45 protein-coding genes and 4 pseudogenes are annotated in these 45,383 nt (G+C 69.8%); 23 read left to right on the top strand and 26 right to left on the bottom strand.

The features are described from left to right. Positions 1 to 92, top strand: a pseudogene (locus ACFYZL_RS39000) (TetR family transcriptional regulator); the annotation flags it as partial. Positions 93 to 1,225: 1,133 nt separating this feature from the next. Here ACFYZL_RS39000 and ACFYZL_RS38995 read toward each other — a convergent pair. Beyond that, positions 1,226 to 2,119 (bottom strand): LysR family transcriptional regulator, encoded by an 894-nt coding sequence (locus ACFYZL_RS38995; RefSeq protein ID WP_388685801.1) that lies wholly within the window; start codon positions 2,117 to 2,119, stop codon positions 1,226 to 1,228. A gap of 509 nt (positions 2,120 to 2,628) precedes the next feature. Further along, on the bottom strand, positions 2,629 to 3,267 hold the full coding sequence (locus ACFYZL_RS38990) for an HD domain-containing protein (RefSeq protein ID WP_388685799.1): 639 nt from the start codon (positions 3,265 to 3,267) through the stop codon (positions 2,629 to 2,631). Positions 3,268 to 3,369: 102 nt separating this feature from the next. Between ACFYZL_RS38990 and ACFYZL_RS38985 the strand changes: the two genes are divergently transcribed. Next, complete coding sequence (locus tag ACFYZL_RS38985) at positions 3,370 to 4,371, top strand: GlxA family transcriptional regulator (RefSeq protein WP_384752708.1); 1,002 nt, start codon at positions 3,370 to 3,372, stop codon at positions 4,369 to 4,371. 946 nt (positions 4,372 to 5,317) lie between these two features. Here ACFYZL_RS38985 and ACFYZL_RS38980 read toward each other — a convergent pair. Next, on the bottom strand, positions 5,318 to 5,869 hold the full coding sequence (locus ACFYZL_RS38980) for an SMI1/KNR4 family protein (RefSeq protein WP_388685797.1): 552 nt from the start codon (positions 5,867 to 5,869) through the stop codon (positions 5,318 to 5,320). 475 nt (positions 5,870 to 6,344) lie between these two features. Here ACFYZL_RS38980 and ACFYZL_RS38975 point away from each other — a divergent pair, with 475 nt between their 5' ends. Then, the gene (locus tag ACFYZL_RS38975) at positions 6,345 to 6,752 is read left to right on the top strand and encodes a hypothetical protein (protein ID WP_388685795.1); all 408 of its coding nucleotides are present in this window, start codon (positions 6,345 to 6,347) and stop codon (positions 6,750 to 6,752) included. Positions 6,753 to 6,937: 185 nt separating this feature from the next. Here the strand turns inward: ACFYZL_RS38975 and ACFYZL_RS38970 are convergent, their stop codons facing one another. The 5 genes and pseudogenes from ACFYZL_RS38970 to ACFYZL_RS38950 form a co-directional block, all read right to left on the bottom strand. Continuing rightward, the gene (locus ACFYZL_RS38970) at positions 6,938 to 8,008 is read right to left on the bottom strand and encodes an alpha/beta hydrolase (RefSeq protein ID WP_384752717.1); all 1,071 of its coding nucleotides are present in this window, start codon (positions 8,006 to 8,008) and stop codon (positions 6,938 to 6,940) included. 400 nt (positions 8,009 to 8,408) lie between these two features. Further along, entirely contained in the window at positions 8,409 to 10,805 is a 2,397-nt protein-coding gene (gene fxsT / locus ACFYZL_RS38965; protein ID WP_388685793.1) for an FxSxx-COOH system tetratricopeptide repeat protein, read from the bottom strand. Positions 10,806 to 12,088: 1,283 nt separating this feature from the next. Then, positions 12,089 to 12,559, bottom strand: coding sequence for a DUF3592 domain-containing protein (locus ACFYZL_RS38960; protein WP_388685810.1), 471 nt, complete (start codon positions 12,557 to 12,559; stop codon positions 12,089 to 12,091). A 312-nt stretch (positions 12,560 to 12,871) separates the two neighbouring features. Beyond that, complete coding sequence (locus ACFYZL_RS38955) at positions 12,872 to 13,264, bottom strand: DUF6193 family natural product biosynthesis protein (protein ID WP_384752728.1); 393 nt, start codon at positions 13,262 to 13,264, stop codon at positions 12,872 to 12,874. A 90-nt stretch (positions 13,265 to 13,354) separates the two neighbouring features. Then, positions 13,355 to 14,421 (bottom strand): annotated as a pseudogene (locus ACFYZL_RS38950) (transposase); the annotation flags it as partial. Between the two features lie 339 nt (positions 14,422 to 14,760). Between ACFYZL_RS38950 and ACFYZL_RS38945 the strand changes: the two are divergent. Next, positions 14,761 to 15,135, top strand: a complete 375-nt coding sequence (locus ACFYZL_RS38945) for a hypothetical protein (protein ID WP_388685812.1) — start codon at positions 14,761 to 14,763, stop codon at positions 15,133 to 15,135. Here ACFYZL_RS38945 and ACFYZL_RS38940 read toward each other — a convergent pair. From ACFYZL_RS38940 to ACFYZL_RS38920, 5 genes are all read right to left on the bottom strand, one after another. Next, positions 15,036 to 15,392: a WYL domain-containing protein gene (locus ACFYZL_RS38940; RefSeq protein WP_388685807.1), complete on the bottom strand. Its 357-nt coding sequence runs from the start codon at positions 15,390 to 15,392 to the stop codon at positions 15,036 to 15,038. The genes ACFYZL_RS38945 and ACFYZL_RS38940 overlap by 100 nt on opposite strands. Before the next feature lie 1,003 nt (positions 15,393 to 16,395). Beyond that, entirely contained in the window at positions 16,396 to 17,553 is a 1,158-nt protein-coding gene (locus tag ACFYZL_RS38935) for a sensor histidine kinase (RefSeq protein WP_388685791.1), read from the bottom strand. Between the two features lie 144 nt (positions 17,554 to 17,697). Next, positions 17,698 to 18,360: a DUF998 domain-containing protein gene (locus tag ACFYZL_RS38930; RefSeq protein ID WP_388685788.1), complete on the bottom strand. Its 663-nt coding sequence runs from the start codon at positions 18,358 to 18,360 to the stop codon at positions 17,698 to 17,700. Positions 18,361 to 18,833: 473 nt separating this feature from the next. Next, a complete protein-coding gene (locus ACFYZL_RS38925) occupies positions 18,834 to 19,004 on the bottom strand; it encodes a hypothetical protein (RefSeq protein WP_384756852.1) in 171 nt (56 codons plus the stop codon). Positions 19,005 to 19,053: 49 nt separating this feature from the next. After that, a complete protein-coding gene (locus ACFYZL_RS38920) occupies positions 19,054 to 19,980 on the bottom strand; it encodes a DMT family transporter (protein WP_388685785.1) in 927 nt (308 codons plus the stop codon). An 83-nt stretch (positions 19,981 to 20,063) separates the two neighbouring features. On the opposite strand from ACFYZL_RS38920, the gene ACFYZL_RS38915 reads away from it, so the two are divergent. Further along, on the top strand, positions 20,064 to 21,002 hold the full coding sequence (locus ACFYZL_RS38915) for a LysR family transcriptional regulator (protein WP_384756847.1): 939 nt from the start codon (positions 20,064 to 20,066) through the stop codon (positions 21,000 to 21,002). A gap of 27 nt (positions 21,003 to 21,029) precedes the next feature. Here the strand turns inward: ACFYZL_RS38915 and ACFYZL_RS38910 are convergent, their stop codons facing one another. Beyond that, the gene (locus tag ACFYZL_RS38910; protein WP_388685782.1) at positions 21,030 to 21,506 is read right to left on the bottom strand and encodes a tRNA adenosine deaminase-associated protein; all 477 of its coding nucleotides are present in this window, start codon (positions 21,504 to 21,506) and stop codon (positions 21,030 to 21,032) included. A gap of 474 nt (positions 21,507 to 21,980) precedes the next feature. Here ACFYZL_RS38910 and ppk2 point away from each other — a divergent pair, with 474 nt between their 5' ends. Further along, the gene (gene ppk2 / locus ACFYZL_RS38905; protein WP_384756842.1) at positions 21,981 to 22,775 is read left to right on the top strand and encodes a polyphosphate kinase 2; all 795 of its coding nucleotides are present in this window, start codon (positions 21,981 to 21,983) and stop codon (positions 22,773 to 22,775) included. A gap of 70 nt (positions 22,776 to 22,845) precedes the next feature. Next, positions 22,846 to 23,211 (top strand): iron chaperone, encoded by a 366-nt coding sequence (locus tag ACFYZL_RS38900; RefSeq protein WP_388685779.1) that lies wholly within the window; start codon positions 22,846 to 22,848, stop codon positions 23,209 to 23,211. A gap of 665 nt (positions 23,212 to 23,876) precedes the next feature. Here ACFYZL_RS38900 and ACFYZL_RS38895 read toward each other — a convergent pair. The 4 genes and pseudogenes from ACFYZL_RS38895 to ACFYZL_RS38880 all read right to left on the bottom strand — a co-directional run bounded on the left by ACFYZL_RS38895 (position 23,877) and on the right by ACFYZL_RS38880 (position 26,461). After that, positions 23,877 to 24,740: a Kelch repeat-containing protein gene (locus ACFYZL_RS38895; protein ID WP_384756865.1), complete on the bottom strand. Its 864-nt coding sequence runs from the start codon at positions 24,738 to 24,740 to the stop codon at positions 23,877 to 23,879. A gap of 6 nt (positions 24,741 to 24,746) precedes the next feature. Beyond that, positions 24,747 to 25,160: pseudogene (locus ACFYZL_RS38890) on the bottom strand (hypothetical protein); the annotation flags it as partial. Positions 25,161 to 25,398: 238 nt separating this feature from the next. Further along, a complete protein-coding gene (locus tag ACFYZL_RS38885) occupies positions 25,399 to 25,980 on the bottom strand; it encodes a class I SAM-dependent methyltransferase (protein WP_388685777.1) in 582 nt (193 codons plus the stop codon). Between the two features lie 193 nt (positions 25,981 to 26,173). Further along, on the bottom strand, positions 26,174 to 26,461 hold the full coding sequence (locus ACFYZL_RS38880) for a winged helix-turn-helix transcriptional regulator (protein ID WP_388685775.1): 288 nt from the start codon (positions 26,459 to 26,461) through the stop codon (positions 26,174 to 26,176). A 115-nt stretch (positions 26,462 to 26,576) separates the two neighbouring features. Here ACFYZL_RS38880 and ACFYZL_RS38875 point away from each other — a divergent pair, with 115 nt between their 5' ends. Then, positions 26,577 to 27,140 carry a carboxymuconolactone decarboxylase family protein gene (locus tag ACFYZL_RS38875; protein ID WP_388685773.1) on the top strand — a complete coding sequence of 188 codons (564 nt, stop codon included), beginning with the start codon at positions 26,577 to 26,579 and terminating at the stop codon, positions 27,138 to 27,140. Between the two features lie 21 nt (positions 27,141 to 27,161). Here ACFYZL_RS38875 and ACFYZL_RS38870 read toward each other — a convergent pair whose 3' ends face one another. Further along, positions 27,162 to 27,290, bottom strand: a complete 129-nt coding sequence (locus ACFYZL_RS38870) for a hypothetical protein (protein ID WP_384756833.1) — start codon at positions 27,288 to 27,290, stop codon at positions 27,162 to 27,164. A 522-nt stretch (positions 27,291 to 27,812) separates the two neighbouring features. On the opposite strand from ACFYZL_RS38870, the gene ACFYZL_RS38865 reads away from it, so the two are divergent. The 3 genes and pseudogenes from ACFYZL_RS38865 (at position 27,813) to ACFYZL_RS38855 (ending at position 29,029) form a co-directional block, all read left to right on the top strand. Continuing rightward, positions 27,813 to 28,217, top strand: a complete 405-nt coding sequence (locus ACFYZL_RS38865) for a RidA family protein (RefSeq protein ID WP_388685771.1) — start codon at positions 27,813 to 27,815, stop codon at positions 28,215 to 28,217. 497 nt (positions 28,218 to 28,714) lie between these two features. Beyond that, a pseudogene (locus tag ACFYZL_RS38860) lies at positions 28,715 to 28,828 on the top strand (IS5/IS1182 family transposase); the annotation flags it as partial. Further along, positions 28,820 to 29,029 (top strand): WD40 repeat domain-containing protein, encoded by a 210-nt coding sequence (locus tag ACFYZL_RS38855; RefSeq protein ID WP_388685804.1) that lies wholly within the window; start codon positions 28,820 to 28,822, stop codon positions 29,027 to 29,029. The pseudogene ACFYZL_RS38860 and the gene ACFYZL_RS38855, both read left to right, overlap by 9 nt. On the opposite strand, the gene ACFYZL_RS38850 is transcribed toward ACFYZL_RS38855, so the two are convergent. Continuing rightward, the gene (locus ACFYZL_RS38850) at positions 29,010 to 29,840 is read right to left on the bottom strand and encodes a protein kinase (RefSeq protein ID WP_388685769.1); all 831 of its coding nucleotides are present in this window, start codon (positions 29,838 to 29,840) and stop codon (positions 29,010 to 29,012) included. The genes ACFYZL_RS38855 and ACFYZL_RS38850 overlap by 20 nt on opposite strands. An 844-nt stretch (positions 29,841 to 30,684) precedes the next feature. On the opposite strand from ACFYZL_RS38850, the gene ACFYZL_RS38845 reads away from it, so the two are divergent. Next, entirely contained in the window at positions 30,685 to 31,464 is a 780-nt protein-coding gene (locus ACFYZL_RS38845) for a TIGR04222 domain-containing membrane protein (RefSeq protein WP_388685766.1), read from the top strand. 213 nt (positions 31,465 to 31,677) lie between these two features. Next, the gene (locus tag ACFYZL_RS38840) at positions 31,678 to 32,286 is read left to right on the top strand and encodes a hypothetical protein (RefSeq protein WP_388685764.1); all 609 of its coding nucleotides are present in this window, start codon (positions 31,678 to 31,680) and stop codon (positions 32,284 to 32,286) included. A gap of 16 nt (positions 32,287 to 32,302) precedes the next feature. Here the strand turns inward: ACFYZL_RS38840 and ACFYZL_RS38835 are convergent, their stop codons facing one another. Together ACFYZL_RS38835 and ACFYZL_RS38830 are read right to left on the bottom strand one after the other, a co-directional pair. Beyond that, the gene (locus ACFYZL_RS38835) at positions 32,303 to 32,683 is read right to left on the bottom strand and encodes a hypothetical protein (protein WP_388685761.1); all 381 of its coding nucleotides are present in this window, start codon (positions 32,681 to 32,683) and stop codon (positions 32,303 to 32,305) included. A gap of 39 nt (positions 32,684 to 32,722) precedes the next feature. Then, entirely contained in the window at positions 32,723 to 34,054 is a 1,332-nt protein-coding gene (locus ACFYZL_RS38830; RefSeq protein WP_388685759.1) for a helix-turn-helix domain-containing protein, read from the bottom strand. 159 nt (positions 34,055 to 34,213) lie between these two features. Between ACFYZL_RS38830 and ACFYZL_RS38825 the strand changes: the two genes are divergently transcribed. Further along, positions 34,214 to 34,441, top strand: coding sequence for a hypothetical protein (locus ACFYZL_RS38825; protein WP_388685756.1), 228 nt, complete (start codon positions 34,214 to 34,216; stop codon positions 34,439 to 34,441). A 59-nt stretch (positions 34,442 to 34,500) separates the two neighbouring features. Here the strand turns inward: ACFYZL_RS38825 and ACFYZL_RS38820 are convergent, their stop codons facing one another. Further along, positions 34,501 to 35,430 carry a hypothetical protein gene (locus ACFYZL_RS38820; protein WP_388685754.1) on the bottom strand — a complete coding sequence of 310 codons (930 nt, stop codon included), beginning with the start codon at positions 35,428 to 35,430 and terminating at the stop codon, positions 34,501 to 34,503. A 222-nt stretch (positions 35,431 to 35,652) separates the two neighbouring features. On the opposite strand from ACFYZL_RS38820, the gene ACFYZL_RS38815 reads away from it, so the two are divergent. Further along, entirely contained in the window at positions 35,653 to 35,925 is a 273-nt protein-coding gene (locus ACFYZL_RS38815) for a hypothetical protein (protein ID WP_388685752.1), read from the top strand. A gap of 564 nt (positions 35,926 to 36,489) precedes the next feature. Here ACFYZL_RS38815 and ACFYZL_RS38810 read toward each other — a convergent pair. Continuing rightward, positions 36,490 to 37,233: an SDR family oxidoreductase gene (locus ACFYZL_RS38810; RefSeq protein ID WP_384757529.1), complete on the bottom strand. Its 744-nt coding sequence runs from the start codon at positions 37,231 to 37,233 to the stop codon at positions 36,490 to 36,492. 104 nt (positions 37,234 to 37,337) lie between these two features. Here ACFYZL_RS38810 and ACFYZL_RS38805 point away from each other — a divergent pair, with 104 nt between their 5' ends. Continuing rightward, complete coding sequence (locus ACFYZL_RS38805; RefSeq protein WP_388685747.1) at positions 37,338 to 38,186, top strand: LysR family transcriptional regulator; 849 nt, start codon at positions 37,338 to 37,340, stop codon at positions 38,184 to 38,186. Positions 38,187 to 38,677: 491 nt separating this feature from the next. Here the strand turns inward: ACFYZL_RS38805 and ACFYZL_RS38800 are convergent, their stop codons facing one another. Beyond that, the gene (locus tag ACFYZL_RS38800) at positions 38,678 to 39,085 is read right to left on the bottom strand and encodes a GPI anchored serine-threonine rich family protein (protein ID WP_388685745.1); all 408 of its coding nucleotides are present in this window, start codon (positions 39,083 to 39,085) and stop codon (positions 38,678 to 38,680) included. Positions 39,086 to 39,267: 182 nt separating this feature from the next. Here ACFYZL_RS38800 and ACFYZL_RS38795 point away from each other — a divergent pair, with 182 nt between their 5' ends. Next, entirely contained in the window at positions 39,268 to 39,483 is a 216-nt protein-coding gene (locus ACFYZL_RS38795; RefSeq protein ID WP_384757521.1) for a chemotaxis protein CheC, read from the top strand. Positions 39,484 to 40,027: 544 nt separating this feature from the next. On the opposite strand, the gene ACFYZL_RS38790 is transcribed toward ACFYZL_RS38795, so the two are convergent. Further along, the gene (locus tag ACFYZL_RS38790) at positions 40,028 to 40,612 is read right to left on the bottom strand and encodes a DinB family protein (RefSeq protein ID WP_388685743.1); all 585 of its coding nucleotides are present in this window, start codon (positions 40,610 to 40,612) and stop codon (positions 40,028 to 40,030) included. Positions 40,613 to 40,888: 276 nt separating this feature from the next. On the opposite strand from ACFYZL_RS38790, the gene ACFYZL_RS38785 reads away from it, so the two are divergent. The 6 genes from ACFYZL_RS38785 (at position 40,889) to ACFYZL_RS38760 (ending at position 44,502) form a co-directional block, all read left to right on the top strand. Beyond that, entirely contained in the window at positions 40,889 to 41,230 is a 342-nt protein-coding gene (locus ACFYZL_RS38785) for an ArsR/SmtB family transcription factor (protein ID WP_388685740.1), read from the top strand. Continuing rightward, positions 41,227 to 42,960 (top strand): SulP family inorganic anion transporter, encoded by a 1,734-nt coding sequence (locus ACFYZL_RS38780; RefSeq protein WP_388685737.1) that lies wholly within the window; start codon positions 41,227 to 41,229, stop codon positions 42,958 to 42,960. Before ACFYZL_RS38785 ends, ACFYZL_RS38780 begins: the two co-directional genes overlap by 4 nt. Further along, the gene (locus tag ACFYZL_RS38775) at positions 42,957 to 43,379 is read left to right on the top strand and encodes a pyridoxamine 5'-phosphate oxidase family protein (protein WP_384757507.1); all 423 of its coding nucleotides are present in this window, start codon (positions 42,957 to 42,959) and stop codon (positions 43,377 to 43,379) included. The genes ACFYZL_RS38780 and ACFYZL_RS38775 overlap by 4 nt, the downstream gene beginning before the upstream one ends. A gap of 17 nt (positions 43,380 to 43,396) precedes the next feature. Beyond that, positions 43,397 to 43,801: an ATP-binding protein gene (locus tag ACFYZL_RS38770; protein WP_384757531.1), complete on the top strand. Its 405-nt coding sequence runs from the start codon at positions 43,397 to 43,399 to the stop codon at positions 43,799 to 43,801. Positions 43,802 to 43,817: 16 nt separating this feature from the next. Continuing rightward, on the top strand, positions 43,818 to 43,991 hold the full coding sequence (locus tag ACFYZL_RS38765) for a hypothetical protein (protein ID WP_384757504.1): 174 nt from the start codon (positions 43,818 to 43,820) through the stop codon (positions 43,989 to 43,991). A 175-nt stretch (positions 43,992 to 44,166) separates the two neighbouring features. Further along, positions 44,167 to 44,502, top strand: a complete 336-nt coding sequence (locus ACFYZL_RS38760) for an ArsR/SmtB family transcription factor (RefSeq protein ID WP_388685733.1) — start codon at positions 44,167 to 44,169, stop codon at positions 44,500 to 44,502. Positions 44,503 to 45,383 lie beyond the last annotated feature (881 nt).

The raw sequence follows: 45,383 nt of genomic DNA, 5'->3' as shown, positions 1-45,383 counted from the left end.
GACTGGCCACCCTGACCCGTGCACGACGGCTCCCACCGGAGGACACCGGACGCAGGGTGGAACTACTCGTGGACCGACTCGCGATGCTCTGACGCACCGCCCGCCGCGGGCCCGGGGAAGGGTCCACCGACCCCACCCTGCCTGCCTGCGGCAACGCCTCCGGTCACTCGGCGCGCGCACGGCGCCACCCCCCGACGCGACAAACTCACCGCCGACCAGCTCGCCTCCCTCGCGAAGCTGGGCGTGGCTGGGCGTGACAGCCTGCCCGGCTCATCGTTGAGCCGGGAGGTCAGCGAAGTGGAGGCCCCCGGGACGTCGGAAACCCCGGAGCCTGCCTCTTGTCCTCCGGCAACGCTCCTTGCGGTCGGGTGGACCCGAGCCTCCGAGACTGCGCCGCAGCCGACCGCCGGACCTGGCCCGTCCTGGCCGCCCACGCGCAACTCCTCCTCGCCCACCCTCTCGCCGCGGATCTCCGCCGGCCTTGGGAACCACCTGCGGAACCGAACAAGCCCGCCCCCGCCCGGGTCCGTCGGGAGTTCAGGAACCTGCACGCGCGGTCGGGTACGCCATCCCGTGCACCGCAATACACCCGCCCGGCCCCGCCCCGTCGGCTCGAAAAACCAGCGGCCCACCACCCGCTACGACGTCGGACGCGTCCTCGCCACCGGCGAGCCCTACACCCGCCCCGCCGACCAGAAGATCGGCACCAAACCCCGGCGCGTCGCTGGTGAAAGACCGCACGTGACTCGCGGAGCACCTCGGGCGCCGGAGCCCGATACCTGGCTGCGGGTGCTCACTGCCTTCATCTAGGTCGAGATCGCCACCACCACCTGGACGTCGATCATCTTCGTCCTGGCCTCCGGCGGCCTCGCGCTGTTCCGCTGTGCCCAGCGCCTGAGGAGCCGGCAGAGCGTGGAAGGCCGTTACTCGGCTCTCTGGGTGCCGGCGATCCGGGCACGGGCGGGTGGGGCCGTGCAGCACACGGCATGGCTCTTCAGCGTCCTGATGCCGCAGCAGGTCTGCGCCGGTGATGGACGATGGCTGCCACTGCACGCCGCGCCCGAGGCCGGAGCGCGCGGCGGGATTCGCCGGACCGGGCGTACTGGAACCGCGGAGGGCGAATGGCTCCGACGAGACGCTCCTCGGACCTGATCACAGCCCTCGATCGCCCCGCCCCTTCCGCGGCGCCCACGACATGGTGGAGCCGGCAGGCTGCGCCACTGTGTCAGAAACGGAAGACACCCAGATCGCGCACCGTGTCGGCGAGCGCGCGGATGAGGTCGTTTTCGGCTTCGGTCCGCCAGACCAAGGCGAAGTTGATGGTGGGCATGTCGGGGAGGGGAACGAATCGGATGTTTGACATGCCCCAGTATTGGGCGACATGGCCGGGGAACGTGTGGATGATGTCGCCCATGCCTACGTGGCTGATCAGCTGATCGGCGTTGTCCGAAGCTGCGGATGTAATGCGTTCGATCTTGCGGCCGCGTGGAGTGTAGAAGGGCAGGTAGCTGTCTTCCCAGTAGTCAGGCATGCCGAGGGCGGTAGCGTGCGGGAAATCGGCGAGCAGTTCCAGCGGCACGGCGTCCCGAACCGCGAGCCTGTGGTCCGCGGCAACGGCGAGGATCCGGGAGTCGGTACAGAAGAGCGGTCCGACCGTGAAGCCCGGCTCCTCCACCGGCAGCCAAAGTACCGCGACGTCCATGGCACCGTTGCGGAGCTGGCCGAACACATCGGTGAAGGCCACGGGACGGATCTGGAGCCCCCAGGACGGGTATCTTGCGCGGAACGCCTTCCAGTAGGGGTGCAGATCAGCGAGGTTGAAGGGCATCATGCTGACGCGGAGCTGTGCGGTGATGCCGCGGGCCGCCAGCCGGGCGCGCTCCAGGGATTCGCGCAGGCCCGCGTAGACCGGCTGCAGGTCGTCGCGCAACTGCCGGCCGACCTCCGTCAGGCGCACAATGCGGCTGGTGCGGGTGAACAGCTCGGCGCCGATGCGCCGCTCCTGCTTCTTGATGGCCTGACTGACGCGTGCCTGGGAGACATGCAGCCGCTGCGCGGTCCGGCCGAAGTGCAACTCCTCGGCCAGTACCAGGAAGATCTCGATGTCCCGCAGCTCCACCGGCCCCCCAGCCCCTCCCTGTCAATGACCCGGCGGTTATCGAACCGCATGGGAGTACACCTTGATCACATCCGCGGATTACAAGATCGTCTGACGCATTGTAGGCATGAGGAAGGCTGCCCACTGCGGCTGAACCGACTCGCCGGCGCACTGGCCCGCAGCCTTGCCGAGCCACTCAAAGCCCTCGCGAGAAACTCTCTCCCCGGGGCGTGATGCGGTGCCCGGCCGTGTGGACGGCGCGTCAGGCGCCGGCCACCAGACGCAGTGACCTCACCTCGCCCTACCAGTGGTGACCCTCTGGAATCGAGCTGCTGCCTACAGGAGCATCGCAGCACCACGCCGCGCAGTGAGCACGGGCCTCCGATACGCGCTTGCCCACCGCCCGAGCAGGCACGCCGAGCCGCCCAGGCAGCCGGCCTGCCCGGGGATCAACTCGACACCGGCACACGATCCGCCACATGGCTCACCGTGCCGCTGCGCGGAACATCCCCGTCCGGCGCGGGGCGAGGCTATTCGGGCCAGGCGGAGTTCTTGATGACCGCAACGAAGTCGCCGCGGACGAATCCGGGCGCGTAGTGGCCGAGTACGTCGGCCTTGACGTTGCCGAACGTCGTCTCGGGCCGTTCCTCGATGCCCTTGGTGAACGCGGCCAGGATCCGGTTCTTGAAGTCCGGGCGCGGGTGGGCCTCCGTCACGGCTGTGCGCTGTTCGTCGGATGCCGTGTGGTAGCCGATGCCCAGGACGTCCAGCTCCACTCCCCTGGTGACCAGGGCGATCTCGGGTGCCATGTGCAACGGGATCTCCGGCGTGGTGTGCAGGGCGATCGCCGTCCAGACTCGGTCGGCTGCCTCGCCGGTTATGCCGTGGGTGTGCAGGAATCGCCGCGCCTCGTCCGCACCGTCGATCTCGAAGCGCTGGTCGGTGCGGCGGAACCGCTCGGTCAGCCCCAGGTCGTGGAACATCGCCCCGACGTACAGCAGTTCCGGATCGAACCGAAGCCCTTGTTCGCGCCCGCGCAGCGCTCCCCAGAGGAAGACGCGCCGGGAGTGGTCGAACAGCAGCGATGAGGCCGCGTCACGGACCAGTTCGGTCGCCTCCCGTGCCAGAGCGCTGTCCGGGATCGACACTCCCGCAATCGTCTCGCTCATGTTCTCTCTCCAAATTCTCGTCGCAACAGGCCGACTCCCAGAGTCGCCGGGCACGTACCATGGCGCCATGTCCTTCCTGATAGAGAATCCACAGATTCAGACATGACGCATCGTGTGGGTTTCGTGGTGTTCGACGGCGTGACCATGCTGGACGTCAGTGGCCCTGCGGAAGTCCTGCACCAGGCGAGTCGGTTCGACCACCGCTACGAGCTGATCCTGATCTCTCCGTGCGGCGGGGAGGTCAGGTCCTCGAACGGGATGCCGCTGGGCGGCACGGTGACGGCCGCCGAGGCCGGCCGGATCGACACGGTGCTCGTGGCCGGAGGTGACCGCCTGGCGGAGCAGCCGATGGATACAGAGCTGCTGGCGACGACCCGCACCCTGACTGCGCGGGCGCGGCGGGTCGCTTCGGTGTGCACGGGCGCCTTCGTCCTCGCCGAACTCGGTCTGCTCGACGGACGCCGGGTGACCACTCACTGGCGGCATGCCGGCACCCTCGCCCGCCGTCACCCCCGGGTACTCGTCGAAGCGGACGCGATCCACGTCCAGGACGGGCGGTTCATCACATCCGCGGGCATCAGCGCGGGCATCGACCTGACCCTGGCCCTGGTCGAGGACGACCACGGGCCCGATGCCGCCCGCCGCATCGCACGCGAACTGGTCGTCTACCTCCAACGTCCGGGTGGCCAGTCACAATTCACCACGGCCACCACCCCGCCCCCGCGCAGCGACCTGCTGCGCCCCCTGATCAGTTCCGTGCTGGCCGACCCGGCCGCCGATCACGATCTGCCGTCCATGGCCCGTGCCGCGGCCGTCAGCCCCCGGCACCTGACCCGGCTGTTCCACACGGAGCTGGGCACCACCCCTGCCCGCTGGGTCGAGCGGGTCCGTCTCGACCGCGCCCAACAGCTCCTCCTCGACGGGCACAGCGTGACATCGGCGGCCCGGCACAGCGGACTCGGCAGCGACGAAACCCTCCGTCGCGTCTTCGTCCGTCACCTCGGCGTCACCCCCACCACTTACCGCCGGCGCTTCGCCACCACCGGCACGGTCCGAACCGCCGTCCCCCCTGCCAAGGAAACGAGGAAACAACCCAGGGTCTGAAGGAAGGCTCTCCACCAGTTCTGCCAGTTCTGCCGCCTCCCATGGGGTCGGGTTTCGGCACGACAAAGCGGTACCGGTCAACTCGTAGCGAGAAGGAACCGGTTCCCGACGGCGGCCCACGGGATGTCGCGAACGCCGGGGACGCCGGGTGAGCTTGGCCTGCGTTGGGCGGCGCCGGAGCTCATAGGCGGCGGCATCGGCCGAGGCGGCTCGGTAGCGGTCCCGACCGCCGTTGCGGGCGATCTCCCGGGAGAGGCTCACGGGTCGGTCCAGTCGCTTGACCGGCCGCCGGGCCGATTCGCCAGCAGCGATGCCGCATGATGTCTGCTCCCGCTCGCGGCGCTCAACTGCCGTCCTGAGCGTGTCTGCGGAGTGAGGCGGACACCGCGCTCTGGTACAGGAAGTGATGGGCGTGCTGCGTCGGCGCCCCGAACGCCCGCTCAATCACGAACGACCGCCTCTCGCACCGGCTTCTCCAGGAGTCATGCCCTCGCGGGCGGCGAGAGCGCGGTGGGTGGGCAGCCGTGTCCCGGGGGCGAGGCGCCCGGTCCGGATCTCCGATGCGAGCGCGTCGACCAGCTTTTTGCATCGCGGGGCAGCCATGCGGCGGATTGGATCCATGACAATTCTTTGACTGTCCTGCCCGCGGATCCTTATCGCATCACAGCCACCCGGAAGGAACTCCCGCCGTGCACATCGCCATCCTCACGTTCGAGGGCTACAACGGGCTCGACTCCCCTGATCGCGCTCGGTGTACTCAACCGCATCAAGATCGTGCGGCTGGCGCCGTGCTGGTGGCATAGGTGAGCACCTGCATGTCGGTCACGACCAGCTGCCTGTCTCCGGCCTTGCGGGCCCGGGCTGTGTACGTGTCGCGGGCCGTGGTGAACTCCGCCGGGCTGATGGCCCGCAACGCCGGCGCTACCGACTCCACATCCTCGGCTGGTCAGCGAGGTGACCTGTTGCGCCAGTTGACGAAGGACGCCTCACCCAGGGTCACGCTGATCTCCCGCTCCTGGAAACCCGCATCGCCCAGGACCTTGCGAAGGAACTCGGCCATGCCGAAGGCGTGCAACTGCATCTTGTCGGTGTATCTCACATAGGTCAGGACGGGCCATCGATCCGGGTCTTCGTCCGTGGCCGCCCAGCAGTAGATGTCCGCACCCGAGGTGACGCCCCAGGCCACAATGGACTCAAGGTCCACATCGAAGTCGGCCTCGTCGCAGCACGTCTCCCAGAGCTCGCGGGCGATGCTCGTCTCGTCCTCCAGGCCCGGACCTGGCGTGTACGGGTAGCCTTCGGCCTGCAGCGACGGCAGCAGGATGCTGATCCCGTCGCTGATCACCCCCGACCCGTACACCTCCATGAAACGGACGTAGTCCGATGGGAAACGGGTCTTCCAGGCCGCCTCGACCTCACCCCAAGCGACCCGCTCGTCCATCCCGTGAGCCACCGGCATGAACTCGGCAAGTGCCGCTACCGCTTCCGTCCCACGCATGCCCCACCCCACCCCACCCCTCGCCTCGCCTCGCCTCGCCGAACCGCACGGTGCGGAGCATCGTTCTGGCAACACCCAATCTACGAGGGCCGACCCTGCAATGGATCCGCGGGGCCCCACCTTCGCATCCTGGATGGATCCGAACGAGAAGGCCTGGCCCGGGCTCGGGGTGAGCAGCACGAAGTCGGCGTTCGACGGATCGAGGCAGAAGGCCGGCCGACCGACGCCCTCGCCGCCAGCCGGACCCATCTGCACACTTTGCTTCCCTCATCACAGCGAGTGTGGAAGGTCTCGGGGGTGACACCACAGATCCTGCAGACGGGCTGCACGAGGAGGATCGCAGCCGAATCGAAGCTGCCGCAGCGACACTCGGTTGCATCTTGATTCCCAGGCGCGTGCTCAGGAAGCGATACGACGGACCGGCGCAGATGGACGACTGGCAGCACCTGTGGTGGCACCGCTTCTTCGACTACACGTGATCACTGGCGCCAAGGCATTCAGGGAGTTCCCAGACCCGACTCCACCATCACGGATCGGCGCCGAGCGGCGGCGCGAGGCCGTCGACCGGGTCACGGCCCTCCAGATCAACCGGCACGGCAACCGGGTCTGGCGCGCGGCACAGAGCCTGCTGGACTCCGAGCACATCCGTCGCGCGATCGGGGAGGTCTCCACCCCGTACGGGGCTTGCCGCGAACCGTCCAACGTCGCTGCTGGTGGCCACGCCTGCCCGTTGCGGTTTCGCTGTCTGGGCTGCGAGCACTTCTCCACCGACGTCTCCTACCTCCCCGACCTAAAGGCCCACCTCGCCGACTTGCTGCGCAGCCGGGAACGGCTGATGTCCGCGTCAGGCGAGTCGGCCGGGCCCGGCTGGCGACCTGGCTGAAGAATCACGGCGTCCGCACGCTCAGCATCGCCAAGAACACCGCGGATGCGGCTGTGACTGCCGGCGAGGCCCAGCACACCGTCGTTCCCGGCGAGAAGACCTACGCGAAAACGGTCCATACCCTGGCCAGGGAGGCGATGTCCCTCGACCGGCTCACATTCGAGCGGCAGAGAGGTCGGAACGGTTCACTTCGCGGCGACCGGGCCGCGCATCCGGTCGCTCATCCACTTCAGGTCACCGTTGAACAGGGTGTCCGTGTACTTGTAGCCGTCGTGGCCGCCCTCGAAGGAGGTCACCTTGGTCTCGATCGGGCCCTTGGTGATCTCCTGGCGGAGCTTGTCGAGCGCCGCGACCTCCGCCTTGGGCTCCTTCGTGCCCATCAGGAAGGAGATCGACACCTTGTAGCCGGTGGTGGTACCGGTCGCCGGCGAGGGCGAGGGGCTGTTCTTGGGCTTGGGGCCGGCCTTGGCGCTGCTGGACGGGCTGCTCGAGGGAGCGCCCGCGGCGCCGCTCTTCTTGATCAGCTGCTCGGCCAGCCAGGCCGGGCTGTTCTCCTGCTTCTCCTTGGGGTGGCCGTTCCACAGCGGGGAGTCGGGGGCCGCATCGGGTCCGCCGGCGATCGCCACGCTGAACCGCTCGGGGTACTGAAGCACCATCTTCATGCCCACGTAGCCGCCGGAGGAGGAGCCGAAGAAGCCCCAGCCCTTCGGGTCGGCGTAGGTGCGGAAGTTCTCCCGCACCAGGTCCGGGACGTCGTCCGAGATCCAGGTGCCCATCTTGGGCTGCCCCGGTATGTCGCTGCCGTCGTAGTAGGTGTCCTTGTTGGCGTTCAGGACCGGCATGATCACGATGAAGGGCAGGCTCTCGCCCTTGTCGGCGGCCTCGCCTATCCGCTCCTGAAGGCGGAACTCCTTGGAGAAGAAGTAGTTCGTCGGGTAGCCCACGGCACCGGGCAGCGCCATCAGGACCGGGAAGGCGCTGTTCTTGTACTCGGGCCGGTCGTACTGTTTCGGGACCCAGGCCCACACCCGGCCGGTGAAGCCGGACTTCGGCCCCTTCAGGTCGACGTGCACCACCCGCGTCCCGTCCGCCAGCGTCCTCTGCGGGTCCCACGTACGCGGGTTGGTCGGCATCCGTACGTCACTGGCGACCTTGGTCTCCCCCGGCTTCGCCGACTCCTTCGGGGCGAAGGAGACGGGATCTCCGTCGCTGGAGCAACCGGACAGCACGGCGACGGCGGACAGGACGAAGGCCACGCAAAGCGTGGCGGAACGGTGTTTCACTAGGACTCCGGCGCAGACTGAAGGATCTCGAACGCGGTCTCGAACGGACCTCGCAGGTAAAGATCGACACGGCCACATTTTGGTTCCATCGAAGCGCCACGAGGTTCGTCAGGGCGCGACCCGCTTCAGAACGGTGCGGGTGACCGGGCCACAGAGGCCCGGGGGACGGCGCCGGGCGCCGCGACGGTGGACCAGCCGGGAGGAGGACCTCATACCGGCCCGTGCGGAGGCCGAAGCTCCTCCAGCAGGGCCGCCTGCCGGCCGTTGAGTCCCTCCACCGTTGCAGAGTGCTGCTTGTCGCTTGAGGGCGGCTCGGGGATAGGGGGCCTCCTCAACCGCCCCCGGCTGCGACGTTCCTGCGCCGCAGCCGGTGTCACCTCCGACTTTGGGGCCGTTGGGTGGACATGGCCAACGCTGTCTCCAGTGCGTTGCGGGTGCTCAACGTATGCGGGTGCTCGTCGCCCAGGATGCGGACGCGGTCATCGAGGGTTCGGCGCAGCAGGTCTATCGCCTCGGCCTGCTCACCTGCTCTGGTCAAAGCGAGAGCGAGGTTGTGGCGACTGGCAAGGGTGTCCGGGTGCTCGGGGCCCAGGATGCGGGTGCGTTCCTCCAGGGTGCTGCGGTGGATGCGCACAGCTTGTGCGTGCTCGCCCATCCCGTCCAGCGCGAGACCGAGGCTGTCCCGGCTGGCCAGCGTGTGCGGATGCTCCTCGCCCAGAATGCGGGCGTGGTCGTTGAGCGCCTGCCGCAGCAGGGGTATCGCTTCCGTCTGGTCACCCGCCCTGGTCAGGGCGCTGGCGAGGTTGTGGCGGCTGAGCAGGGTGAGGTGGTGCTCGGGGCCCAGGACACGGATGCGGTCCTCCAGGGTGCTCCGGTGGATGCGCACAGCTTGTGCGTGCTCGCCCATCCCATCCAGCGCGAGACCGAGGCTGTCCCGGCTGGCCAGGGTATGCGGATGCTCGGGGCCCAGGACACGGGTACGGTCGTTGAGGGTCTGGCGCAGCAGACCCACCGCCTCGACGTGCTCACCCGTCCCGTCCAAAGCGCATGCGAGGTCATTGCGGCTGGTCAGGGTATCGGGGTGCTCGGGGCCCAGGATGCGGGCGCGGTCCTCCAGGGTCTGCCGGAGCAGACGTATTGCCTCGGCCGGCTCTCCCATTCCGAACAAGGCATTGCCCAGGTCGTTTCGGCTGGTCAGGGTATCGGGGTGCTCGGGGCCCAGCATGCGGGTCTCGATCTCGAGGACCCGTTCGTGCAGCAGGCGCGCCGCACCGAAAGCGCCGGCCTTCTGCAGCACCTGCGCCAGGGTGTTGAGAGTGGTGTGGTGGTCCGTGGCGGTGCGTGGGTCCGCGTGGTCGAGCAGCAGCGGCAGGTGGGGGGCGAGGAGCACGGCTGCGGGCCAACCAGCGCGCCCGCGCTGGTCGGCCTCGTGCACAGCGGTGGTCAGTCGCTCTGCAAGAGCCCGGTGCCACACGGCGAGATCGGAGGTCTCGGCCGTGAGGGCGACAGCGTTGATCTCTCGGATCAGGGGATGCAGCACCACTTGGGCCCCCTCACTGCGGCCCGACGCCGGGCCGGTGCTGCCGGGAGAGTGGGGCAGGCCGAGGAGACCGTAGCGGTGCAGGCCGGCGAACGCGGCCTCCAGGGCCGCCGCGGTGACGTCGTGTCCGGTGACGACGGACACCAGGTCCGGGGTGATCAGGGACAGTGGGACGGGGGCCCCAGCCAACAGGGCGAGCAGTCGCAACAAGGGGCGGGCCACAGCGTTGCCCTCCCCGGCGAGCTGGTCCAAGGACACCTCCCAGGTGTGCCGCACCACGGCGCGGGCGACCTGCGGATGGGAGGAATTCGGGTGCGCCGCTCCCAACAAGAACCGCATTTCCTGTTCCAGGGCCTGGCGGTAGGCGGCAAAGGTGCGGTAGCGGCTGGTGGGTCCGGCCAGATAGGTGCCGGCCGCGTGCAACGCCAGTGGCAGCCCGCCCAGTCGCGCCGCCAGCTCCCGGGCCTGCTCGGCGGTGCCGGCCACGGGAGCAGCATCCAGCAGGACCTGCCCCGCAGGTCGCACCGGCAGCGGCTCCAGTGGCAGCAGCCGTGCGCACGGACCCCAGGTCTGCTCGCTGCCATCCCGGCTGGTCACCACCAGCAGGCCCCGACCGTGAGGACGGATCCAGCCGCGGTAGTCGGCCACCGGCTCCCCTGCCGGGCCGATCTCGTGCGGCTCGTCGGCGTTGTCCACCACCAGCAGCCACCGCCGTGCCCGGCCCAACTGTCGCCAGACCACATCCGGCAGGCTCGCCTGCCCCGCTCGCGCGGCCTCCAGCTCTGCCTCTGGCAGGCCGCAGGCCAGTGCCGCCTGCACCATCTGCTGCGCCAGCTCGGCACCGTCGCGCCAGCGCACCCAAAACACTCGCCAGCCCGCCGCCTCGGCCTGGGTGGCCAGTTGCGCGGCCACCGTTGTCTTGCCGATCCCGCCGACCCCGCACAGCACCGCGAACCGGCCTTGTGGCCGCGGAAGCATGCCTGCCAGCACGGCGAGTTCACCCTCACGCCCCCGCACGCGCTGAACATGCGGGGGGCGTAACGAAGCCTGCCGGCCTCGGGCCAGTCGGCTCACCGGTGCCGGCCGCGCCGGGGGCCTTGGTGCGGCATCCAGATACCTGCCCCACAGCAACAGCCCGATGCTGACCACCACCAGCACGGCGAACACCGGCCAGATCACCCACGCCTGCGCCGCCCAGCCAGGCACCGCGTCACTGGCGTAGTTGGTCACCGGCCCCAGCACAGCCGCCACCAACGCGGCCCCTCCCGATACCGCCGACCCGGCCCACGCACCCCGTCTACGCCCCACGGTCTGCCACCCCCGTCCACCGTCACCAGGATGCTCCCGCCTGGATCACGTCCATGGAAGGGTGCGGGTGGTCACGACACCGGCGGCGGTGTTACTCCGGTCCAGTGTCCGGATGCCGAGCCTGCTGCAGGGATTCGGCCACCCTCGGTGTGCAGGGCGCGGTGCCAAGCGCCCCTCGTGCAGCCGCGCACCAGTAGACGATCACGCCGGATGTTGTGCGTCGTAGTTGTCCGTCCGGGCCATTTCGCGTGCTCAGTCACAGCCGTCCGAACATTTCAAGCCCCCCTCTGCAGGCGCCTGCTGAACGTCCCGTCATCGGACATGGCGCCTCACCATGCGCACGTTGGCCAACGAAATCCGAGCCTGACCAACGGCCCCGGCACACCTGAGGGTGCGCCGGGACTGCTCACAGCCGTTGAGCCCCTACGCGCTTGCCGCCCTACGGCGGGCGAGCTGCGCGCAGCGCAGGCTGCCGCCCGCGTGCCACCCCCGCACCGGGGCGACGTCGTCGCCGTGCTCGGCGCACCAGAGGACCGGGGCCAGGCCGCCGCAGTCGTGGCGCTACGCATACGCAGGCCGCCGAATCCGGACCTGAACAGGTCGGTCACCCGGACATCCCCGAGCACCGCGAGCGGGCCCGCACCCGGTGAGGTGAGCCGGGTCAGCGTGGCCCCGACCGGGCCCGCCGCCAGAGCGGCCAGCGCGTCGGCGTCCGTGTCGTCGGCGACCCAGCCCGACAGCCGGTCGGTGCCCTCGATGTCGTCGGCGAGGCCCAGCCACGGGGCATCAAGCCGGAGCCGGCCTGTGGCGTCCCCGGTGCCGCGCACCAGCAGCGAGGCCTGCCCCGCCCCGGCGGGAAGGGTGATCTTGTCGTGAGCGAGCCGCCACGCGACGACGTCGGCCCGCTCGAACTCCGGATGCACCTCCGTCCCCCCCCGGTCGGAGTGGGGAAGTCGGGGCGGCGACGGCGCCAGTGCGCCTCCGCTGGGCTGCACCGGCCCGCTGCTCGAGTCAGGCGCCGTCTGTCGATGGAACGCGTCCCGGGCGGCCGAAGAGGTACTGCGCACTGCGGTTCCGCCTCGCGCATCGCTGTCCGCGGTGAGCGGGTGCGTCCTGATCAGCCACCTGGATCGGGTGTCGGGCCGGCGCCGGATGCCAGTTCTGGTCACGCAGTCGGGGCTGCAAGGATCCGGGGGATCACCTGTTCAGGCCCCGCGTGAGTACAGTGCTCCGACGAGGAACCCCGCCCCGATCACAAAGAAGAGCCCGCCGAGCGCGACGCCGAGCCGCCAGAAGCCGCTGCCCTCGGCCGGGAGCGTCCATCGCGAGGGATCCGTCGGGTCGTAGCGAATTTCGACCCGGGTACCGACGGCCGGGGTCCTGGCGAGGGAGCGGGCTACGTTCGTGCTGGTTTCCATGGCTTGTCCATCAGCAGTGGTCCACGCTACGACCGGGGAGTACACGGTGGTCCCGGAGCTCCGGATGGTGATGGTGGCTCCTTCGCCCGGCCCTTCCAGCTTCGTCGCCTCCAGTCGGGTCACGACGCCCTGTGCCCTCGCTCCCCGTCGGAGCAGAGTCCGAATCTGGCGGACCTTGCGGTACGCCGCCGTGCCAACAACGGCTCCGGGCAGAGTGAAGGCCAGCGCAAGTATCCACAGGACTTGGGAAGCAGACATGGGTCTTCTCGATTCAGCAGCAGCAAGAGAGGGATGCGTGGCACGCTCGGCGCCGCGCCGGAGGAACAGCTGGGAAGCCACCGCCGACACCCCGCCACCTTCGCCGACGGCCGCGCCGTTGGAAGCCGAACCCTGTGCAGTAGTTGACCACGGATCGCGCCTTGGCCGCTTCTCTCTGCCCCGTGAACAGGTGACCGTGCGCCGTCCCACCCGGCGAACCAGGCGGCAGACTGGGCAGGGCCAGCGCCGCCGACTCCACAACCCCGGGAACTTTTTGTTCCCGCACCTCAGCGCAGCTGGTTAGCTAGCCGTTTAACCGTCGAGCTGCTCTTGGATCGCCTCATGGACTGCGAGTTCCTCTGGAGTGCCGAGGAAGGCGGGCCCGCAGCCGACCGGAAGGCGCTCCAAGACCATGGCGATGGCGTGCGAGACCGTCTCCGCAGGCCCCACGGCCTGCGAACGGAGAGGACCTGACACCCAGTAGCTGTCTCCGGCAGCAGGCTGGATGTAGGGGATGTCCCACGTCCACCCTTGTTCGGTGCAGCGGCTGAAGTGCAGCTCGCCCATGCCGGTCCAGGGGAACAGCTGCCGCAGGCGCGGTTCGGCGTACGCAGCTTCCAGCAGCTCCGGGCGCACGCGTCCGTCAGCGCGGACCTTCTGCCAGCCCACTTCGACAGCGTCATCGCTCGATGGCCTCAGTGTCATGGGGACATCATGACCGCCATCCCTCAGGCCTGCTTGTGTGGGGGCGGGGCTTGTTCGTCGGGGTTTGGTGCCGACCTTGTGGTGGGCGGGTCGGGTGCAGGACTCGCCGGTAGCGAGGACGCGGCCGACGTCATAGCGGGTGGTCGACTGTCGGTTCTTCGAGCCGAGCGGGCAACCGGGGCCGGGCCTTGTGGGATTTGGTGCAGCGGCTGGCGTGCCTGTTTTCGCACGGAGGTTCCTGAACCCCCGCCGGACCCGGGCGGGTGTGAGTCTGTTCGGTTCGGCCGGCCGCTCCCAGGGACGGCGGAGGTCCCGAGCGAGCGGGCGGGCGGGCGTGCGCGGCCAGCACGAGCCAAGTCCAGCGGTCGCCCGCTTCCGATTTCCGCAGTCGGGGCCTGGTCCAGCCGAGCGTCTGCTTGAGCAGCCGGACCGTGTGTTCCACGTCGAACCTGCGCCGGAACGCCTGCCAGCAACGGTCCACGTCGTGCGTGGCGGCGCCGATGCCCGACCACAGCCAGACGGGCTTGTTCACCCCTCCGCTGGGCAGCGTCGCGACCGTCAACCTGATTACGGTGCCCTCGATGACGGGCAACGATCCCTCGTGGTCGCCCCAAGCAGCCCGGCGGGTGAGCCCAGGGTGGAGCCGGTCCCAGGTCTGGGCGGTTGCAGTGCCATAGCGGTCGGTGTTGGTGACGGTGACCGCGGTGGTCTCGCCCCACGTGGTCGGGTCACCGAAGACGAACTCGCCGCCGTGCTTGGGAGGGCGGCCGCCTTGCGGCGGGGAGATCCACGGCACCGGGACAGGCTTGCGCATCACCCGGTCTGAACGGAGCCGGCCCAACACCTCGGCTGGAAGACCGGCCAGGAGATGAGCAATGCGGGGCGCGTCGTATCCGGCGTCGAGGACGACCAAGACGTTCGGGTCACCCTCCGCCCCCCCACTGGCCGGCGTCCACGAGGCGACTGACGACATCGCTGACCTGATCGGCGGTGACCGCGGCCAGTTCGGTACCGGGCTCCAGCCGGATCGCGTCCAGCAGGGCGGTCCACGAAGTCCGGCCCGTTTCCAGCGCGGCCACGATCCAGTAGGGCCGGCCGGGCACCCTCTGGTGCTTTCCCGGGCCCCGGCCGAAGGCGTGGCAGAACGAGCGGTCCGAGCCAGCGTGCTCGACCAGTCCCCCGATCCAAACTTTCGAGCCGCAGCGAACCTGATCCCAGCATCGGACCCCGGCCGCTCACATATCTGGTGAACAGCGGAAACACCGATCAAGTTCGAGCCCCGTTCGGCTCCAGACCATAAACGTCAAGCTCAGGCTGGTCGCCGTATTGGTCGTCAAGTCGTGGATGCGGTTGGTGCGCCGTAGGGTGGCGCGGTGCGGTATTTGGCGGAGTCATTCATCCTTGGGTCCTTGCGGCGGGGTCGTCCGGTCGAGCAGTTTCTTGGGCCGTGCGGCTCGTCAGAGCGTCCGGGAGTGCGCTATGTAGAGGTTCGCCCGGTGAAGACGGCCTATGAGGTCTATCTCCACACGGTCGAGGACGCCGGCAGCGAGAGCTTCCTGAACCTGGGCGAGTTTCCGCCGCTGGACCCCGATGACGGAGACGACGAGTTCGGCCGGCTGCTGGGCATGGCTGAGGACCCGCTCGCCGCGCTCATCGCTGCCGAGCAGTGCTCTGGAGCGGAGCGAGGGCGGTGGGTCAACGAGAACGTGGTCCAGGACGAGTACGGCGACTTCGTTCGCGCGGGCCGACCGCCGAGGGCCTCCCCTGACGGTCATCCGTGGCCCGCTGGCGACCACATCGTGAACGTCGTGGGTGACGGGCCCGGGTCAAGCTCGTCGACGACGGCCTGCGAGGCGCGACGCATGACCTGAATGGCGGTTAGGTGTGTCGTCCTGGGACAGCCCTCAAAGCGCGTGTCCCTGGCCGGCGGGGAAGCCGGAGCGAGGGGCTGCACCGCGGCCGCGGCGACCGAGCCGCGCAGCAGTTCCGCCAGGTCGCGGGGGTGCGCCTGCTCGCCGGTGGGGGCCGCCGCCGCGATCCGGTCCAGCCGGAAGCCCCGGCCGGACCGCCGGGCGCGGCACCAGGCGATGAGGTACCAGTGGCCCTTGATCAACCATGTGATCGGCATCTTCTGATCGCCATCGGAGCGCCGCTCGTCGGCATCCTCGGCAACGTGATCGCCGACAACGTGCACGACGGCATCGGCCGCACCGTCTCGATCGGCGGGGTCTTGGCAGTACTGGGGGCCGCGGCCTGGTTCATCATCCGCAGCTTCTGACCCGCGAGCATCCCGCCCGATGCCGGCACCCGGCCGGCAGGATGGTCGGTCAACTCCGGCCCCACAGCGGGCTCATGCCCGGCGCCCGGCGCCCGCTCAGAGCAGATCTTTGATGTGCGCGCGGAGTACGACACTGACGCCGTTGACGGAGCGCAGGTCTTCGTCAACGTGTGCTCCCGCGTCGACCCCGCGATGGCAGACTTCGCCGAGAAGAAGACGAAACTCGCGAACGGTGCCGAGCCCCTGACGGCGATCACCCTGCCGGTCGCCGGGCCGACGCCTCGGCCGGATACACCTGGCAGTTCCTCTACGCCGACTCCACCGTGGCCAACTCGTGGGCGGACTCCGCGGTCCTCGCCGGCTTCATCGTGATCGAGATCCACATGTGCAAGGACCCGGCACGCCCCACATCAGCCTGCTCAGCACCCTCAACACGACTATCGCGTCACGCTCACGCGAAGCGCAGACCGGCAAGACTCCCTAGTCGCCGACTGGTAAGCCGCCGAACGCGTCGAAATCCCGAGAAGCGATGGAGGGGGGCGAACTGCGCCTGGCTATGGGACAGTTCGTGATGCTGCGTCACTGGCTGCTGGGGGAAGGGCACGACATGGCTGGCGAGTTTGAGGGTGTTTGGCTGACGGCGCGCCAGGTGAGCATTTTGTGGCCGGGCGTTGGTGCTCGCTCGGTGTATGTAAATGCGCTGGCCCACGGAGTGCAGGTCCGTACGGACAGCTGGATGACCACCACCGGGTCCGCCAGCAAGACGTGGTATCACGCCGACGACGTGCGCCGAGTGGCCCCGCAGATAGCAGCCCAGCCACCCCTCAAGGGGCCGTCCCCGCTGCCGTGCTGTCTACTGCTGATCGTTCTGGCAGCGGTACCAGTCGTCTGGCTGGCGCTGGCCATACGAGACACAGTTTCTCCCTAGCGAGCTCGTGCAGGGTTGGCGACCTTGATCGTCATGGGTGCAAGCCTGGCACGGGGATGGCGGCTCGCACGAGCCATCCGTCGCCCTTGTCCTGCGGTCCGGCGGAGAGTCGCCGCCGAGCGCTCGGACGCGTTCGTCCATCCCACGCACACCGTGCCCGACCGCTTCGGAGGTCTGCGCGACGGTCCGGCCGTCGTCGGTGACGCTCACCTCCACCCGCCCGTCGACGAGCCGGACGGTCACGTCGGCCCGTGACGCCGCGGCGTGGCGGACCGTGTTGGTAAGGGCCTCCTGGACGATCCGGTGGACGGCGAGGGAGACCGGTGCGGGGACAGCGGCGAGGTCGCCGGCCGTCTCCAGCCGTATGTCCAGCTCCGCCGAACGCATCCGGTCGATGAGCGCCGCGATGTCGGGGACTCCGGCCGCGGGGTCTTGCGGGGCCTCCCCGGGCGCGCGCAGCACGTGGACGAGCGCGCGGAGGTCGCGTACGGCCTCGGTGCGGACCTGCTGGGCGGTGGTGAGCGCGGCCCGCGCCTCCTGCGGCGGGTCGTCCAGGGCCTCGGCCGCGACCCGGAGCTGGATCCCGACGACGGTGAGGGTGTGCCCGACGACGTCGTGCAGTTCGCGGGCGATGTCCAGGCGGGCCTCCGCGATCCGCCGGCCGGCCTCCAAGTCCCGCTCCCGCGCGGCCCGCAGCAGGCGCTCGTCGCGTTCGGCGCGCCAGCGCAGCCGGTTGCGGTAGGCGGTCGCGGCGGCGAGGAGCACCGCCAGCCACAGGGCCTCGGCGCCCAGGGAGCCGAGGCCCTCGCGCGGGGTGGCGCCGCCTGCCGTCGTGTCCCAGGTCGCGGCGAAGGCCAGTTCGGCGAGGCCGATGCCGGCTGCCCACGGGAGGCCGGGGCGGCGGCCGGGCCGGTCGTCGGCGGCCAGGGTGGCGTAGGCGGCTGAGAGCGGCCACACCCAGCCGGCGTCGGTGAGCCCGGAGGTGCGAAAGACGACCACGGCCTGCACGCTCAGCAGCAGCACGGCGAGCGGCCACCGGCGGCGCGCCAAGAGGAGCAGGCCCAGCCACAGGGCGAGCGGCAAGGCTCCCGCGGCGTCCAGTCGGCCGCCGAACCGGGCGGTGCCTGCCAGGACGGCGACGGCGGTGCCGGCCGCGAGGAGCCCGTCGATCAGCCGCGCCGCGCGGGGGTCGGCAGGGGCGGGGACGGGGGGCGGTCCATGCGCCGATCATGCACGAGGGTCCCACCCGTGCTCGTCGCGGGGGCGCGTCGCGGTCAGGGCGAGCGCAATCCACCCCAAGTCGGCGGCGAGTACGAGGCGTTCGACAAGACCGACGAGCGTGGGGGCGCCGCCCAGTCCCAGCGACGGACCGCCGTCCATCACGTCGACCAGGAAGACCGCAAGCGCCGCCGTGGCAACGACCGAGGCCACAGTGAGGGCGCTCAGGGCCGTGCGCAGGCCGGGCCGTCGGGCGGCGAGCGTCTCGCGTAGCAGCACGGCCGCGGTCGGCAGGGCGGCGAAGGCGAGGAAGGCGGCGTTGCCGTGGACGAGTTCGGACAAGGAGGGGCTGCTCCAGTGGCCGGGTGGGTCCGCCGGGAAGAGGGCCGCGACCAGAACGCCGCCCGTCCACACCGCAAGCGCCGCCCGGCCGGACCGTCGGGTCCCGGCGCCGAGCCGTACCGCGAGGGCGGCGGAGGCGGCTCCGACGGCCAGCAGTGCCGCCGGGAGCAGCCGGCCGGCCGTGCCGTTCACGTACCGGCTGAGGGTCTCGCTCACCAGGTCGTACCCCGGGTTGCGCATCTCCACCACAGCCATCGCCAAGGCCCCGGTGCCGATCAGCATGAGCGGAGCCCATACTCCCGCCGCCGGTGCCGTGTTCGTCGCCGTCATGCCGTCCTCCTCGGTGTCGTTCCGGTGATCCAGAACCTACGGAGGGGGCGGGGGCGGCCGCGTCGTCCCGATGCAGACACCCAGCCGTACCTCGGATGGTGTCGTCACCCGGCCGGCTGCACCGTTTGGTGTACGTGCCGGAGCGCAGACGGGGCTCAGGGACTGATCCGCTGAGGCCCCCGACTTCTACGCCAAGGCGCGACACCGGCGCCGAGAAGACCGACAGCGTGAACTGGCCCCAGTCCTGTTCGCGGGCGACGGTGAGGAAGGCAGCGACGAAGACGGACCCTCCGTCGAGGTCTGTTTCGATGTGAGCACGACCTCGACGTCAGGTGACGCGGACGGCGACGGATTGCTCGACGGCTGGGAGCGCAACGGGTACAACGCGGACGGTTACGGCGGCATCGAGGTGGACCTGCCGGCTTCATCCGGGAACCCGAAGGCCACAGCGGCGTCAGGGGGTGGCAAGACCCTCACAGCTCGGGTGCGGGCGGGGGCTCGGACGGAGTCGGCCGGGGCTCTTGTCCGCGGGGGCGGTGGTGCCAGGCCACGTACGAGCCGGCGAGGGCGGAGACGTAGCCGGCGAGGGCCTCGGCGGTGACGTGGCCAACGAGGACGAGGACGACGATTCCGGTGGCGAGCATCGCCAGGCGCACATGTTCCGCGATCAGCGGGTGCGGCAGGCGAAACCCGTCAACGACCCGTCTCCCGGCGTGCCGCTCCGATACCTGCCATGACGACGAGTACGGTGCCCGCCGCCTGCACGGCGGTCGGGGTCTGGGAGATGAGGAGCACGCCGGCCAGCAGGCTTACGGCTGGCTCGAGGCCGGCCAGGGTGCCGTAGGTGGTCTTGGTCATGCGCTGGAGCGCTTTCATTTCCAGCAGGAAGGGGACCAGCGGCATCAGTACGGCGATGCCGGCCGCCGCGGCGGCCACCTTCCAGTCGAGGTTCACGACCGTCTCCGCCGCCCCGAACGGCGCGGCGACGACTGCGGCGACCGCGAGGGAGAGGGCCAGACCGTGCTGCGCCGAGAACCTGCTGCCGACGTGCGCGGTGCCAATGACGTACAACGCCCAGCAGACGGCCGAACCCAGCCCGAAGAGGACTCCTGCGGAATCGGTGACGCCGGTCCACGGCGAGGTGAGGAGCAGGACGCCTGCCGCGGCCAGCGCCAGCCACGCCAGTTCCCTGGGGCGCCGGGAGAAGGCGACGGCGACGGTCAGCGGTCCGAGGAACTCCAGCGCCGTCGCCGTACCCAACGGCAGCCGGGCGGCGGACTCCGAGAACAGCAGCATCATGCCTGCGCTGACTGATCCCAGGGCCACGGTGACGATCAGATCGGCCCGGGAGGCCGCGCGTACCACGCGCCACAGGGACCGGCCGGTGAAGACGAGCAGGAACACGGCGGCGAAGGAAAGACGCAGCCAGGTCGTGCCGGCTGGGCCGAGGGAGTCGAACAACTCGGTCGCCAGGGCACCGCCGGTGTGCAGCACCGCCATGGCGACGAGGAGGAGCACCGCCCCGGGCAGACCGCGCGGCCGGGCTGCCGGCCGCATCGGGCCGTGGGGGGTGGCGGCAACCTGGTGAGATGCCACGACAGGGGCGGCAGAGGCGTTCATCCCGCCATTGGAGCGGGCATCGTTCCCTGCTGTCCACGGGCTAATAGTGGCGTCAATGGCCACTATTAGCGGATGATTGTCGTATGGCACCCCAGGACACACGCCCGCTTCCGGATCTCGGCCGACTTCGGCTGCTCGTAGAGCTGGGCCGCCTGGGCACCATGGCTGCGGTCGCCGCGGCCACCGGATACGGGACCTCGGCCGTCTCCAAGCACCTCGCCGTGCTGGAGACGGAGGTCGGTGCACAGTTGCTGAGGCCGGTGGGGCGGCGGGTGCGGCTGACGCCTGCGGGCGAACGCCTGGCGGAGCACTCGGTCGCCATCCTCGCCGCGGTGGAGGAGGCGCGGGCCGAGCTGAGCGGCGGGGCCGAGCCGGCGGGGCGTGTGCGGCTCGCGAGCTTCTTCACCGCGGTCGAGCCGGTGGTGCTGCCCATGCTCGCGCGGCTGGGGACGGCTTTCCCGCGGATCGAGGTCGAGACCTACGAGCACGAGCCGGATCACACCATCGATCTCGTTCGCTCGGGCAGCATAGACCTCGGGGTGGTCTACCACTACAGCCTGGTGCCGCGTACGGTCCCACCGGAACTCAGCGTCCGGCAGATCGAGGAACAGCCGCTCTTCCTGGCGGTCCCCGCCCATCACGCGGACGTCGGACGGCCCGTCGCGCTGACCGAACTGCGGGACTTCGCCGGATCTGGATGGATCGCCAATTCGCGCGGCACCGATGACGACGAACTCGTCCAGCGGGTGTGCGCGATCGCCGGTTTCGCGCCGCGCATCGCGCATCGCATGGACAGCCTGCACCTGGTGAACAGCCTCGTCGGGGCGGGCCTCGGAGTGGCCCTGCTCGCCGAGTCGGGAATCGAACGGGATCGCACCGATGTCGCCTTCCGGCCCCTCGACCCCCTGGCCGGCACCCGCCGCACCTCACTCGTGGTGCGCACCGGCCAGTGGTCCTGGCCTCCCATCGCAGCCGTGACCTCCCTCATCACGGAGCACACGGCGGCGATCGCCGCCGCCTGACCCACCAGCGAGGCCGCGGTTGCGCTCCTACTGCCGGGCATCCTCGAACTGAGCGCCGAACCCGGCCTGCTCAGCCAGCGCACGCAGTTGTGCGTCAGGCTCGGCACCTGCTCGCAGGAGGGCGGCCATATCGGCCGGGCCGACGCCCGCATCGGTCAGGATCCCCAGCGCCCCGGCGGGCGAGGGACCGGAAGCGCCTTCCCTCAATTCCTCGACATGCAGGGCGTCCACCACCTGGGCAGCGAGGGTGTGCTGCTCTGCAGCCCGCGTGTCCGAGAGCATCAGGTCCGTCCCACCGGGGGTGGGACGCACGATCAGGAAGAACTCCTCGTCCGCGTTGAAGAGTCCCAACACCACGTCAGCGTCGTCGGTGGCCGCCTCGCGCACGGTGGTGATCGCCTCGTCAAGGCCGGTGAGCGCGGTGCGCCCCAGCCGGGTGCACTCCCAAGAATCGCCCCGGCGGACGACAGCGACGGCGTAGCGGTGCTTCGCATGTTCTCTCACCCCTCCACACCTGCCCGGCCCGCTGGGCGGTCAGCCGTCATGTTGCCGGTCATGCCCCGCTCGGAGCAGGCAGCACCCCCGCCCCGGTCCGGCTACCGGCCTCTGCGCAGGAGCTGGACGACGGCATCGGCATCGGCCCGGCATGCACTCAGGAAAGCGCAGTCGACTGGCGCGGGGACGTCAGCGGGCCCTCTGCTGGTAGAACGTGGACGGCGTCGTCACCGTCGACAGCCGGCTCTCCTGCCCCGGCACCTCAGCCCCACCAACGAACCCTCCCCCGCCAGGAGCAGAACCACGTCGAGCCACTGGCCTCTCGATCGCCGGTACGGCGGCTGCTCCCACCGAGACGACGACAGGCTCGTCCTCGGCGCGGCCGGGGTATCGACACGCCGAGGCCCGTAGGACGTGGTTGCGCGCGGATGTCTGCCATGCCTGACTTGACCGAAGCGCCCGCAGCGATGAGGAGGTAGGGACGTGGGACTCCGCAAGGCGGCCTACGAGGCGGAACTGCTGCGACTGCAGACAGAGCTGATCAAGCTCCAGGAGTGGGTGCGCGCGAAGGGGGCCAGGCTGGTCGTCGTCTTCGAAGGCCGCGACGCGGCGGGCAAAGGAGGCACGATCAAACGTGTCACCGAGCACCTCAACCCCCGCGTGGCACGCATCGCCGCCCTTCCGAAACCAACCGAGCGCGAGCGCACCCAGTGGTACTTCCAGCGCTACGTGGAGCACCTGCCGGCCGCCGGGGAGATCGTCCTGTTCGACCGCAGCTGGTACAACCGTGCCGGCGTGGAGCACGTCATGGGCTTCTGCACGCCCGCGGAACACCAGCTCTTCCTGCGGCAGTGTCCCGCCTTCGAGCGGATGCTGGTGGAGGACGGGATCCTGCTCCGCAAGTACTGGTTCTCCGTCAGCGACGCGGTGCAGGAAGAACGCTTTCGCCGCCGCACGCAGGACCCGCTCCGGCGGTGGAAGCTCTCCCCGATGGACCTGGAGTCGCTCACGCGCTGGGAAGCCTATTCCCGGGCCAAGGACGAGATGCTCGTCCACACCGACACGGCGGACGCCCCCTGGTACGTCGTCGAGAGCGACGACAAGCGCAGCGCGAGACTCAACATGATCGCCCACCTGCTCTCCTCGGTCGCGTACGAGGACGTGGACCTGCCACAGATCACCCTGCCGCCCCGGCCCCCGTCCACGGGATACGAACGACCTCCCAAGGAGCTCCAGACCGTCGTGCCCGACCACGCGGCCACGCTCCGGAAGGAATGAGCCGCATCGGACCGGCCGCGCACTCACGCGGCTGATGGGAAGGGTCGCCGATCGCGCATACCCTCATGGAATGGTGCGGAGCGAGGCCAGTGACGTCGACGGCTACCTGGCCGAGGTTCCTGAGGAATGCAAGGCTGTGTTGACCGAGGTACGCCGGTTGTGCAGGGCCAAGCTGTCGAGCTTCGACCAGGTCATGGCGCATGGCATGCCCGCATACGAACGGGAGGGGTCGTACGAGTTCGCGTTCGCGAGCCAGAAGCTGTACCTGTCCTTCTACGTGATGCGCAGTGATGTACGCGAGGCGTTCGAGCAACGGCCGGCCGGTCACGACATGGGGAAGGGATGCCTGCGCTTCCGCAGGCCCGAGAAGGCCGACCTGGCCCTGCTGCGCGATCTCCTCGAGGCCACAGCGGCTCGGCCCGGCACGGTCTGCTGATCAAGCAGGCACCGGTCGAGGCGGCCTCACGGACGGACCGTACCCACACCTCGACGTCCTCGCGGTGGTCTCGGGCTCCGAACGTCCGGGTCGGCCGGCACCCTACTCCCACCGGCATCGCGGCCTGCGGCGAACTCCGACCCGGCTGCGATGCTCAGCGATGCCGTCGACGTCTCCGACGACGATGGTGCGCACTGGAGGTACGGGCACCGACCGGCCCCTTTTCCTCCTTTCCGGAAAGCTGCCTGATCGGTCCACGTCCATCAAACCTGAGCCCGATCCGCGCCGATACCCGCGGGTACGGCGAGGTACCGCTACTCGCCCCCGGGCCGGCCGCGCGCCGTTCTCTGCTCGGTGGGGCAGGCGCGAGGCGCTGAACGTCACGCCGGCCGACCCGCGTCTTTGCGCGGTCTCGCCGAAGGCTGACAGCCGTAGGGTGTGGCACGGTTCCGCAGTAGGCGGAGGCGCCCAGGGCCGCCCGCCGGCTGCCGGGCGGCCCGCCTCGGCACACCAGCCGTCCGCCGACCTGCCACGCCTTCCGGTTTCACTCACCCCTCCCGGGCCGGTGGCCCCCGCCACGTACACCGTGGCGGGGCCACCGGATCGGGCCTGCGCAGTCTGCCAATAGATCGGCGGATCGGCGGAGTTTCGTCGCGGGCTCCCACTCACGGGCTCGCGGCGCTCCCCACGGCCTGGTCATCGGCGGTCCTGTCCAGGGGCGGGTCCAGGGCGTCGACCGCGCTCAGGAGGCCGGTGCCCGCGCTGCCGCCCGTGGCGTACACGCACATGGCACCCTGGCCGGGCGGACACTGCATGACGGCGGCCGCCAGGTGCGACCGTGGCGTCGGAAGCGCGGGCAGCGTCGTCCACGCGTTGGAGACGGAGTTGTACGACTCCACCGTGCCCAGGGGATTGAAGCCGGGGCCGCCACGGCCCCCGACGGTGTACACACAGGTGCCACTCTGGCCCGGCGGGCAGGGCGCAGACGACGCCGCGAGCAGATACCTGCCGGTAGGCAGCGGCTCCACCGGGGTCCACGCGTTGGTGGCCGGGTTATAGGAGCGGACGCTCGACTGGACGGCGGCGCTGCTGTCGACGCCTCCCATGGCGTACACGCAGATGCCGGTCTGGCCGGACGGGCAGGTCGCGGCCGCAGCCGCGAGGCCGAACCGCGGGGTGGGGAGGGGAGTCGGCTGGCTCCAGGCGTTGGTGACGGGGTTGTAGGAGTTGACCTGGCCCAGGGCAGTGCCGGTGCCGTCCACCCCACCCACGGCATACACGCAGGTGCCGGTCTGACCCGGCGGGCAGGGCGCGGCAGCCGCCGCGAGCGATCCCCGCGGCGTGGGAAGCGTGCTGACGGTGCTCCAGGCATTGGTGACGGGGTTGTACGACTCCACTGTGGCGACGGGCGTGTCCGGCCCCGTGAGAGTGAAGGCCGTGAACCCGCCGATGGTGTACACGCAGGTGCCGGTCTGCCCCGGCGGGCAGGGCGCGCTCGCCGTGCCGAACCCCCACCGGGGTGTGGGCATCGAACGTACGGTCGACCAGGCATTGGTGAGCCGGTTGTACGATTCCGCCCGGCCCGAGACGGTACTGGGGGTTGTGGCGTTGCCGAGGGCGTCACGGCCGCCCATGGCGTAAACGCAATTGCCGGTCTGGCCAGGGGGGCAGGGTGCGGTTGCCGCCCCCAGGAAGTCCCGGGCCGCAGGTAGCGGAGCCAGGGTCGTCCACACCGTTCCGTTGGTGGCTGCCGCCGGCAGTACGCAGGCCAGGACGGTGGCGACCGCCAACAGGGGGGCCCATCGAAGTCGGCTCCCGGGACGCACCGGACTGCGTGGATTCTGGAGCCTGGTGAAAGGTGGGGGTGCTTCATCCGCTCGCGGTCGTGGCAACGCCGGCCTCCTTGCTGGGACGTGTACGGACGATGCTTCCCCCGGACTACCGCGCATCGCACGGAGAATGGGCCGGACGGCCTCCCGCTTCGACCGTACGGCGTGGTTTCCGCCGTCTACGGATCCGCTGGACATCCGCGACTACATCCGTGACGCCTTCCTCCAGCCGGCCTGCTGCGTCATCACCCACCGGCGCGTGTCGAGCATCCAGAGCGTCGGCCCGCTACCTTGATCATCCCCAGATCCTCACCCGGTCAGAGGCCCGGTGTCGCCGCCGTCCGGCGACCCGAGGCTGTCATCCCAGCGAGCGCCGAGCCCAGAACAGGGCGTGGCCGCTGTCGCCCTCGGGCACGAACTCCTCGTGGACCACGTCAAAGCCGGCTCGCACGAGCCATTCGCGGTTCGTCTCGGCGTCGGCGTGGCTCCACCACATCGCGGCCCCGCCACCGAGCCAGTTCTCATCGGTTCCGCTCCAAGCCCGATGCCCGGTGGTGCTCAGGAACCAGCCTCCCGGCCGCAACCAGGAAGCGATCCGCTCGAGCAGGGCCGGCTGTTCCTCCACCGGAACATGGATCAGGGCGTACAGGCAGACGACAGCGTCGAATCCGCCCTGAGGGAGCTCCAAAGTCATGGCATCAGCCCGGATGAAGTCGGCGCCCGGCACAAGCTCCCGGGCTCTGCCGATCTGGACCTCACTGATGTCGACGCCGCTTACGCGGTGACCCGCAGCGACCAGGGACCCGGCTACGGGAACGCCGGTGCCGCACCCGATGTCCAGGACACTGCCTGCCTCGGGGAGACGACCCAACAGCTCCTCGATCCACGATCCGCACTTCGTCTCGCTGCCGAATACCCGCTCATAGTGCTCCGAGAGCACGTCATACCCGCGCCGGACCAATTCCTTTGGATCTTCAACGTTTTGGGGCGCCGTCCCCGTCTCGCAGGAGTCCGATTGACCCACCCGGCCCGTCTGCCCGGCCCGCGGGGCTTGCACCGGCGCTGCAGCCCAGGGGGCTCCGCTCCGGACCAGCCACAGCCGGAAGGCACTTGGACGGCATTCCCGGCCAAGATCAGGGATGGTCGTCAGTCCTGACCTTGGGACGCCAGTCAGCGGCCCACGCGTCGAGCTGGGCGAGACGTTCAAGAAGGGTCCTGCCCTGTCCGGTGAGCAGGTAGCCCTCGCCGGCGTGCTCCACGAGGTCGGCCTGTCCAAGCTCACGAAGCCGGTCTGCCAGGACGCTTGAGGAGACGCCGTCGCATCGCTGCTGTAGCTGCCGGAACGTCGGCGTCGAGTCGTCCCGTAGCTCCCACAGGACTCGCAGCACCCAGCGCCGACCCAGGAGGTCGAGCAGCGCCATGATCGGGCGCCCCGTCTGTGAGCCGCGGACCCGTCGGCCCGGGAGGGGTGTTGGTCCCACCATTCGCTTCCCTCATTTGCTTCTCTTTCCGAAGCGTCGATGTTAGCGTACCATCGTGCCTCTAAAACCGAAGCAACCGCGAATCGAACCTCTCTCGCCGCCGTACGACGAGGAAACCGGCGCAGCCCTCGAGCTCCTCGGGCATTCGCCCATCCAGCTGTTCCGGGTGTGGGCGCGCCGGCCCGAGCTCGCCCGCTCCATCGCGGGCTGGGGAAGCTACTACTTCTCTCGGCGCTCCGCTCTCACTCTCCGTCAGCGCGAACTGGTCATCGACCGGACGACCGCGCTCTGTGGCGCCGACTACGAGTGGGCCGTGCACGTCGCGGGCTTCGCCGAGAAGGCGGGACTCGACGCCACGCAGCTCGCGTCCCTCGCGACCGGAAGGCCGGGAGACGGCTGCTGGGACGCAACCGACCGTGCGGTGCTCGAAGCCGTCGACGAGCTCCACGCGACCTTCGATCTCTCAGACGACACCTGGGCGAACCTGGTCGCCGTCGCCGATGAAGACGCCGCACTCGAACTGGTCTTGATCTGCGGTTGGTACCACGCCGTCTCGTTCGCCGTCAGGGCGCTCCGTCTGCCTCTGGAACCCGGTACCAAGCCAATCGCCGCGCCGTAATCCATTGCCGGCTTTCGCGCGTCAGGGCGATGTTGGGGTATCGAGGGTCAGGCCGGTGCAGGCGATGAAGCCGTCGAGGGTGTCGGGCCGGTACTGCAGCCGTTTGAGCCGGTTGCGGACGAGGGCCTCGAGTCGGTCGAAGGCGACCACTGCGAGGTCGGCCAGGAGACACCGAAGCAGCGACTCTCGGCCCCTATGTGAACGGACAGCGGCTTGCGCTCAGGGACCGACGCGGCGATGCCCGCCGAAACGAGTGCCCCCAGTCGCAGGGCACCACCGCGAGATCGACACCAATCGGATGTCGAGACCGCGGCGGAGCAATCGTTCGTGGCGCTGATCCCGCAGTGCGATTGCTGCATCGAGTACACGTGGGGGCTTGACCGGCAGACGTGGGCGGCCCAGCTGCGGAACGCTGCCCTCGCCCTGGCATCGTCTCCGCCGATCAGCGGCGGATGCCGGCTGTGCCTGGCGCGCTCATCCTCAGCAACGGCGTGGACCGTTAAGCAGATTTGGCTGAGCCTCTTTCATCCTCTGCCGGAGAGTGTTTGTGCGCGCAGAGAACACTTCCACGGCGCTGCCAGGCAAGCATCGTTTGTACAGACTCGTAACTTCTCCGTGTAAGGGGCCTGTCTGCAACTGACGGTCCCGCGCGCTGTATCAAGGGAGTGAGTCATGAGTTCTCAGGTGAAGGCATTCGGGTTCGGTATGCCGTGGGAGTCGTTGTACGGGTACAGTCAGGCCACTCAGGTCGGTGACACGGTTTATGTGTCGGGGCAGCTGTCTCATGACAGTCACGGCAACTTCGTGGGTGCCGGCGACTTCGAACTGCAGGTCCGCACCGCGCTGGAGAATCTGGACCTGGTCCTGAGGCAATTCGGGGCCGAGCGTGGCCAGATAGCGGAGACCACGGTTCTGGTGAGGAACCTGCGGGAGAACTTCGACACGACAGCACGCCTCCACGCCGAGTACTTCGGGGAGCACCGGCCCGCCAGCACGGTCATGGGCGTTTCCGACTTGGCGCTGCCGGACCAACTCGTGGAGATCGGCGCGCTCGTGCGTCTCGATGTGAAGCCATAGGTGAGGAGGCCGGCCTGTCCGTGCCTTTGCGTTTCCCGCTCCGGAGGGGCAGAGCAGGACGAGCCCCCTGGGTGGAGGCCCCCCGGGGGCTCGTCGTTCCCCGGGCTGCCGCACTGCCCATAACCGCTGCACGGTGACCGGCCGCGGAGATGGCCCGCACGGCCGCTGACAACCTCGCAGTGGCCGAGAATCGAGGGCCTGACCGGGGAGGCCGCCACGGTAGCGGCAACGTTCAGCGCGGCCCTGGAATCCGCCAGGGGAGCCTGATTCGTCGCCCTGCCCATCACCACGAGACGGCGTACGTATCTGATCGGGAACTCTGCGATCACGAGGCGGGCCGCTCAGGGGCGGGGGAGGCGGAGGTGACCTCACCGGGCCCGTACGGCATCAGCAGTGAGGCTGTGGGGCCGATGTCTTCCCAGGTCGTACCTGCTGCCCGATCCGCGACCGCGCGGCCGGCGCACTTAGAACTCCTAACGGAATGATCTTCGAGGTGGTTGGATCATGTTGAGGACGAGCTGTGGGCAGTGATCGAACCGCTGTTGCCGAAGGTTGAGCGCCGCTCTCGCTATCCCGGGCGCAAGCGGCATCCGGACCGGCTGGTGTTCCAGGCATTCTGTGCGTGCTGCATAGCTGCCCGGGAACACAAGGTCGGAAAGGTGCGGCTCCTCGCCGACGGACGCTACGCGCTCTCAGGCGGAAGCGACGGCACCGTGAGGGTCTGGGACGTGGTCACCGGCCGATTCCTGCGCGTCCTCAAAGGGCATCGTAGGCCCGTCCACAGCCTCGCGGTCACACCCGACGGAAGGTGACCTGCGGGGCGTCGGAGTTGTACGTGACCTCCAGATGCTGCGGGTCGGCCTCCAGCACTGCGGTGAAGGCCGCGTCCGCGTCGTCCTCACGGCCGAGGTCGAGCGTGGACAGGGCTCGATTGTTCAGTTCGGCAGCCCGGAGATCGGGTGGTACGGGCTCCGGCCGGTCGTACGCCCGGCCGAAAAGTTGTCGGTGAACCTCGCGCAACCGGTCTGCCGTGTCGCCCGCCGACGCGGGTCGTTCCGCAGGATCGAGGCTCAGGCACTGCGCCAAGAGGTCGGCGATCGGCTCCGGCATCGGCAGTGGTCCGCTGCGGGTGGGCAGGTCGGTCGTCCCTCCCGTGCCGACGCCGTCGCCGACGGCGGCCGCGCCGCCTGGGGCGCGGAAGTCGGACAGGGCGAAGCCGGCGACCGCTCCGAACACCCAGGTGCGGAATCCGGTGAACATTTCCAGAACGGTCACCGCGAAGCTGAAGAGGTCGGACCGAGGGCCCAGGCGCCGCCCTTCCGCCTGCACCGGCGAGGCATGGGCAGGAGAGCCGAATCCTGCGTGCGAGGCGAGCCCACCGGTGGTGTCGTCGGTCCCATGGGCTGGTTCCGCCGCTACGGCTCGCGCCCGGGCCAGCCTGAAATCGGTCACCTTCGCTATTCCGTCGTTGCCGAGGAGGACGTTGTCGGGTTTGACGTCCTGGTGCACCAGCCCGCGGTGGTGGGCGTGCTGCAGCCCCCAAGCGATCTGCATCGCGATGTCCAGGAGCCGGGCAAGAGCCTCATCAGCGCTTCCCTCGTACAGGTGCCGTCCGCGATCCACCGGGCCAGACTGCCACCGGCGATGTACTCGGCGAAGACGCGCGGCACACCACCCAGGGTGCGCACGTAGTGACAGGCGCAGACGTGCGGGTGCATTCCGAGCGACACCCAGGCTTCGGCCTCGGCGACGAAACGCTCCCTGCCGTCCGCACACTCAACCACCTCGGGGAGGGGACTCTTCACGGCGAGATCCGTGCCCCAGACCGTGTGGTGCACCAGGTGCACCACACCCATGCCACCCCGTCCGAGCAAGCACACCACCTCGTAATGCCCGTCGATCACATCGCCGGGCAGCCACCTCGGCGGCTCTGCGTTCTCGGCGGCGTCCGCCCCTCCCCCGCTCTCGCGCGGACCCCCGTAGTGCCATCCCCCTTGGACACCACCCCTCGTTCGCGACCATCGACTTCTGATCCTCGCATGAGCGGCTCACCGAGTGCCGAACTGCGGGGAGTTGGGCTTGGTGGCCCGGCGGGAGTCCGATGTCGTCCGCTTGGACGACCCGCCGGTCGGTGGGGATGAGGAGTGCCGGCTTGACCGGGTTGAAAATCTGGAGGCGTATCCGGTCCGTCTTCAGCGCCGTGACGCCGTCGAGGAGACGGCCGGGGTTGAAGGCGGTGGTGACGGGGGCGTCGGTGAACAGGCGGTGATAGCGGTGTGTCGGCGACCTACGAGAACATGGCAAGCACGGGGTCAGACGGCGAGAGCCCGGCCTCGTACCAAAACAGACCCATCAGCCTGCGCCTCGCCGGGGACCGGAATCCCAGGCACGCTTGACGGCAACCAGCCGACAGACAAATCGGTTTGGCGCCATTCTGGCAACCAGAGGGAAGGGAGTGTCCGTGCTCGTGATCAACGCAGTGTCGGCGGGAGTCGCATGGCTCCTGCTGCTGATCGCGGCCGCTCTACGTCTTCGCCCCGGCCGACAGCCCGTGCCCGATGCACTCGGCCGGCGGCTCTCTCCCGTCCAGACTGGCCTGCTGCGCGGCGGCAGGCGAGGTGCGGCGCAGACCGGGCTGGTCGAGCTGTACCTGGCCGGTTCGGTCAAGGCCGGATGGCAGCGGACCGTCCGCCCCGGCGGGGCCTGGCTGCCGCGCGGCTGCTCCGAGGTGGCCCGCGCCCAGTACCACGTGCTGTACGGGCCACTGCACCCGCGCCGCCTGGAAGGCATCGAGCGGGTGCAACGTGCCCTCCAAGGGGTGGAGTCGGAACTAGAACGGGCGCGGCTGGTGGTGTCGCGTAGACGGGTATGGATCGTACGGGGCTTGCTGCTGCCGCTCTTCGCCGCCGCTCCGCTCGGGGCCGCAGGAGGCGGGCAGACGGCGGTGTGGCTAATACTCGACCTCCTCGCCGACGCCGGCGCGTTTGTCTTGTGGGTGTGGCCCCGGCGCACCCTGCGCGGCCAAGCACTCCTCACACGGCTGCGCCGCGACCAGGCGGAAGCCAGGCAGGCAACTGAGCACCAGCCGGATGCGCTCCTGCTGAGCGTCGCGCTGTTCGGCGCCCCCGCGCTCCGCGCCCAGCTCCCCCGGTTCACGCAGGAGAGCGGCCTGCTGTCACGCCCCCCGAAGGAACCCATCGACCGAGGAGGCGGCCCCGGCGAAGCATTCGCAAGCTGCGGGGGCTAAGACCGTGTCCTATGCGGTGAGGCGGAGGACGTGTTGGTAGCAGCACATGGCTGCGGTGAGGCCGAGGAAGGCCAGGTAGTTGCGGGGGGGGGTGTCGTTCGCAGCGGTGGTTACACGCGCCCGTCAGGGCGCCTGTCCGTGCGACCTATCAGGGCGATCTCAGGGGTTGGTACCCGATGTGGGTCAGGGTCCCGTATCAGTAGCGTCATCCTCATGATCAATTCGCGAACTGCCTTTCTGGCCGCGCCCGTTCTGATGGGCGCGTACGGCATCATCCGCATCGTCGACGGCCTCGACGGCAGCCGCGGGCCGGGCCCGGCGTGGAGCCTCGGGCACCTGTGCTTCCTCGGCGCGCTCCACTTCTTCGTCCAGGGCTTCACGGCGATGCGCACGGCGGCGGGCGGCAACCGGCTGTCCACCGTGGGCCTGTGGGCAGGCACGGCGGGAGCGGTCGCCGTCGGGGTGCAGTTCGCCATCGACCTGGTGGTCGGGTTCCTGTCGGAGGACCGGGCAGCCATGGAGGACCTGTTCACCCGGATCCAGGACGTACCCGGCGTGCTTCCCGCGTTCTACGACATCGGCCCGCTGCTGTTCTTCGTCGGCCAGCTGATCCTGGTCTGCCAGCTCGCCAAGCGCCGGATCCTGAAGCCGTGGGCACCGGTCCTGGTCCTCATCGACACCACCCTGCCCTTCGCCGAAAAGGACCTCATACCGCTCGGAGCCGTCCTCCTCCTGGTCTCCTTCGCCCCGCTCTACCGCAGCCGTGAGGTGGCTGCCAGCGCCGGGACCGTAAATCGTTCGGGTCTGGCCCGTAGTCGGTAGTGACGCCGGGTGTGTATCAGGGCAGGAGGATGCGGTGGCGGAGGAGGTCCAATCCGGTGCGTCCATGCTCAGTCTCACTGAACGGCGACATGGTTGACGTCATACTGATGAGGATCTCTGAAAGCGGCTGTGGCGGATATTTCGTGACGGTCAGCTCTAAACATCCGTCATGACCGGCAAACGCCCGCTGGGCGGGCGGCGGGTGCTGCTGCGCCTGCGGATCCGCCGGTTTTTCTGCGACAACGGCCTGTGCTCCCGACGGACCATGGCGGAGCAGGTATCGAGCTCGACCAGGCGGTACCGGCGCCGCACCGACGTGCAGTCCGCCGGCGCGAAGCTCGAAGAACAGGTGCACGGCGTAGGTGTCGGTTTTCCGGGCCGGGGCGGGGTGGGTCATGGTCAGCCTCCGTTGTCCCGACCGCGGCCTCGGGGTCGCTCACACCATCGGAGGGAAGTTGTACGTGTAGTCGTACGAGTCGTCCGGGTCGACGGCAGCAGGGGTGTTCTTCACGTCGCGCACGACCATGAGGATGAGTCCGGTCAGGAGCAGGACAACGCCGCTGCCGATGCACCATCCGGCGGCTGTTGCGCGGGAGTCCGCCATCGGGCCGCCGGTGTGCAGGAACGGCCCGATGAGCAGAAGCACCATGCCGACCACGATGAAGCCCACGGATGCCCGTTTCAGCGCATCGACGCCGTCTGCCGGATTCGGCGCCGGCCGGGCCGCCACCGACGGCACCTCCGGGTTGCCGTGCTGGGTTGCACCCCCGGCAACCCGTGGCCTGCCCGCGGCTTCGCCGCCCTCCTGTGCGACGGGGTGGCGGTCGAGGACCTGGCCGACGGCCACCAGCGCCGGGGCGAGCATCCCGTCCTCGGCCTGGTCGTCCCGCGCTTCGGCTGCCGCGAGTTCCACCCGAAGGCCCACCAGGTCCTCACGTAGCCGTGCGGACTCCACGCGGAGCCGGTCGCGTTCCTGCCGCAGGGCTGTCGCCTCGGCGGCCGAGTCCTCCAGCAGGCCTCGGAAGGACCGGATCTTGCTCTCCTGTGCGAGCAGGTCCTGGCGCAGGCGCGCTTCCTCCGCTTCCCGGGCGCGCAGCTGCTCCCCGTGGTCGGCTCGCGCCTGATCGAGCTGGGCGTCGAAGGCGGTGCGGTCGCGTCGGCGGGCGTTCTGCTGTTCCTGGAGGAGGGTGTTCAGGCGGGCCGTTTCCTCCTGGTGGTGCTGTCGCTGTGTGCGCAGGTCGTCCTCGGCGGTGGCCAGGGCCTGGCTCGTCGTCTCGTGCCGGGCCAGGAGGTCGTCGTAGTCGGCCTGCCGGCGGCGCTGCTCACCGAGGGTGTCCTCGAGACGGGCCTGGACCTGGTCGTGCAGGACGAGGGTCTCCTCGTAGGCGTCGGCCATCACCAGGCGTTCGGCGAACGCCGGGTTTGCCTCCCCCAGAGCCGCGGTGTGCAGACGCAGCGTAAGGGCGCGGACCTCCTCGCTCGCACCGCAGAGCTGGATGATCGCCTCGACCGTGGAACGGTGCGGAAGCCGTTCTCCCGAGAGGTACTTCGACAGGGCCGAGGCGCTCAGCGCCAGGCCTGAGGCGACGTGCTTACTGCTCAGGTCCGCGGCTTCGATCAGGGACCGCAGGTGCTCGACGAGCGCCAGCTTGTGCCGGCGGTTCTCGAAGACCTTCGGTTTGAGCGGATCGAGCCCTCGGCGGGCCGGCCGGGCCTGTGCGCCCGCGGACCCGTCACTGCCGGTTCCCTCCTCGGCAACACCCGCCATGTCCGTTCTCCCAGTTGACAGTTGCGGAAAGAAGATCGTTTCCCATGGCGCACCCGCCGCTGCGACGCGACGCTCGAACCACACCCCGCCGCACGCCGCTCCGGCGGCACACCCGGCGGGCGACGTCCTGCGACCTTCCATGTACTGAGGAGAACCATCGTGCCGATCCGTCGTGCCCCGCGTGGCAGCTTTCCCGTAGATCTCGCCGTGTTCCTGGCGATCCTGGTCACCGGCGTCGTCCTCGTCCTCGTCGGCCACGTCTCCCCCGAGGCCCTCGCCGGCTATGCCTCCGCGTTCGCCGGCCTGTACGCGGCCTGGCACCACCGCCCCCGGGCCGAAGAGCCTGGGCGGACTCCGTCCGAGGCCCCGCCCGCACCCGAGCGCTAGACACCGTCGCCCTGGCCCGGGCGGCACCTCGATGACGCCACGTGCGTGGGACTCCGTTGCTACGACTGCCGCCGAAGCCGAGCGAGCCATTTTCGGCGAGGAACGTTCGCCACACCGAGGCAATAGAACGCTGAATCGTTCGGCGGGAGGCCGTACTCCTCCCCCGGCTCTTTGATGTGGGGGTAGCCCCAGCCACTGATCTTCGCCGGTGTCTGTGAGGCCTGCCGTGTCAGGGCTGCAACGTACTTCCGGTTCAGCTCGGTCTGCTCGTTGAGGAGGGACAGGTTCTGCTGTTGCAGTGTGGTGACCTGCCGCGTGAGTTCCTCGTTCTGCTGCAGGTACGTGTCGATGTCCTTGGCCTGGTCGCAGAAGAGGCGGGCCGCCGCGTGGAGGGCGCGTTCCCGCTGAGCTGCGAGGGCTTCCACCTCGCGCAGGCGCCTCACCTTGGCCAAGAGCTCGTCCCTCTCCCGGACGACATCCGTCATATGACGGCGTACGGCGTCGAGTTCTTCCAGGGTCGTGCGGTAGCGAGCCGCGGCGTCGTCCAGCTCCCGGTCGGTCCGGTCCTGCAGTGCGGCAAGGTCGCGGGCGCATTCATCCAGCTGCTCCCGCAGCACGCGCTTGTCCTCGGCCAGCCCCTTCTTGGCGGCCTCCAGCTCATGGATCTCCTGTCTCCTCAGGGCCAGCTGGTGCGTCAGGCTGAGGCTGGCCGCCTGCGCGCCGGCGTGCAGTTGCGTGAGCCGCTTGTAGTCCGCCTCCGGGATCGGCAAGCCCTTGGAGGTGAGGAACGCCTGGAGCGCTTCGTTGAACTCGGACGGGGGCAGGCGCTCACCGTGCCGGTAACGCGAGAGCGTGGCCGGATCCACATGTACCCCCAGGGCCACCTGGCGGCCGGTGTTGCCGCGGGAGGAGAGGTACTGCTCCAGCACGGACTGCAGCTGCGTGGCATACGCGATGGTCTGCTGTTGTCCCGGGCGTCCTGCCGACAAGAGAACCCCTCCCCCGCCGGCATACGCACGGCCCCTGGCAGATTTCATGCCCCGCACGCGGGCTTTCCGCACCTGGCAACACGGTGAGCGGCAGCACATCCGATGCGCCGTGTTGCCGACTGGCAGGCAACTCCTGTTGCCCGTCCTGCAACGCCGCGAACTGCGCAATTGTTCAAACGGGGCGCACTCGGCGCCCCGCTTCCCGTCTGAAGGCGAGGAACCATGAACATTCCCGCAGCGGTCGCGGCCCCGGGCATCGTGCCCCGCGTCGCGGACGGCGGCCCGGATCGATTCCTCGGTCCAGGCCATCCGCGCGAGGCCGGCGGCAAACTTCAGCTCGCCCTGCTGCGGGAGCCGGCGGCGTTCCTCGTACGCGGCCAGCAGAGTGGTGACGTCGCGCTCGACGGCCCGCCACGCGAGGTCGGCGGGGCCGATGTCCGGCTCCCCCCGAGTGGGCCGGCCCGAGTGGCAGGGCTCGCACAGAGCGTCCTGTAGCTCACAACTGCGAAACTTCGCTTCCTCGCCGTGTGGGACGGAAAACCGGCATGGGGATACTGCGGCACCGCCGACGTCGTCGCCTACGCCGAACACAACGGCGTCCCCGTACGCGTGCTAGGGCCGCACGGTGCATCGCAGTAGACGCCTTCAACGAAGGCCCTGCGACGCGGCACTCATCACGTGGAGGATCCGCTGATCCCCGAGCACGCCGGGCCCACAAACCTGACCCCCTTCGAGGAAGTCGTCCTCAGAGGTCGCTTTCAGTGCATCCCCGGGCGCTCGGGGATCCGGCCGTGGCACCCGCCGCCACGGCCAGTGTGCCGAGGCTCGATGGTCGTCACCGGCGGAGCCGAACAGGCCGGCAGAAGGGCCGGCCCGAAGCAGCCTGGTGGTCACCCGGAAGGCAGGCCACTCGTCACAGACGCACGGCGGCTTTCGATCCCTCACCTCGTGGCCCGCCGGCGGCTCGGGCTCGGCGGCCGGTACCGACATGGCGTGACGCCGCCGGTCACGAGGACGCGCGTACGCCATCTCCCCGTGGTAGCGCGAACCGGCAGCGCGTCACCAGGGGACCTCTCCCTCGTCGTCGAAGAAGCGGCCCGTCGGCCCGTCGGCCGATACGGTGGCCAGCCGGATCGCAGCGGCTGCGCCCTGCTGGGGGGTGCGCACTCCCCGGAAGCCGTTCAGGTCGGTCGCCGTGAAGCCGGGGCAGACGGCGTTGATCAGGATGCGGGTGTCGGCCAGTTCCTTGGCGTATTGCACGGTGACGGCGTTGAGGAACGTCTTCGACGGAGCGTAGGCGATGGAGATCGGGCCCGTTTCGGCGCCAGGTGTGGTCTGGAGTGTGAGGGAGCCGACGCTGCTGGAGACGTTCACGATGCGCGGCGCCGACGAGCGGCGCAGCAGAGGGAGGAGGGCGTTGGTGACGCGGATGACGCCGATCACGTTGGTCTCCACGGCCGCCCGTACCCGGTCCACGTCGACCGTGGTGGGCTCCTGCGGCGTACCGCCGGTGATGCCGGCGTTGTTGACGAGCGCATCCAGTCGCCCGGCCTGCTCCTCGATCAGCCGGGCCGCCGCGGACACGCTCGCGTCGTCGGTCACGTCCAGGGGCACGCCGAACACGTCGGCGCCGGCCGCGCGGAGCTTGTCCACGGCGGCCTCGCGCCGTTCCTCGTTTCGCGCGCCGATCCCGACCGTCCAGCCGAGGGTGCCCAGTCCGGCGGCGATCTCGTACCCGATGCCCTTGTTGGCCCCGGTCACCAGCGCGACCTTGGGGTGGTTCACGGTGTTCGTCTCAGTCATGACACCGATGCTCCTCCCCCGCCGGGCAGGGCGTCCAAGACCGACTGGGTGCGCGGCGATACCGCCTGGGTATCACTCCTGGCCGGCCCGGTTAGGGTGGCGGGGTGGAGACACGTGAGCTGCGGTACTTCGTCGCGGTCGCCGAAGAGCTGCACTTCGGCCGGGCCGCGCTGCGGCTCGGAATCGCCCAACCCCCGCTGTCACGGGCGATCGCCGGGCTCGAACGACGCCTGGGCGCCCCCCTGCTGGAGCGAGGCAGCCGGGGCGTCGCCCTGACCGAGTCCGGGGCGGTGCTGCTGCGGGAGGCGAGGGCGGCCCTGGACGCCATCGAGGCCGCAGAACGGCGCACCCGCCGGGCCGCTCTCGCCGCGACGGGCCGCCCCGCCGTGGTCCTGGCCGCGAAGGCGGGTGCCTCCGACGAACTGCTGGCCAAACTCCTCGACGCCTACGCCGCCGAGCCCGGCGCCGTCGCCGTCGACGTCGTTCTGTGCGGGCCGGGCGAGCAGGTTGCGGTGCTGCGCACCGGCCGGGCCGACGTAGCCCTGCTGCACCGGCCCTTCGACGACACGGCCGGCTTCGACACCGAGGACCTGCACACCGAGGGCCAGGTCGCGATCCTCCCCGCAGGCCACCCCCTCAGCACCCGCCCCCACCTGCGGCTCGCCGAGGTCACCGCCATTCCCGACCTCCCCCTGCCCCGCTGGCCCCGCCCCGACGGCACCTTCCCGGACGGACCCGGACCGCAGGTGCGCGACCACACCCAGCTCACCCAGCTCATCGCCCTCGGCCGCGCCTGCGCGGTCCTCCCGGAGTCAGGCCGCACGGGCCTGCGCGACGGGCTCACCGCCGTACCGGTCAGCGACGCCCCCCACGTCACCACGGTCATCGCCTGGCCCCCACACAGTCGTTCAACGGCGGTCGCGGGACTGGTCCGCGCCGCCACCGCCCTGTAACCGACGGCGGTGAACGCCGGGACACCGCACCGACTTCGAGGCTGCGTGTACGGGTCCGCCGGGTCTGGGCGGCCGTTCGTGGCCGAGGTGGTGCAGCGGGAGCTCGCCGTGCTTGAGACACGGGAGGCCGCGCAGGAGGTCTTGCGGACGACGGAGTGTGCCTGCACCGCAGGCCGCATCACGCACTCCGCGGCGACGCGTTCCTGCGTGAACAGCGTTCACTCTCGCAGGCAGGGGCCTTCCACGCCACGATCAACCGTTCAGTCCTCGCCCGGGCCCGGCGCCCATGGGCCCCAACGGACATCGCACTGCCGCCCGGTACGGCTTCCTCGTGTCCCGGCCACGCCGCGGTCCCGCGCGCAGAACCAACGCACATCGCCTCGCTGTCGCTCGCACCGCTGTCACGAAACCGAGAGCTCGCATCTGGCGCCTGTCCAGGCGGCTGCCCCAGTACGAGGGTGCGCGGCGTGGCCCAGCCGAGCGGGGAAGGCTCAATCGCGGGGCCCGACGAGGTGCCGTGCCAGGCCGCCGGGAGCGGTAGTCGGGCCCTCGGCGTTGATGGTGAACTGACCTGTGTACCCGATGTCCGGCGGGTTCCCGAGAGCGATGACGTAGGTGCTGTCGGGCGATAGATCTGCCGGGATCGCCCAGTCGTACTTGCCGGCCGCGCCGTCCACCTTCGCGATCTCCACGACTTGCTGCAGAGCTGAGGCGGATCCCTTCATCAATTTGAGGGGCTGCTGACCGGGAGTGCCGTCTGTCCAGATGATCGAGTAGGGCTTGCCTGCCTGCCAGACCACATGGGCAATGGGCTGGGAGAACTTGGCGGCTGCGGCGGCAGGCTGGGCCGCCTGGACCGGGCCGGTGACGGCGGTGTACGCCATGACGAGTGCGGCCACGGACACAAGCGGGAGCCGCCTTCGCCTACCGGCAGCGGTGAGAGTCTGCATGATCTGTTCAACGGTCGCGCCGTTCCCCGGTCACGCAGGGCTCGGGTCTTCGCATCACAAAACGTCAGCCCCCGTCGGCCAACCTCGAGAAGTATCCGAGCCACGAGATCACGGATGAGAACCGGGAGATCGTGACCTCGACCATCACGGAGGTAGCCAACGTGGTGGCCGGCCGGGCGATCACCAAGCTCTGTGACCTGGGCTTCAAGTTCGAGCCGGCCGAGCCGACCCTGCTGACCGGAGCCGACGCGAAGCTCCCGGCTGTCGACAGCGAGTCGCTGGTCGTGCCGCTGGAGCTCCCGCAGGGACTGGTCGAGATCAACATCGCCATCTGCGAGCGGGTGTAACGACCCGGGCCCGGTCAGGGGCGGTTCGCGGTGTTCCGGGTGATGGGGACGATGACGGCGGACCGCCCGGCGGACTGCTCGCACAACACGCGCTCCCGGCGAGGAGCGTCATGATGACGGTCGCGGCGGCGTCGACCTGGTCCTGGAGGCTTCGACAGCGTGCGCCGGGGTCACGCTCGGCCGGCGAGCGCCTACGTGCTTGCCCGTCCTGCGGTCACCCGGACGCCGCCGAGCATCGCGAGCGGGCCCGCACCGGGCGCGGTGGGCCGGGTCAGCGTGGGCCCGACCGTGCCCGCGGCCAGGGCGGCCAGGGCGTCGGCGTCCGCGTCGTCGGCGCCCCAGCCCGACAGCTGGTCGGTGCCCTCGCTGTCGTCGGAGAGGCCCAGCCACGGGGTATCCAGCCGGAACCGGCCTGTGGCGCCCCCGGTGCCGCGGACCAGCAGCGAGGCCTCCCCCTCCCCGGCGGGCTTCGAGAACGGCGCCTACGGGCCGCTGAAGCTCTGATCAGGTCTAACCGCTGAGCGTCGAGACGTTAGGAAACGGGCTAAGCCTTGATTGGTGTGGCTGACCTGGCGGCCTGCTCGATCTTCGCGCGGTAGGCTGCGCGGGCTTCCTTGTCAATCTGCGTCTCGTGTTCGGGACGCACCCCGGTCCGGCCGTCGAGGCCCTCGCGCAGGATGTCGGCGTGCCCGGCATGCCGGTTGGACTCGCCGAGGACGTGGACCATGATGGCGAACAGGTTCGTGTTGGGGTTGGGCTCCGGCCACCACGGCACGTGGCCGGGAGCGTTGAGGGGAAGCTCGTTGATCGTCGCGTCCGAGTGTTCCCACGTGCGCCGGTAGAACCCGATGATCTGATCGCGGGTCTCATCCTCGGTCGCCCACAGGTCGCTGCCGTTGTAGTCCTGCCACCGGGGCAGCGGTTCCGGGGAAGGGCGGTCGAAGACCTCCCCGAAGTACCTGGCCTCGACGGTGGCTACGTGTTTGACCAGGCCGAGGAGGTTGGTCCCGGTCTCTGTCAAAGGTCGGCGGGCGTCGTATGCGGACAAGCCGTCGAGTTTCCAGAGCAGCGCCTCGCGGTCCCGCCGCAGTCTCCCGTGCAGGTCGCCTTTCGCGAATTCATCGATCATGCGGGATGACCCTGCCATGGGCTGCTCATGGTCTCAAGATCGCATACGTGCGTCAGGGGCTGGATCGTTCGCGGCCGGTATGGGGAGGCCCCGCCGACGGGGGTTTCGGCGAGGCCCGGGCAGGAACTGTACATCTCAGCTGCCCGAGGATCGCAGAATCATTGAATTGCAGAAGTCTGCAATTTCATAGATGCTGTGGGTGCTGTGTCCGTAGGTAGCCGCGGGCAGAGCACCAGGCGTTTGCCCCGCTGGGGGCGGTGAGAAGGGTGCGCGACCGTGCCGGTTCCGCTGTATCAGGCCAAGGCCGAGTTCTTCCGGATGCTCGGGCACCCGGTGCGGATAAGGGTTCTGGAGCTGCTGCAGGACGGCCCGATGCCGGTGCGGGACCTGCCGGCCGCGATCGAGGTCGAGCCCTCCGCGCTGTCGCAGCAGCTCGCGGTGCTGCGCCGCTCGGGAATCGTCACCTCGGTACGTGACGGCGCGACCGTCGTGTACGGGCCGGCGGGCGGGGCCGTTGCCCGGCTGATGCCGGCGGCGCGGCGGATCCTGACCGAGGTCCTGGCGGGGCAGAGCGAGCTGCTGGAGGAACTGCGCGAGTCCGAGGTCCCGGCCTCATGACCGTCTCCACCCTCCTGACCTCCGCATCCGGCCGGGTTCGCGCCGTGCTCCCGGCCCGGGCCGACTTCGTGGTCATGGGCCACAGCCCCCGCCGTGACCTCCTGGCCGGACTCACCGTCGCGATCGTCGCCCTTCCGCTCGCGCTCGGATTCGGTGTCTCCTCCGGGCTGGGTGCGGAAGCGGGGCTGGCCACCGCCGTGGTCGCGGGGGCGCTGGCCGCGGTGTTCGGCGGGTCGAACCTCCAGGTGTCCGGTCCGACTGGTGCGATGACGGTGGTCCTGGTGCCGATCGTCGCCCAGTACGGGTCCGGCGGCGTCCTCACGGTCGGGCTGATGGCCGGTGTCCTCCTGGTCGGGCTCGCCCTGCTGCGGGCCGGGCAGTACATGCGGTACGTGCCGGCGCCGGTAGTGGAGGGCTTCACCCTCGGCATCGCCTGCGTGATCGGCCTCCAGCAGATACCCAACGCGCTCGGCGTGGCCAAGCCGGAGGGCGAGACGGTCCTGCTGGTGGCCTGGCAGGCACTTGTGGAGTTCGTGGCGTTCCCGAACTGGACCGCGATCGGTCTCTCCGCCGGCGTCGCCGCGGTGATGCTGGCCGGGGCGAGGTGGAAGCCGACGATCCCCTTCTCTATCGTCGCGGTGATCGCCGCGACCGTGATCGCGCAGGTCTTCCACCTCGACGCGGCGGCCCCGATCGGTGCCCTGCCTTCCGGGCTCCCCGCTCCGTGCCTGGCCTTTCTGGACGCTTCCGCGTTCGGGTCGCTGCTGGCGCCGGCGGTCGCGGTCGCGGCGCTCGCCGCGCTGGAGTCCCTGCTGTCGGCGACCGTGGCGGACGGGATGACGGTGGGGCAGCAACACGACCCGGACAAGGAGCTGTTCGGGCAGGGCATCGCCAACCTCGCGGCCCCGCTGTTCGGCGGAGTCTCCGCCACCGCCGCGATCGCCCGCACGGCGGTCAACGTGCGCACGGGAGCCGCGTCCCGGCTGGCCGCGCTCACCCACTCCGCGGTGCTCGCAGTGATCGTGTTCGCCGCGGCGCCCCTCGTCTCCAGAATTCCCCTCGCGGCGCTGGCCGGTGTGCTGCTGGCGACGGCGATCCGGATGGTCGAGGTCGGCTCACTGCGCGCGATGGCGAAGGCGACCCGGTCGGACGCCGCGGTGCTCGTGCTGACAGCGGCGGCCACTCTGGTACTCGACCTCGTGTACGCCGTCATCATCGGCCTCGTCGTCGCGGGAGCCCTCGCCTTGAAAGCCGTGGCCGACCAGGCCCGGATGGAGCAGGTGGACTTCCGACCGGACCTCCCCGGGGAGCACAGCGAGGAGGAACACGCCCTTCTGGCCGAGCACATCGTGGCCTACCGCATCGACGGACCGCTCTTCTTCGCCAGCGCCCACCGCTTCCTCCTCGAACTCTCTGAGGTCGCCGACGTGAGGGTGGTGATCCTGCGCATGGCGAGAGTGACCACCCTGGACGCCACCGGCGCCCTCGTCCTCAAAGACGCGGTGGAGAAGCTGAACCGGCGCGGCATCGCCGTGATGACCTCCGGTATCCGGTCCGGCCAGCGTCAGGCCCTGGACGCGGTCGGCGCCCTGGACCTGCTGCGTCTGGAGGGCCGCGAGTACGCCACCACCCCGGAGGCGATTGCCGGGGCCCGCAAACACCTGGAGCAGGCAGGCCTGCTGCCCCGTACGCATCACCGACCGCACCGCATTCGAAAGGCCCCGCGATGACCGTCCCCGCCGACCTCCGCATGATCGAGGTCTCCGGCACCGAGGCCCTGTGGCTCCTCGAAGGCTCCTCCCAAGGCCGTTTGGTGTACGTCCAGCGGGAGCTGGCCGTCATCCGGCCGGCCGCGCACGTGATGGAATACGGGCGCCTCGTCGTTCGAGCCCCCGTGCAGGCCGCCTCCATCCCCAGCCGGGCCATGCTGGCCTACCAGGTCGATGAGATCCGCAGTCCGGGCGGCACCGGCTGGACAGTGACCGCCCACGGCCCGGCGGATGTCATCGCAGACCCGGACGAAGCCGCCCACTACCGCCGCACCCTGCCCGGCTGGGCGCACGGCCCGCACGACACCCTGCTGCGCCTGCACCCGCAGCAGCTGTCAGGGTTCCGCCTGGCCCGCACGGTTTCGGAGGCGGGCCGGTGAGCGTCCATGTCCGGACGATGCCCTACCAGCACGTCCTGGACGTGCCGGCCATGGGATCGGCCGTGCGCATCGCCCGCGAGACCACCGAACTGGTCCTGGTGGAGTGCGGGGTGGGACTTCGCCATCCGAGTGTGGGCCCGGCCCTGTTGATCCTGGCCGAGCTGGTCACCAACGCTGTCCGTCACGCCGCTGTCCTGTCCCCGACGATCACGGTCACGTACGCGCACGGGCCGGAGGTCTTTGCGTTCGCCGTCCACGACCGCCACCCCTACCAGCCCGCCCTGTTCGGTGCACTCGCCACCGCTCCGGGCAGCGGCCTGGCCACGGTGGTCGAAATGACGATGGAGCTCGGCGGCACCGCCGTCGTACAGGCGGATGCGGACGGGCGTGGCAAGGCCATCTGGATCACCCTTCCCCTGTGAAGCCGAGGAGCTGACGATGACGATCGAATGGCGCTACACCACCCGCCAGGACCTGGGCGTGTTGTCCCTGGCCGGATATCTCGGCGCGGACGCAACCGACCGCCCTCACCTCCCGCCCCGGCGAGGTCGGGTGCAACACCAAGCAGGTCAGGGCTTGCTCCTGAGGACCGAGCTCCGCAAGAAGGCCTGACCAGCGAAGGACCCGTTTGGGGGAGCCGAACGTCACGAAGGCGCCCCGCCAGGTCCCGCGAGTTGCAGGGATCTGCAATTGTGGAGGTCGCAAGGTGTGAAGAGGGGCGAACGGACGCTCCCTGCGAAGGAACGGCTGGGTGGATGAGATGGGCAGTCAAGGCAGGGGTACCCAAGTGAGCACGCCGCTGTACCAGCTGAAGGCGGAGTTCTTCAAAACGCTGGGGCACCCGGTCCGCATCCGCGTCCTGGAACTCCTGTCGGTACGCGAACACGCGGTCGCCGAGATGCTGCCCGAGATCGGGGTGGAAGCTGCGAGCCTCTCTCAGCAGCTCGCCGTCCTGCGCAAGGCCAACCTGGTCATCACCCGCCGCGAGGGATCGAACGTCTACTACAGCATCACCCACCCCCAGATCGCCGAACTCCTGAAGGTCGCCCGTGGCATCCTCTCCGGCGTCCTGGAGGGTCAGGCCGAACTCCTGGCCGACCTCAAGGCTGGCCGCCAAGCCTAAAACGGCGGCCCATGGTGCCGGGCCTGACGGACCCGCACCCCACATACGGCGGCCGTCTTCCGTTAGTGCGGGTTCAACGCGCTTCTGACACCGGAAGACGGCCGCTGCCTTGCCCAGTAGGCCGCGCGTGGCACGCCTGGCTCCAGGCGCGGCCGAACGCGCAGTGCTTTGCGAGACGGGTCTCGCCCGTTCTGATCCGAGGGTGCCGAGCCTGCCACTGCGCACGCCCACAGCAGGTGCTTCCGAGGGATGGTCCCTGCCGTGTCGGTCGTGAAGACGGGTGCTGGCCCCTGCGCTGGGCAGGGGCGTCAGGTGATGGTGGGGGCCTGGAGCTACTTTGATTCCGGGGCGGCCCTCGTGGGATGCGGGTGCTCGCGGCAGTACCTGTGAACGAAGCCGCGCCGATGACGACCCCGCCCCCTCTCCGCATCAGCCCGGCAAGGGCTGGGCGGGCCCGCCGTGAGTGTCACCGCGTGGCTGGCCGTGGCGGTGCTCACCGTCGTCTACGTGCTGATCGCCACGGAGAGGGTCCACCGGGTGGCCGCGGCCCTGGGCGGCCCCGTCCTCATGCTGCTCATCGGGGCGGCCGGTTCGGTGGGTCCCTGTCGACCTGGGGGGCCGGCAAGACCGGGACGCCGATCTTTGGAGGTGAGCAGGTCCCTACTACGTCACGACGACCGGCCCGGCTGACCCGCACCTACCCCCAGCGACAGTTCTCACCCCCTACACCCCGGCTTCGGGAGAGCCTGGCCGACGGGAGGACCGCACGCGGCGGTGGGGGGCCGCCCCCCCGGGGGGGGGGGCCCCCCCCGGGGGGCCCCCGGGGGGGGGGGGGGGCCGACCCCCGGGTCCAAACGCCCCCGCGGGTGTTTTTTCGGGAG

The organism is Streptomyces sp. NPDC001717, assembly GCF_042892775.1.
GTDB lineage: Bacteria > Actinomycetota > Actinomycetes > Streptomycetales > Streptomycetaceae > Streptomyces.
This window is presented reverse-complemented; position numbering and strand designations above follow the sequence as displayed.

Coding starts and splice junctions, on each gene's coding strand:
- ACFYZL_RS38990 (WP_388685799.1), bottom strand. CDS start 3,267: ATGAGCGAGACGATTGCGGGAGTGTCGATCCCGGACAGCGCTCTGGCA.
- ACFYZL_RS38985 (WP_384752708.1), top strand. CDS start 3,370: ATGACGCATCGTGTGGGTTTCGTGGTGTTCGACGGCGTGACCATGCTG.
- ACFYZL_RS38980 (WP_388685797.1), bottom strand. CDS start 5,869: ATGCGTGGGACGGAAGCGGTAGCGGCACTTGCCGAGTTCATGCCGGTG.
- ACFYZL_RS38960 (WP_388685810.1), bottom strand. CDS start 12,559: ATGTCTGCTTCCCAAGTCCTGTGGATACTTGCGCTGGCCTTCACTCTG.
- ACFYZL_RS38955 (WP_384752728.1), bottom strand. CDS start 13,264: ATGACACTGAGGCCATCGAGCGATGACGCTGTCGAAGTGGGCTGGCAG.
- ACFYZL_RS38940 (WP_388685807.1), bottom strand. CDS start 15,392: ATGCCGATCACATGGTTGATCAAGGGCCACTGGTACCTCATCGCCTGG.
- ACFYZL_RS38930 (WP_388685788.1), bottom strand. CDS start 18,360: ATGACGGCGACGAACACGGCACCGGCGGCGGGAGTATGGGCTCCGCTC.
- ACFYZL_RS38925 (WP_384756852.1), bottom strand. CDS start 19,004: ATGCTCGCCACCGGAATCGTCGTCCTCGTCCTCGTTGGCCACGTCACC.
- ACFYZL_RS38920 (WP_388685785.1), bottom strand. CDS start 19,980: ATGAACGCCTCTGCCGCCCCTGTCGTGGCATCTCACCAGGTTGCCGCC.
- ACFYZL_RS38915 (WP_384756847.1), top strand. CDS start 20,064: ATGGCACCCCAGGACACACGCCCGCTTCCGGATCTCGGCCGACTTCGG.
- ACFYZL_RS38900 (WP_388685779.1), top strand. CDS start 22,846: ATGGTGCGGAGCGAGGCCAGTGACGTCGACGGCTACCTGGCCGAGGTT.
- ACFYZL_RS38895 (WP_384756865.1), bottom strand. CDS start 24,740: ATGCCCACACCCCGGTGGGGGTTCGGCACGGCGAGCGCGCCCTGCCCG.
- ACFYZL_RS38880 (WP_388685775.1), bottom strand. CDS start 26,461: ATGGCGCTGCTCGACCTCCTGGGTCGGCGCTGGGTGCTGCGAGTCCTG.
- ACFYZL_RS38865 (WP_388685771.1), top strand. CDS start 27,813: ATGAGTTCTCAGGTGAAGGCATTCGGGTTCGGTATGCCGTGGGAGTCG.
- ACFYZL_RS38840 (WP_388685764.1), top strand. CDS start 31,678: ATGATCAATTCGCGAACTGCCTTTCTGGCCGCGCCCGTTCTGATGGGC.
- ACFYZL_RS38835 (WP_388685761.1), bottom strand. CDS start 32,683: ATGACCCACCCCGCCCCGGCCCGGAAAACCGACACCTACGCCGTGCAC.
- ACFYZL_RS38830 (WP_388685759.1), bottom strand. CDS start 34,054: ATGGCGGGTGTTGCCGAGGAGGGAACCGGCAGTGACGGGTCCGCGGGC.
- ACFYZL_RS38815 (WP_388685752.1), top strand. CDS start 35,653: ATGAACATTCCCGCAGCGGTCGCGGCCCCGGGCATCGTGCCCCGCGTC.
- ACFYZL_RS38810 (WP_384757529.1), bottom strand. CDS start 37,233: ATGACTGAGACGAACACCGTGAACCACCCCAAGGTCGCGCTGGTGACC.
- ACFYZL_RS38790 (WP_388685743.1), bottom strand. CDS start 40,612: ATGATCGATGAATTCGCGAAAGGCGACCTGCACGGGAGACTGCGGCGG.
- ACFYZL_RS38780 (WP_388685737.1), top strand. CDS start 41,227: ATGACCGTCTCCACCCTCCTGACCTCCGCATCCGGCCGGGTTCGCGCC.
- ACFYZL_RS38775 (WP_384757507.1), top strand. CDS start 42,957: ATGACCGTCCCCGCCGACCTCCGCATGATCGAGGTCTCCGGCACCGAG.
- ACFYZL_RS38770 (WP_384757531.1), top strand. CDS start 43,397: ATGCCCTACCAGCACGTCCTGGACGTGCCGGCCATGGGATCGGCCGTG.
- ACFYZL_RS38765 (WP_384757504.1), top strand. CDS start 43,818: ATGACGATCGAATGGCGCTACACCACCCGCCAGGACCTGGGCGTGTTG.